This window comes from Elusimicrobiota bacterium, assembly GCA_016180815.1.
GTDB lineage: Bacteria > Elusimicrobiota > Elusimicrobia > JACQPE01 > JACQPE01 > JACPAN01.
In genome coordinates, this window is sequence record JACPAN010000006.1 from 57,672 (window position 1) to 114,887 (window position 57,216).

At 53.9% G+C, this 57,216-nt stretch carries 57 protein-coding genes and 1 riboswitch (2 of these 58 running past the window's edge); of the genes, 41 read left to right on the top strand and 16 right to left on the bottom strand.

Annotation, left to right across the window (positions count from 1 at the left end; genetic code table 11):
• From HYT79_02750 to nrfD, 11 genes are all read left to right on the top strand, one after another.
• Nucleotides 1-727 carry the final stretch of a hypothetical protein gene (locus HYT79_02750; protein ID MBI2069494.1) on the top strand. It extends 947 nt beyond the left edge of the window, so only the last 727 of its 1,674 coding nucleotides appear in the window; the start codon falls outside the window, past its left edge; the stop codon is at nt 725-727.
• Nucleotides 724-2,097, top strand: coding sequence for a sigma-54-dependent Fis family transcriptional regulator (locus HYT79_02755; GenBank protein MBI2069495.1), 1,374 nt, complete (start codon nt 724-726; stop codon nt 2,095-2,097). The genes HYT79_02750 and HYT79_02755 overlap by 4 nt, the downstream gene beginning before the upstream one ends.
• A 13-nt stretch (nt 2,098-2,110) precedes the next feature.
• Entirely contained in the window at nt 2,111-2,620 is a 510-nt protein-coding gene (locus tag HYT79_02760; protein ID MBI2069496.1) for a response regulator, read from the top strand.
• Nucleotides 2,621-2,639: 19 nt separating this feature from the next.
• A complete protein-coding gene (locus HYT79_02765) occupies nt 2,640-3,917 on the top strand; it encodes a hypothetical protein (protein ID MBI2069497.1) in 1,278 nt (425 codons plus the stop codon).
• A 185-nt stretch (nt 3,918-4,102) separates the two neighbouring features.
• Nucleotides 4,103-4,588, top strand: a complete 486-nt coding sequence (locus tag HYT79_02770; protein ID MBI2069498.1) for a hypothetical protein — start codon at nt 4,103-4,105, stop codon at nt 4,586-4,588.
• Nucleotides 4,585-5,109: a cytochrome c gene (locus HYT79_02775; protein ID MBI2069499.1), complete on the top strand. Its 525-nt coding sequence runs from the start codon at nt 4,585-4,587 to the stop codon at nt 5,107-5,109. Before HYT79_02770 ends, HYT79_02775 begins: the two co-directional genes overlap by 4 nt.
• 52 nt (nt 5,110-5,161) lie before the next feature.
• On the top strand, nt 5,162-6,064 hold the full coding sequence (locus HYT79_02780; protein MBI2069500.1) for a slipin family protein: 903 nt from the start codon (nt 5,162-5,164) through the stop codon (nt 6,062-6,064).
• Nucleotides 6,065-6,105: 41 nt separating this feature from the next.
• A complete protein-coding gene (locus HYT79_02785) occupies nt 6,106-6,615 on the top strand; it encodes a cytochrome c3 family protein (protein MBI2069501.1) in 510 nt (169 codons plus the stop codon).
• A gap of 19 nt (nt 6,616-6,634) precedes the next feature.
• Nucleotides 6,635-8,770, top strand: coding sequence for a molybdopterin-dependent oxidoreductase (locus HYT79_02790; GenBank protein MBI2069502.1), 2,136 nt, complete (start codon nt 6,635-6,637; stop codon nt 8,768-8,770).
• 43 nt (nt 8,771-8,813) lie between these two features.
• Entirely contained in the window at nt 8,814-9,572 is a 759-nt protein-coding gene (locus HYT79_02795) for a 4Fe-4S dicluster domain-containing protein (protein MBI2069503.1), read from the top strand.
• Nucleotides 9,572-10,927: a polysulfide reductase NrfD gene (nrfD, locus tag HYT79_02800; GenBank protein ID MBI2069504.1), complete on the top strand. Its 1,356-nt coding sequence runs from the start codon at nt 9,572-9,574 to the stop codon at nt 10,925-10,927. Before HYT79_02795 ends, nrfD begins: the two co-directional genes overlap by 1 nt.
• A 311-nt stretch (nt 10,928-11,238) precedes the next feature.
• On the opposite strand, the gene HYT79_02805 is transcribed toward nrfD, so the two are convergent.
• Both HYT79_02805 and HYT79_02810 read right to left on the bottom strand, forming a co-directional pair.
• A complete protein-coding gene (locus HYT79_02805; GenBank protein MBI2069505.1) occupies nt 11,239-12,792 on the bottom strand; it encodes an SDR family NAD(P)-dependent oxidoreductase in 1,554 nt (517 codons plus the stop codon).
• A 38-nt stretch (nt 12,793-12,830) separates the two neighbouring features.
• The gene (locus HYT79_02810; GenBank protein ID MBI2069506.1) at nt 12,831-15,830 is read right to left on the bottom strand and encodes a hypothetical protein; all 3,000 of its coding nucleotides are present in this window, start codon (nt 15,828-15,830) and stop codon (nt 12,831-12,833) included.
• Between the two features lie 26 nt (nt 15,831-15,856).
• On the opposite strand from HYT79_02810, the gene HYT79_02815 reads away from it, so the two are divergent.
• Complete coding sequence (locus HYT79_02815) at nt 15,857-16,132, top strand: GIY-YIG nuclease family protein (protein MBI2069507.1); 276 nt, start codon at nt 15,857-15,859, stop codon at nt 16,130-16,132.
• Here the strand turns inward: HYT79_02815 and nirK are convergent.
• Both nirK and HYT79_02825 read right to left on the bottom strand, forming a co-directional pair.
• Entirely contained in the window at nt 16,114-17,133 is a 1,020-nt protein-coding gene (gene nirK / locus HYT79_02820; GenBank protein ID MBI2069508.1) for a nitrite reductase, copper-containing, read from the bottom strand. The genes HYT79_02815 and nirK overlap by 19 nt on opposite strands.
• Before the next feature lie 10 nt (nt 17,134-17,143).
• Nucleotides 17,144-17,710 carry a hypothetical protein gene (locus HYT79_02825; GenBank protein MBI2069509.1) on the bottom strand — a complete coding sequence of 189 codons (567 nt, stop codon included), beginning with the start codon at nt 17,708-17,710 and terminating at the stop codon, nt 17,144-17,146.
• Nucleotides 17,711-17,776: 66 nt separating this feature from the next.
• On the opposite strand from HYT79_02825, the gene glpK reads away from it, so the two are divergent.
• Nucleotides 17,777-19,264, top strand: coding sequence for a glycerol kinase GlpK (gene glpK / locus HYT79_02830; GenBank protein MBI2069510.1), 1,488 nt, complete (start codon nt 17,777-17,779; stop codon nt 19,262-19,264).
• On the opposite strand, the gene HYT79_02835 is transcribed toward glpK, so the two are convergent.
• Nucleotides 19,258-21,105 carry an AAA family ATPase gene (locus HYT79_02835; protein ID MBI2069511.1) on the bottom strand — a complete coding sequence of 616 codons (1,848 nt, stop codon included), beginning with the start codon at nt 21,103-21,105 and terminating at the stop codon, nt 19,258-19,260. The two genes, glpK and HYT79_02835, sit on opposite strands and share 7 nt — an antisense overlap.
• A gap of 84 nt (nt 21,106-21,189) precedes the next feature.
• Here HYT79_02835 and HYT79_02840 point away from each other — a divergent pair, with 84 nt between their 5' ends.
• Nucleotides 21,190-22,101: a M23 family metallopeptidase gene (locus HYT79_02840; GenBank protein MBI2069512.1), complete on the top strand. Its 912-nt coding sequence runs from the start codon at nt 21,190-21,192 to the stop codon at nt 22,099-22,101.
• On the opposite strand, the gene HYT79_02845 is transcribed toward HYT79_02840, so the two are convergent.
• On the bottom strand, nt 22,098-23,381 hold the full coding sequence (locus tag HYT79_02845) for a BamA/TamA family outer membrane protein (protein MBI2069513.1): 1,284 nt from the start codon (nt 23,379-23,381) through the stop codon (nt 22,098-22,100). The two genes, HYT79_02840 and HYT79_02845, sit on opposite strands and share 4 nt — an antisense overlap.
• A 67-nt stretch (nt 23,382-23,448) precedes the next feature.
• On the opposite strand from HYT79_02845, the gene HYT79_02850 reads away from it, so the two are divergent.
• From HYT79_02850 to HYT79_02875, 6 genes are all read left to right on the top strand, one after another.
• On the top strand, nt 23,449-24,297 hold the full coding sequence (locus HYT79_02850) for a TIGR00730 family Rossman fold protein (GenBank protein ID MBI2069514.1): 849 nt from the start codon (nt 23,449-23,451) through the stop codon (nt 24,295-24,297).
• Nucleotides 24,294-25,187, top strand: coding sequence for a GTPase Era (era, locus tag HYT79_02855; protein MBI2069515.1), 894 nt, complete (start codon nt 24,294-24,296; stop codon nt 25,185-25,187). The genes HYT79_02850 and era overlap by 4 nt, the downstream gene beginning before the upstream one ends.
• A gap of 102 nt (nt 25,188-25,289) precedes the next feature.
• Entirely contained in the window at nt 25,290-26,018 is a 729-nt protein-coding gene (locus HYT79_02860) for a hypothetical protein (protein MBI2069516.1), read from the top strand.
• Between the two features lie 140 nt (nt 26,019-26,158).
• Nucleotides 26,159-27,073, top strand: a complete 915-nt coding sequence (locus HYT79_02865; GenBank protein ID MBI2069517.1) for a class I fructose-bisphosphate aldolase — start codon at nt 26,159-26,161, stop codon at nt 27,071-27,073.
• 2 nt (nt 27,074-27,075) lie between these two features.
• Nucleotides 27,076-28,314, top strand: coding sequence for a 6-phosphofructokinase (locus HYT79_02870; GenBank protein ID MBI2069518.1), 1,239 nt, complete (start codon nt 27,076-27,078; stop codon nt 28,312-28,314).
• A 63-nt stretch (nt 28,315-28,377) separates the two neighbouring features.
• Complete coding sequence (locus tag HYT79_02875; GenBank protein MBI2069519.1) at nt 28,378-28,839, top strand: RidA family protein; 462 nt, start codon at nt 28,378-28,380, stop codon at nt 28,837-28,839.
• 8 nt (nt 28,840-28,847) lie between these two features.
• Here the strand turns inward: HYT79_02875 and HYT79_02880 are convergent, their stop codons facing one another.
• The 7 genes from HYT79_02880 to HYT79_02910 form a co-directional block, all read right to left on the bottom strand.
• Entirely contained in the window at nt 28,848-29,573 is a 726-nt protein-coding gene (locus HYT79_02880; GenBank protein MBI2069520.1) for an NTP transferase domain-containing protein, read from the bottom strand.
• Between the two features lie 5 nt (nt 29,574-29,578).
• Nucleotides 29,579-31,042, bottom strand: a complete 1,464-nt coding sequence (locus HYT79_02885; protein MBI2069521.1) for a phosphotransferase — start codon at nt 31,040-31,042, stop codon at nt 29,579-29,581.
• Nucleotides 31,029-32,459, bottom strand: a complete 1,431-nt coding sequence (gene asnS / locus HYT79_02890) for an asparagine--tRNA ligase (GenBank protein MBI2069522.1) — start codon at nt 32,457-32,459, stop codon at nt 31,029-31,031. Before asnS ends, HYT79_02885 begins: the two co-directional genes overlap by 14 nt.
• Nucleotides 32,460-32,525: 66 nt before the next feature.
• Nucleotides 32,526-33,446 carry a hypothetical protein gene (locus HYT79_02895; protein MBI2069523.1) on the bottom strand — a complete coding sequence of 307 codons (921 nt, stop codon included), beginning with the start codon at nt 33,444-33,446 and terminating at the stop codon, nt 32,526-32,528.
• Between the two features lie 47 nt (nt 33,447-33,493).
• Nucleotides 33,494-34,483 carry a bifunctional methionine sulfoxide reductase B/A protein gene (locus HYT79_02900; GenBank protein ID MBI2069524.1) on the bottom strand — a complete coding sequence of 330 codons (990 nt, stop codon included), beginning with the start codon at nt 34,481-34,483 and terminating at the stop codon, nt 33,494-33,496.
• Nucleotides 34,484-34,629: 146 nt separating this feature from the next.
• A complete protein-coding gene (locus HYT79_02905; GenBank protein MBI2069525.1) occupies nt 34,630-36,177 on the bottom strand; it encodes a UvrD-helicase domain-containing protein in 1,548 nt (515 codons plus the stop codon).
• A gap of 20 nt (nt 36,178-36,197) precedes the next feature.
• The gene (locus tag HYT79_02910) at nt 36,198-37,478 is read right to left on the bottom strand and encodes a DNA helicase UvrD (protein MBI2069526.1); all 1,281 of its coding nucleotides are present in this window, start codon (nt 37,476-37,478) and stop codon (nt 36,198-36,200) included.
• Between the two features lie 123 nt (nt 37,479-37,601).
• On the opposite strand from HYT79_02910, the gene HYT79_02915 reads away from it, so the two are divergent.
• Nucleotides 37,602-38,144, top strand: a complete 543-nt coding sequence (locus HYT79_02915; protein MBI2069527.1) for a hypothetical protein — start codon at nt 37,602-37,604, stop codon at nt 38,142-38,144.
• 2 nt (nt 38,145-38,146) lie between these two features.
• Here HYT79_02915 and HYT79_02920 read toward each other — a convergent pair whose 3' ends face one another.
• A complete protein-coding gene (locus HYT79_02920) occupies nt 38,147-38,740 on the bottom strand; it encodes a hypothetical protein (protein ID MBI2069528.1) in 594 nt (197 codons plus the stop codon).
• A 152-nt stretch (nt 38,741-38,892) separates the two neighbouring features.
• On the opposite strand from HYT79_02920, the gene HYT79_02925 reads away from it, so the two are divergent.
• The 18 genes from HYT79_02925 (at nt 38,893) to HYT79_03010 (ending at nt 54,972) form a co-directional block, all read left to right on the top strand.
• Nucleotides 38,893-39,930 carry a mechanosensitive ion channel family protein gene (locus HYT79_02925; protein ID MBI2069529.1) on the top strand — a complete coding sequence of 346 codons (1,038 nt, stop codon included), beginning with the start codon at nt 38,893-38,895 and terminating at the stop codon, nt 39,928-39,930.
• The gene (locus tag HYT79_02930; protein MBI2069530.1) at nt 39,830-41,158 is read left to right on the top strand and encodes an ABC transporter substrate-binding protein; all 1,329 of its coding nucleotides are present in this window, start codon (nt 39,830-39,832) and stop codon (nt 41,156-41,158) included. Before HYT79_02925 ends, HYT79_02930 begins: the two co-directional genes overlap by 101 nt.
• Nucleotides 41,158-41,994 carry a sugar ABC transporter permease gene (locus HYT79_02935; protein MBI2069531.1) on the top strand — a complete coding sequence of 279 codons (837 nt, stop codon included), beginning with the start codon at nt 41,158-41,160 and terminating at the stop codon, nt 41,992-41,994. The genes HYT79_02930 and HYT79_02935 overlap by 1 nt, the downstream gene beginning before the upstream one ends.
• Nucleotides 41,981-42,808, top strand: a complete 828-nt coding sequence (locus HYT79_02940) for a carbohydrate ABC transporter permease (GenBank protein MBI2069532.1) — start codon at nt 41,981-41,983, stop codon at nt 42,806-42,808. Before HYT79_02935 ends, HYT79_02940 begins: the two co-directional genes overlap by 14 nt.
• A gap of 9 nt (nt 42,809-42,817) precedes the next feature.
• Nucleotides 42,818-43,885, top strand: coding sequence for an ABC transporter ATP-binding protein (locus HYT79_02945; GenBank protein MBI2069533.1), 1,068 nt, complete (start codon nt 42,818-42,820; stop codon nt 43,883-43,885).
• A 47-nt stretch (nt 43,886-43,932) separates the two neighbouring features.
• Entirely contained in the window at nt 43,933-45,306 is a 1,374-nt protein-coding gene (locus tag HYT79_02950) for an MFS transporter (GenBank protein ID MBI2069534.1), read from the top strand.
• 3 nt (nt 45,307-45,309) lie between these two features.
• On the top strand, nt 45,310-46,056 hold the full coding sequence (locus HYT79_02955) for a haloacid dehalogenase-like hydrolase (protein MBI2069535.1): 747 nt from the start codon (nt 45,310-45,312) through the stop codon (nt 46,054-46,056).
• Between the two features lie 25 nt (nt 46,057-46,081).
• Nucleotides 46,082-46,615, top strand: coding sequence for a transcriptional repressor (locus tag HYT79_02960; protein MBI2069536.1), 534 nt, complete (start codon nt 46,082-46,084; stop codon nt 46,613-46,615).
• Between the two features lie 68 nt (nt 46,616-46,683).
• Complete coding sequence (locus HYT79_02965; protein MBI2069537.1) at nt 46,684-47,736, top strand: FAD:protein FMN transferase; 1,053 nt, start codon at nt 46,684-46,686, stop codon at nt 47,734-47,736.
• Nucleotides 47,737-47,746: 10 nt separating this feature from the next.
• Nucleotides 47,747-49,063 (top strand): hypothetical protein, encoded by a 1,317-nt coding sequence (locus HYT79_02970; GenBank protein MBI2069538.1) that lies wholly within the window; start codon nt 47,747-47,749, stop codon nt 49,061-49,063.
• Between the two features lie 8 nt (nt 49,064-49,071).
• Complete coding sequence (locus HYT79_02975) at nt 49,072-49,575, top strand: FMN-binding protein (GenBank protein MBI2069539.1); 504 nt, start codon at nt 49,072-49,074, stop codon at nt 49,573-49,575.
• Nucleotides 49,572-50,069 (top strand): hypothetical protein, encoded by a 498-nt coding sequence (locus HYT79_02980; protein ID MBI2069540.1) that lies wholly within the window; start codon nt 49,572-49,574, stop codon nt 50,067-50,069. The genes HYT79_02975 and HYT79_02980 overlap by 4 nt, the downstream gene beginning before the upstream one ends.
• A gap of 28 nt (nt 50,070-50,097) precedes the next feature.
• Nucleotides 50,098-51,048 carry a hypothetical protein gene (locus tag HYT79_02985; protein MBI2069541.1) on the top strand — a complete coding sequence of 317 codons (951 nt, stop codon included), beginning with the start codon at nt 50,098-50,100 and terminating at the stop codon, nt 51,046-51,048.
• A gap of 7 nt (nt 51,049-51,055) precedes the next feature.
• Nucleotides 51,056-51,787 (top strand): FAD-dependent thymidylate synthase, encoded by a 732-nt coding sequence (locus HYT79_02990; protein MBI2069542.1) that lies wholly within the window; start codon nt 51,056-51,058, stop codon nt 51,785-51,787.
• Nucleotides 51,777-52,505, top strand: a complete 729-nt coding sequence (locus HYT79_02995) for a chlorite dismutase family protein (protein ID MBI2069543.1) — start codon at nt 51,777-51,779, stop codon at nt 52,503-52,505. Before HYT79_02990 ends, HYT79_02995 begins: the two co-directional genes overlap by 11 nt.
• The gene (locus HYT79_03000; protein ID MBI2069544.1) at nt 52,481-53,134 is read left to right on the top strand and encodes a peptidylprolyl isomerase; all 654 of its coding nucleotides are present in this window, start codon (nt 52,481-52,483) and stop codon (nt 53,132-53,134) included. The genes HYT79_02995 and HYT79_03000 overlap by 25 nt, the downstream gene beginning before the upstream one ends.
• Nucleotides 53,135-53,295: 161 nt before the next feature.
• Nucleotides 53,296-53,952 (top strand): hypothetical protein, encoded by a 657-nt coding sequence (locus HYT79_03005; protein MBI2069545.1) that lies wholly within the window; start codon nt 53,296-53,298, stop codon nt 53,950-53,952.
• Nucleotides 53,953-54,015: 63 nt separating this feature from the next.
• Complete coding sequence (locus tag HYT79_03010; protein ID MBI2069546.1) at nt 54,016-54,972, top strand: hypothetical protein; 957 nt, start codon at nt 54,016-54,018, stop codon at nt 54,970-54,972.
• 15 nt (nt 54,973-54,987) lie between these two features.
• Here the strand turns inward: HYT79_03010 and HYT79_03015 are convergent, their stop codons facing one another.
• Nucleotides 54,988-55,416 carry a putative toxin-antitoxin system toxin component, PIN family gene (locus tag HYT79_03015; GenBank protein MBI2069547.1) on the bottom strand — a complete coding sequence of 143 codons (429 nt, stop codon included), beginning with the start codon at nt 55,414-55,416 and terminating at the stop codon, nt 54,988-54,990.
• Nucleotides 55,413-55,718 (bottom strand): type II toxin-antitoxin system Phd/YefM family antitoxin, encoded by a 306-nt coding sequence (locus tag HYT79_03020; protein MBI2069548.1) that lies wholly within the window; start codon nt 55,716-55,718, stop codon nt 55,413-55,415. Before HYT79_03020 ends, HYT79_03015 begins: the two co-directional genes overlap by 4 nt.
• 162 nt (nt 55,719-55,880) lie before the next feature.
• Nucleotides 55,881-55,955, top strand: a riboswitch (cyclic di-GMP riboswitch).
• Between the two features lie 11 nt (nt 55,956-55,966).
• On the opposite strand from HYT79_03020, the gene HYT79_03025 reads away from it, so the two are divergent.
• Together HYT79_03025 and HYT79_03030 are read left to right on the top strand one after the other, a co-directional pair.
• A complete protein-coding gene (locus tag HYT79_03025; protein ID MBI2069549.1) occupies nt 55,967-56,470 on the top strand; it encodes a hypothetical protein in 504 nt (167 codons plus the stop codon).
• 101 nt (nt 56,471-56,571) lie between these two features.
• On the top strand, nt 56,572-57,216 hold part of the coding region annotated (locus HYT79_03030; protein MBI2069550.1) for a hypothetical protein (this coding region is incomplete at its 3' end). The annotated region continues 19,989 nt past the right edge of the window; 645 of 20,634 annotated nt are visible.

Consider the following 57,216-nt stretch of genomic DNA (forward strand, 5'->3'; position numbering starts at 1 on the left):
CCATCTGGTTGCCTATATTGCCCACGAGATCAATAACCCTATTGGCATCATCTCCACCAGGGCGAAGCTGGCGCGCTTGGGATCTCTTGATTCTTTTGATCCTGAATTTCTTAAAGAAACTTTGGAGATCGTGGACCGCCAATCCGAGCGAGTAGGAAAGGTTGTTCAAAGTCTGTTGGGTTTTTCCAAATCGCTTCCCGAAATCAAGAGCGCGGTAGACTTAAATCAGGCGCTTTCGGAAGCCCTTTCCATTGCCCAACCGAAAATTTCACAGAAGGGGATTGTTTTGGAGCGAATGTTGGATCACTCGATTCCCAAGATACAAGCCCGGTTCAATGATCTTGTCCATGTCTTTTTAAATCTCATTAACAATGCCATTGATGCTATGCCCCGCGGAGGGGTGCTTACAGCGAAAACCCAGGCGTCTAATGGCTCGATTGAGACTGTGATTGCAGATACCGGAGAGGGTATTTCTCAAGAGAACATGGAGAAATTATTTGAGCCATTTTTTACAACGAAAACCCGCGATCAGGGCACGGGCCTTGGGCTTCCCATCAGCCTTTCCCTTGTTAAAGCATTGGGCGGGGAAATCAAAGTGGAAAGTAGCCGCGGCAAAGGAAGCTCATTTAAGGTGGTGTTTCCTGTCCCAACTTCAGGGGATGGCTTATTGCTCCCTGCTGGTCAGGGATCAGTCCTTCGGTCCAATGCAGAGACGGCGGTGTCATGAGCAGGATTCTTATCGTGGACGACGAGCCGGATATGCTCTCTACCTGCGAGGCCATACTTTCAGGAAACGGGGTTTCCGTTGTTTTAGAAAACCAGGCCTTGGGAGCGCTTGAGAAATTCAAAAAAGAAAACTTTGACTTGGTTGTGGCGGATATCAAAATGCCCAAGCTAAGCGGCATAGAGCTGCTAAGAGCTATCAAGGAAACCAATCCTGATTTGCCGGTCATTCTTATGACGGCGTACCCAGAGGTGGAATCCGCTGTTGGGGCCTTGCGCTTGGGAGCTTTAGATTATCTGATCAAGCCTTTTCATCCGGAGGATTTGAAGCGTAAAATTCAACGGGCATTGGAGGAGCAGAAACTTAAAGGGGAAAATCATCTCCTAACCCGCCATGTGGAGATGCGTTACAAGCCCGCTGAAATCATTGGCCAGAGCGCGGCCATTGGGAAAATTTTGGAGATGGCGGACAAGGTGGCTAAAACCAATGCCTCGATTCTTATTTTAGGGGAATCCGGAACAGGCAAGGAACTCATCGCCAGGAGGCTCCATTTTCAATCAGGCAGGAGGGGGCATTTTGTCCCTGTGGATTGCGGAGCGATTCCCGAAAACCTTTTGGAAAACGAGCTCTTTGGGCATGAGAGAGGAGCCTATACGGATGCCGCAAGGGCGGCCCCAGGGCTTCTGGAGTTTGCCGATGGCGGCACTTTTTTCATGGATGAGGTCTGCGAGCTTCCCGTCAACCTTCAGGCTAAACTGTTGAGAGCCCTTCAGGAAAAACAGACTCGAAGAGTAGGTGGTAATCAGCTTCGCGGCGTTGATATTCGCGTGATAGCGGCAACTAACAGAGATATCGCTAAAGAGGTGCGAGAAGGCAGGTTCCGTGAGGATCTTTACTGGCGCCTCAATGTCGTTGCCATCATCGCTCCGCCTTTAAGAGAACGGCGCGAGGACATTCCCCTTTTAATCCAACACTTTCTCCCGCAGTTCTCCAGGGAGGCGGGCAAGAATGTTTTGCATGTCGAGGAGGAAGCCCTGGAAATCCTTTGTCATTATCGTTGGCCGGGAAATATCCGGGAACTCCAAAATATTCTTAGAAAAACCGCAGTCTTTTGCGAGGGAGATGCCATCAAAGCCGGCGATCTTCCCGAATTTTTAGTGGGAACCGATCTTGATTCGTCCGCCGATGGAGAAGGCTTTTCCATGTTGAAAAAGAGAACCCTTCACGCTTTTGAAACGGACTTTTTTGAATCTCTCCTTGAAAAATATTCAGGCAACGCGAAAGTCGCGGCCGAGGCGGCCAATCTCCCCTTAAGCAATTTTTATTGGTACCTTAAAAAACACCACATCGATCCGCAATCTTTTCAGAACTGAATTTCCAAGTTTCTTGGAAAATTTTTTCAAGAAAGTTGGAATGCCATCGACCCTTGTGGTTTTTCTCCAGAGGGAAACTCCTTTTATTTTTTCAAAAGCAGATGGCCATATTGTTGCCTATTTCAGTGAGATGACATCTGTGCCCAAGAGTCGGATTTTGGTGGCCTCAGCGGATAAAAAAATTCATCAACAGATTGTAGAGGCTTTAGAGGAATCGGCAGATGTCCTATATGCTGACACGAGCGAAGAGGCGCAGATCAAGATTCTTGAAGAGTATCCCGATGTCCTCATCTATGACATCAATTCAAGAGAAACCATGAGTTTAGCTTGCTTGGGCGTAATTCGCAAAATGAGGCCCCGTATACCCGCGATTGTGGTGGTCTCGGAAACTCAGCAAAAACAAGCGGGAGAATGTTTGGAGATGGGCATTTTTTATCTTTTGACAAAACCCATTTCGATCACCGAGATGAGGACAATTGTGGAGAGCGCGCTTAAAAAACAAAAAAAGGATTTCTCTACTTAAGCAAGGAGGTAAAGAAAGTATGAAGAAAGTCAACGTTCATGTAAGGTTGCTTGGCGTGGTGGCGATGCTGCTGGCAGCCTTGTGGGTGATACCACCGATCGTGCATCGCATCAAAGGGTTGTGTCCCGTGCGTCCTAATGGCATTGGGCAGGCGGAGGCGGTGCCGGCATATGCGCGCAAGTACGGCATCAGCTGTTCCCAGTGCCACAGCGCCTTTCCATTGCTCAATGACTACGGCCGCGAATTCAAAAACAATGGGTATGTCCGCGAAAGAGCCAAGGAAGCTGGCGCGAAAATCGAAGCGAGCGATATGTTCCTGCCGAGCACATTTCCTTGGGGCGGGCTTGTCAAAGCGCGGCCCTTAGATAGGCAGAAATCGGGAGGAAAGCCCCGGCAGGCTCAGAATAGAGCCCTTCATGAAATAGAGCTCTTTGTGGCTGATGGAAGCATTGCCAAGGGTTTTTCTTATTTCATGGAGATCGAGGCTGAAGATGACCACGGAACCGGGTTTGAACCTGAGTTCGGAGATCTTTCCGTGGGCTATCATCCCAGTCCCTATCTCAACGTGGTGGCTGGATATGGCGATTTTCTGCACCGCATGGATTCTTACCAGACACTTGCCCACAGCGGCTTCACAAGGCGCGCAAGCGATGCTCGCGAGCTGCTGATGCTGAACCAACAGTTCTTGTCTTTGGGGGGCGAGCTAAGTAAAGAGGGCTTAGGCGCTCTAGGCTACGCTGCTGCGCTTGGCGGAGGAATGGGCGCCGCGACGGCTGGAACTACGGCCCAAGAGGGTTATGGTCCGCCCAACTACAACTTCAGGCTGGTGGCCGATACCCTTAAGGGTATTGCGGTCGGCGGTTTCCTTCGCACCGGCAAAGAAGATCTCACAAGCAAGAACTTATCGGGTGTCGGAATCAACAAGATGTCAGACTCGGCAGTGGATGTTTTAGTTGAGCTTATGGGCCTGGGAGTTCGCGGAGCTTTGGTCAACACCAAAAACGAAACGATCGCGACCTCGGCTCTTAATTCAAAGAACACCGGGAACTATCTTGAGGCGTTCTATACGGTCAAAAAAGATGAGCGTCCTTGGATCGTGCCCTTGGCGCGTTTTGATCGCACCAAGAATAAAATTACCAACAATACCAAAGACCATCTTGTTGCCAATCTCTCCTATTACCCTATGGAAAATGTCCGGGGCCTTCTGGAATACTACGACGAACTGGCTGATAAAACAGCAGGCATCAAGGGAACAAAGGACACGCGCTGGACAATGCAGTTTGAGGTTGGGTTCTAGATAGAAGATCTACTTCCTTACTCTAGTAGGTGAAGGCGGCTGGTGTCGTGCGGTTAATCTGGTTCTCTTTTAGGTCGGGGGACCAGGCGCTCTTTTAGCGCACGCCGCAAGCCAGGTGTCTTTCGACTCATAGACACGGGGCCAGCCGCCAAAGATTTAAGAACGGTCGCGCAGGATGAGGGAACATGAAGAAAAAAACATTAGTCTTTAGCGTAGGACTGCTGCTCGTTTTTAGTTTCACAGCCGTTAATGTCATAGCGGAAAAGAAAACCCAAAAAGAAAAAGGCAAGGCAGCAGAAGACGCGAGTGAAAAAGAGTTTCCTTGGGATAAGGGCCCGGCGGAAATTGATGTTTCTAGCTATCCTAAGGAGCAGCAGGAAAACTACAAGACTTTTTCCGTCAAATGCTCCAAATGCCATACGCTCGCCCGCGCCATTAATTCTCCCTATGCCTTGCCCGAGGAATGGGAACCTTATGTCAAAAAAATGTCTAAAAAGAAGCGCTCTGGGCTTAGTAATCCCGCAGTGGTCAAAAAAATCACTGAATTTTTGAAATACGACTCCTCTGTTCGCAAAAAAGACCTGATTGAAAAAAAACTCAGCGAGAAGAAGGCTAAAAGCCCAAGCGAGGAAGAGAAAAAGGAAGAAGCCGAAAAGAAAAATGGCCAGTGAGAGACAAAGGAGCGCGCAATCTCGTTTTTCTTGTGGTTTTTATTGGAGCCAATCTGTTTTCCTTCTACGGTTTTTTAGCCTACCGCGCGAGACTATGGAGCCCTCTTTGGGCAATCCAGCCTACTGAAAAAGAGTTTACATCAGTTCCCGGACTTGCGGCGGATGGAGAGGATTCCCCTACGGCCCGTGGACGTCGTCTTTATCGGGAATTTCGCTGCGCTGTCTGTCACGGGCCCAGCGGCGAAGGAGGGGTTAAAAATCCCAACGCCGATCCGGACGGTGTAATTCCCAACCTCTACGACCTGGCCGATGCCTTTACGTTTAGTGACCTTAAGGGCAAGCTCCTCAAAGGAGCTCATCCTGCCAAGGTTGAAGAAAGTGGCCCGGAGCCAATTCTTGACATGCCTTCCTGGAAGGAAGCGTTTTCTGAAGATGAAGTAGACGCGATGGCCCAATATCTTTTCAGTCTCAAACCTTCTCTAGTGAGCGAGAAAGAGGAGAAGGAGGAAGAGGAACCTTGAGAGAGAAACAATATTTTGTGAATCTGAAAAACAAAAAAAGGAGGAGTTAGACATGGGTATTCATCCACTGACACTAAGTCTGTTCGTGGCCTTTGCGGCCTTGGGGGGATTCGCCAGCGTTCGGTTGGGCAATCCTTTGTTGGCGATTGCCGGGGCAATCATAGGCCTGACCATAGTCTTATCGGTGCGTATTGCCCGCCAGTGGCAGAAGGCCGTGATCTTGAGGCTGGGTAAGTTTCAAGGCATGCGCGGCCCGGGTCTTTTTGGAATCCTGCCGTTTTTTGACACGATTCCATACTGGATTGATCTTAGAACGGTCACCACACCGTTTGCTGCAGAGCAAACGCTAACTAAAGACAGCGTTCCCGTAGATGTGGACGCGGTGCTCTTTTGGAGAGTGGTAGATCCTATGAAAGCGGCCTTAGAAGTGGAAAATTATCGGGAAGCGATTTCCTGGTCTTCTCAGACGGCATTGAGAGACATCATCGGCGAAACAGACTTGGCCGAGATGCTGGTGGGACGACGAAAAATTGACACCCGACTATGCCAGATGATTGATGAGCGCACGGAATCTTGGGGAATTAAAGCGCTTTCCGTAGAAATCAGGGACGTCAAAATTCCCGTGGCTCTTCAAAATGCCATGTCTATGCAGGCTCAGGCCGAAAGAGAACGTCAGGCGCGCTTAATCCTGGGAGACTCGGAGCTTCAGATAGCCGACAAGTTCAGGCAAGCCTCCAGAGCTTACTCGGAAACCCCGGTGGCCCTGCATCTGCGGGCGATGAACATTCTTTTGGAGGGGATGCGCCAAAATTCAACGGTTGTGATTGTGCCTTCCAGCGCGGTAGAAACAATGGGTCTAGGAGCCATGTCAGGATTGACCTCCTTGGCCAAGGAGTTTGCTGGACCCAAAAATATGGCGCCTTCAGAAAAAGAATCGGAAAAGACGGCGAAGTAGGATTATTTGAAAATCGCATCCAAGGGGTTTAAGGAGGCCTGGTGTCCAAGGAAGAGTTGTACGGCTGGCTTGGCTGGTTAGCCGTCGTTCTTGTGCTTATCGCGTCGGGGTGGTGGACCTACCAGAGATGGGAGGTTTCTCAGCCTGTCCCCTTTGACCACAAAAAACATGTTGATTTTGGGATTGCCTGCGATGCGTGCCATGTAGGGGCCAAGGACGAGATCCGCGCCAGCGTTCCCAACACCCCCATCTGCGCCTTATGTCATCAACCTGGCCAAGCGAGCCCCAAGACCCCAAAAACTCTTGAGGGATATATTCAAGAAATGAAAACGATCCCGTGGAAAAAAATTTACAAGGCGCCCCAGCATGTTCGGTTTTCCCACAAACGCCACGTGGAGATGGGGAAATTGGATTGTAAGGTTTGCCACGGTGATATCGGAAAAATGGAAAGGCCAGTTGCCAGGCAGGCGGTGCCTCTTGAGATGGAGGGATGTATGGAATGCCACAGGAGGGAAAGGGTAACGACAGATTGCATGGCGTGCCACAAATAGGCGAGAGTAAAAAATGGATATGGAAATTTCACGCAGAAATTTGTTTAAGTGGGCCGGTTTTTTGGGAGCAGGACTGGCTCTGCCCAAGGTTGTTAAGGCCAAGGTCCTGACCCCAAAAGAAAAACCCCTGCCCTATCTTGATTCTGAGGTCTATAAGCCTGCCGTCTGCAAGCTCTGCCCTGCGCTTTGCATGCTTCAAATCAGGGTGGTCAATGGTAGTCCCGTTGGGGTCGCTGGAATGCAGGGGCACCCCATAAGCCAAGGGGCGCATTGCCCGAAGGGAGGGGCTATTCTTCAGGATCTCTATCATCCGGACCGGTTGCGCTCGCCTATGCGTCAGACGGGACCGAGAGACTCTGGCCAATGGGAGAGAATCTCCTGGGATGAGGCTCATCAGATTCTTCATGACAAGCTTTTCGATTTAATTCGTCGCGGTAAACCCGAAGCGTTGGCCATGCTAGCCGCTCCCATAAGGGACATCCGCCACGAAATTCAGAAGCGTTTTGCCCAAATTTTTGGCACGTCCAACTTCTGGGAATGGAATTGGCCTTTGGCAACAGGGCCTTTGGACGCGTTTAAGACCATGCACGGAACCTCCGAGGGATTGTTTTATGATCTCGCCAACGCCAATCTTGTTGTTTCTTTCGGATGGGATTGGCTCCAATCTTTTCTCTCTCCGGTCGAGGCGCAAAGGGCCTTTAGCCTGCTTCGGCGCGCAAGATTAGAGAGAAGGACCAGGATGATTCAGATAGAACCAAGGCTCTCCGTCACCGCCAGCAAGGCTGACGAGTGGATTTCCATCAAGCCCGATACCGAGGGAGTTCTTGCGCTGGGCGTGGCCCATGTGTTGATTCAAGAGAACCTCTACGACAAAAATTTTATCGTTCAATGGGCATCTGGTTTTGAGGAATTCAAAAAACTGGTTCTTAAGGAATATGAGCCTCAAAAGGTTTCCGAGATCGTTGGGATTAAGACCGACCAGATTTTTCAGATCGCCCATGAAATGGCTTCCATTCGTCCTGCTTTGGCCATTACCTGCCGCACGAGCCGTTTTAACCAAATCGCCGTTCACAGCTTAAACGCCCTTGTAGGTTCGATTGGAGTCAAGCGCGGAATATTGGCAACGGAAGCCGAAAAATATCAATTAACCTTGCCTCCCCTATCAATTCCTAAACCCAAGACCGAACCCATTGCGTCTCTTGACGGAATTCCTGAGGCCATCCTTGCGCCTTCCTCGAGCCCCATCGAGATTCTTTGGATGGAACGAGTCAATCCCGTATTTTTAAGCCCCCAACCTGCCCAATGGAAAAAGGTTATGGAAAAGATTCCCTTTATCATCAGCTTTTCATCTTTTTTGGATGAGTCATCTCAAATGGCGGATATTGTGCTCCCTCCTCATCACTCCCTGGAGGCTTGGCAGTATGGGTTTTCACCCACCCTTGAGGGTCATGGAGTGATCAGCTTCGCACCTCCGGTGATTGACCCGATTTACAACACTGGGGATCATGGAGATTTTATCTTGGGCTTGGCTAAATCCTTGGGGCAAAGATTTGCTTCGGCGTTCCCTTGGGAGACCTTCGTGGAGAGCCTTCAAAAAGCTGTCAAAAAAGCCGGAGCGGACGAGCCTATGAAAAAAGGTGGTTGGTGGGAATATCAAGCTGAGATCGCTAACATCGCCTCCACCATAAAAACCGGATCAAAAAAAATCAAGCTTGCCTCTGAGGCTCTGACATCGGTGGTTGAGGGGGCTCAAGACCCTTCTCATCCTCTTAGGCTTTATATTCACGTTCCCATGGCCTATTCTTTTGGGGAGGGGGCACATCTCCCTTATCTGCACAGCCTAGCTGGAGCGCATCTTGGCGAGCAGTGGGAGACCTGGGTGGAAATTCATCCTTATACGGCAAAAAGATTGGGTATTGCTGACAAACAGGAGATTTGGGTGGAGTCTTTGGCCGCCAAGATCAAAGCGCGCGCCAGACTCTATGAAGGCATCCGAGAGGATACGGTATCCGTTCCATTTGGCTTGGGTCATACGGCCCTGGGGCGCTATGCCCGGGGGATCGGAAGCAATCCCGGAGAGCTTCTCTCCAGCGAGATGGATGTGTCGGGCCAAATTGCCTGGCAAAGAGCTCGGGTAAAAGTTTATGGCGCTTGAAATATTAGATAGAAGAAATTTCCTTAAGACGATTTTGGCTGCTATGGGTTCGTTCGCGGCATTGGTCAGTCGCGGCTTTACGTTCGAATTCAATAGCAATGAACACGCTGCTTCAAGAGGCCATCCCCGCTGGGGAATGGTGATTGACCTTGACCGCTGCACAGGCTGCCAGAGCTGCGTTGTGGCCTGCTCCGTGGAGAACAACCAGATGTTAGGAAGCCCTGAGGAAGCTGCTATGGGAAGGATCATCCGATGGCTCAAGATTCTCCCTAAGACGGAGTCAGAGGGTTCCCGCGTGCGTCAAAGTTTAATTCCCATGCCCTGCCAGCAGTGCGATGACCCTCCCTGTACTCGGGTTTGTCCCACCTCGGCCACCTTTATTAATCCTGAGGGGATCGTGGGTCAAGTTTATGACCGCTGTATCGGCTGCCGTTACTGCGTAAATGCTTGTCCTTATACCTGCAAGTTTTTTAATTGGGGCAAGTCCCAATGGCCAAAAGAGGTGGAACAATCCTTTAACCCAGATGTTTCCGTACGCGACAAGGGAGTCGTAGAAAAATGTCTCTTTTGCCACCATCGCCTTCAAAGAGCCAAGGATGCGGCCAGAGAGGAGGGCCGGGATATTCAGGAGGGAGACTATGTGACGGCCTGCCAGGCGGCTTGTCCGGCCCAGGCCATTACGTTTGGGAACCTTAATAACCTCAACAGCGCCGTTTCGAGGCTAGCTTCCAGTCATCGCGCATTCAAGATACTGGATGATCTCGGCACCCATCCGAAGGTCGTCTATCTAAAGGAGGGGTGATGAGCGAATTGATGGACAAGGAGCTTAAAAATTCAAACGTACGATTTTCCTGGCCTGTGCCCCAGCCTGAGGAAGTGCACGACGTTGAATCGGAGGTGTTAAAGCCGATAACAAATGAGCCAACCACGGCTTTCTACGCGACGACGGCCATACTTGCTACGGTGTTCTTAGCCGGTGTCGCGGCCTGGGCGTGGCAGATCATCAATGGTCTCAAGGTAACGGGCCTCAATGTTCCCGTGTTTTGGGGGTTATACATCGTCAACTTCGTGTTCTTCATCGGCGTGTCGCACGCCGGAACGCTCATCTCGGCTATCTTGAGGATCACTGACGCGGCCTGGAGAACGCCTTTTACGCGGGTCGCTGAAAGCATCACTATTGCGAGCCTTCCTTTTGCTGCGAGCTCCGTCATCGTGGACCTGGGCCGGCCGGACCGGTTCTTAAACGTCATCTTGTATCCGCACCTCACCTCGCCCATCCTTTGGGATGTCCTGTGCATCAGCACCTATCTCCTCATGTCTTGTTTGTACTTTTACATAGCTTTGGTGCCGGATATCGCGCTTTGCCGGGACCGCTTGACAGGACTAGCTGCCTGGCGCTCGCATTTTTACCGGCTCCTGGCGCTCGACTGGCAAGGGACCCCGCAGCAGAAGCGGTTGCATCATCAACTGATGTCGGTCTTATCCATCCTGCTCCTGGCCCTTGTTATTTCCGTGCATACGAACGTTGGGTTCATTTTCGGAATGACTACAAAGCCAGGTTGGCATAGCGCCGCGATTGGACCCTATTTCGTGGTTGGGGCAGCTTTCCAGGGCTTGGGGGGTCTCGCTGCGATTATCGTTCTAGTACGCCGGTGGTTTCATCTTGAGTGGATTATTACGGAGGAGCGCTTGGCGCCTTTGAAGAAGTTTTTTCTGGCCGTGGCCTGCTTCTGGGCTTATTTCACTCTGGTCGAATTTTTGACCACGTATTACGGCCGGCATACGGCGGAGATGGAGGTGTTTTGGGCCAAGCTTACCGGCGAATTCTGGCTGCCGACCTGGGGCATGCTGACTTTTTGCCTGTTCATCCCGTTGCCGCTATTGGCCTTAAGCCGCTGGCGTATTACTACGGCCCTTCTTATCGCAGGAATTTCAGTCAACATCGGGATGTGGTTGGAACGCTATACCATTGTTGTCCCCAGCGGAGCGAGGCCCTACCTTTCATGGGGCATCGGCCACTATAATCCAAGTTGGGTGGAGTGGACGATTACGGCAGGTTGGTTTGCGGGATTTTGTTTATTCTTTTTGGTGCTCACTCGTTTATTTCCGATATTGACTGTTTGGGAAGTTCAAGAAGAAAAAGAAGGCTCCCACTGATGGAGCTATATCAATTGAGGTTTAAGAACGATCAATCATTGGAAGATCTGCTGGGTCGCTTGGTAGACGCCGTTTATGATGTCCTTTTCAAATCTGACTTGACGCCGGCTGTTAAACACGATGACCGATCGCGATTGACAATTGGTCTAAAACAGGTGTTTTCACGATTCATCGTGCGCTACGAGGACTGCGGACTTCAAATTATCTGCGAGGAAAACATTAAACCCGCGCAGTGGAATGTCCGCCCCAGTGAGGAACTGTCGTCCAGGTCTCCCTGGTGTTGACAGGGGAATTCCTGGGCAGATCAATTTTTACCAATTGGTCGGCTTGTAGTCCTTGAAGAATTTTCCCCAGAGGTGGCGGCCTTCCAGGAGTCCTGAAAAAAATGGATCGCAAACGCGGGCGGCGCCATCGACGATATCCAGCGGGGGTTCGAATCCGTGCTCTTCTTGCTTGCGCGCCGACAAATGGGCGGGGTCCTCATCGGTGACCCAGCCGGTGTCAACCGCATTCATATAGATGCCGTCCTTGGCGTAATCCGCGGCTGAGGTTACAGTCAGCATGTTCAGCGCGGCTTTAGCCATGTTCGTGTGCGGGTGCTTGTCCGTCTTGGTGTGCCGCGAGAAGCTGCCTTCCATGGCGGAGACATTGACGATATGTTTTTCCCATGTCGGTTGGCGCAGCATCAAGGGCTTAAGCTTTGAGCACAGAATAAAGGGAGCGACCGCGTTAATGAGTTGAAGCTCGATCATTTCAGCTGTGGGCACTTCGGCCAAGGGCATGCGCCAACTGTTCATTTTACGCAGGTCCACTTGCTGCAAGTCGGCATCCGTGCGTCCCGGGGGGAATACCTCTAATCCCAAGTCGGCGTCATCGTAATTGTATTTGAGTTGAGACAGCATGGCCGACTCCCTAACTCCGATGCCGAAGCCTCCGCGGTGCCAGATTGCCATGCCGGTGGCGTCGACCGGACCGGCTTGGGGCAACAAGGACGGTGTGTTGGCCAGCAGGCTTTTAAGGTGTTCGTGATTGCGCAACAGCCGCCGTTCATCCTGGGCCAGGGCCGGGTTCCCCGGTGTTTCGAATTCAAGCAGGTGTTGGTAAAAAGCCGGCGGGCGGCGCACCGTTTGCGCCGCATTGTTGACCAGAATGTCTAAGCGCTCAAGCGAGCTGTCGAGGTAGCGGCAGAAAATTTCGACGCTGGGCGAGTGGCGAAGGTCAAGGCCGTGGATTTGAAGCCTCGCGCTCCAGTCCCCGAAATCTTTTTCCCGTGAGTAGCGCCGGGCGGCGTCGTGCGGAAATCGCGTGGTCGCTATAACCTTGGCCCCGGCGCGCAGCATCATCAGTGAAGCTTGATACCCGATTTTAAGCCGCGCCCCGGTAATAACGGCCGTTGTTCCCTTTAAGGACGCCGTCTGAAAGCGTTTGAAGTAATTAAATTCGGCGCAGGGGCCGCACATGGCGTCGTAGAAGAAATGGAGTTTGTCGAATTTTGTCTTGCAAACGTAACAGGTGCGCGGGGTGTTAAGCGCCGGCCCATCCTGCGCCGGCCCGATATCGAGAGTCGGCTTGGCCGGAGCGGCGAATACCGTCTCCCGGCGTAGGGAGCGTATCTGGGTTTCAGCCAGGAGCAAACGATCCTCGGTTCTGATGCGTTTGCGCTCTTGGCTGCGATAGGCCCGCCGCCGCAATATTTTTTCCAGGCGCGTGGGGCGCGAAACGCGCCCAGCCGCGGTCAGCAGAGCGATTTGATCTTTTTCCGGAAGCCCGATAAGAAGCGCGCGATTCTTAACGATCGCCTCAAGGAGTTCGATGCAGCGGCGGACCAAGTAGATGTCAAGCAACAAGAGAGATTTTATCGTAATTGCCGGGAATTCCGGGGAGGTTTTCGGCCGGATTCAAATCAGAGAGAGGCGGGCTGCAAATCATTGAAATGGCGCTGCTTGGCGTCATCGGTGGAGAGCATGGGGAAGCCCTGGGATTTTAATTTCATGATCAGTTGGGCCTGCCATTTCCGGGCGCAGCTTTTGCCTGCGGCCACGCCGGCGTAGATCAATTCCGCGTCTTTTTTGTCCGGGCTGTTGCGATGGGCGTTGATGCGCGCGATCAGGTTGTCCGTTTCACCGATGTAGAAGAACCCCTGCTTTGTTTTCAGCACATAAAGGCAGCTGCTGTTCATATTTTTAAAAAGAGGATACGCGTCCGGAGCCACATAGTGGATGGCGGGCTCGGCGATGCCCGCGATTTCGCTTAAAGCCAAACGGGCGTTTTCAATGGAGAATTTTTTATTTTGGGGCGCTGTTTCATAGGGCGCTTTGCGTTCGCCTAAATAGTTGCCGCTAAAATGCATCGAATAACCCTCGGCAATTTCCATGGCGCGTTCGATGATTTTTTTGTCCATCCCCAATCTCAGGGCGGTATCGAAGGCGCTGGAGCTTAAGCTGCTGTCGGCAACGACTTTGTAGGTCGGGCCGCCTTGGCGCACCTGCATCGAGTATTGGCCGATGCCCTCAAGATTGATTTTTGGATTGAAGAACAGCTCATGCCAGTGGGTGGCGAATAAGCCTTTGACTTGGCGTTGATTGAGGTGCTCCAAAACGGCGGCGGCGATGGCGTGTCCGGCTTTGGATTCCGTGCCTTTGCCGAGCTCATCAATGAAAATCAGGCTGTGCTCCGTGGCGTCGCGCAAGGCGATTTTAACGTCGGTCATTTCCACGGCGAACGCGGAAAGGCCTGATTGCGGGTCATCTTGAACACCGGTGCGCACGAACCAGCCGTCGATTTCATCCGAGCCCTCGACTTTGTCCGCGGGGAACATCCAGCCGGATGCGGCCAGAAGCGTGGTCGTAGCCAGGGAACGGATCAACGTTGATTTCCCGGACATATTGTGCCCGGTCAATAGCATGATGCCCTCAAGCCTTAAGGTATTCTTCACCGCTTCATGCGGGCTCATCCAATAGGGGAAAAAATTTTTCACAACAAGCGATTTTCCGGGCCGCCGAATGAAACCCGCTTCAAGGCTCCAGCCTTTGGCCTGGCACTCTTTGACATGAAGGATCAGCGTGCGCATGAAATTGGAGAACGTGGCCAGATGCACGATGGCCGGATGATGCGAGGCGAGTTTTTGGCAGATTTGGCCTAAGAGCAAGGCCACGCCCAGCCGCGCTTTTTCGGCATTTTCTTTGTATTCCTCAAGGGCGCGCTCAACTTTAGCCGTGCTCCAGCGGTCTTTGACCGGTTTGCCGTGTCGGTCATGAGGATGAATCAGCCGTCCGGCGTTCGCCGGACCCCTCAGCCAAATAGCCAGATTGTGAACGTCATAGGAGAGCGCCAGCGCGGGATTGGCATCGATGGCAGGAATCAAATCTTCGGCGAGGGCTTCTTCGTAGCGTCCGGCCGCGCGCTCCACCGCCTCGTAAAGTTTGGTAATTTCCGGATGCGCGGTCTTAGCCACCCGGCCTTTGAAGGCATCTTCAACCGTCTCGAAAAGATTTACGGAAATCCCCTCGCGGCGCGGTTCATAGGGGATGTCGTCTTCGTGGGGAAGAACGGGTTCCAACGTTTCAAGGATCACGCGCGCGCTCGCTTTTAACGCGGTTTCATTGATTTTCGTGGACAGAATATGGGAAATCACGGACAGAGCCGACGGCATGGACGCGGCAAAATCCATTTGATAGCAGGAGAGAAAATTCTGAGCCAGTTTATGCAGGTCTTTTAAGATATCCGGCCCGGCTTCTCTTTTAATGAGGGTCTTGACGTAGCGCGCCGGGTTGGAGATCGGAAATTCGTTGAAAAACGTGCATGTGGACAAAATCGCGTTTAAGGTGAAGCGCAATTCATCCGCGGTTTGTTTTGGGGGAGGGTTGAGCAAAAAATTGCGGATTAAGTTTTGTGCAGCCGCGGGGCTGCCTTTAGGCAGCATGTGTTCGATCAAATCCGGGATGCCGCGCTCGGGCAGGATGCCGATTTGATTGGCCGTGCGCTGATAAACCGGTCGCGGCGCCTGAACCGGCCGGTCCTCAAGAGGCCGAAGCCGCATGAAGGGCGTTTCGATATCCAAGGACAAATCGATTTTGATCAATTCCTCAACGCGTTTGGAAAAATCCTTGGGTAAATACCCGGAAATTTTGATCAAACGCTCATAATGAATGCCGCTGCGCTCAAGAAACTCCTTATCCGTATTTTCATGGCAGAAAATCCGGCCCAGACGCCCCCCGTAGCGCGTCAAGCGCATGCACGCGGCTTCCCGCGTCAATCCTTCATAAGTCCAGAGTGTGCGCAAATCGGGATTGACCTCAACCACAATCATGCCCCTGGCGTCCGCGGCAATGCCGAATTCCGGTGGACAATCGGGGAACAAAGCGTTGCCCCGGTCTTTGTTCATGGCCAAGCCGTAGGTGTACACCGGCGACGAGGGCGTGACGATTTCCGAGATAAAGCGCGTTTTTCTGCCGGTTTGCGTGATATCGTTGGTTTGTTCGCACACGACCACGGCAAAGCCGGCTTGGGTCAAGCCGTCTAAAACCGCCTGGATATTGGCCAAGGGCGCGCCCGCTCGCGGCCCGCGTTTGCCCATTCTGTTTAAACCGCAGTATTCCACGAGAAAGACGGAGTCGATCCCCCATGTTTCGTAGAATTCGCCGACTTGGATCAAGACGATTTTCTCCGGATGCTGTTTTTTTACCCGGAACAAAAAATCGACGGTCGCCTCTTTTTCCCCGTATGCGTGTTTGAAGCCTTTCCAAAAAGGATTGTTGCCCGCGCCGATGCCCAGGGCTCCCGAAGGATCCAAATCATGCGCCATGCGGACCGCGGAAGGATGAACGATGCAGTTGAGCTTTTCTTTCCAGAAAGGGGAAGAAATTAAAAGATGGGACAACTCATGATGTTCTTGCAGGCGCATCTTTAACCTATATTATCATCTTGTCCATGGCGAAGAGAGCGAAACTAAAGCCTTCGTGGTTCGTTTATATCGCCTTATGCGCCAACGATACTTTTTACACGGGAATCACGACGGATATCAAGCGTAGGTTTCAAGAGCACGTATCTTCACGAGGCGCTCGCTACACTCGCTCATTTAAACCAATCAGATTGCTTTGGAAGGAGCCGCATCCCGAGCGTTCCAGCGCCCTTAAACGTGAAGCTCAGATCAAGAGCTGGAGCCGGCCGCAGAAAGAAGCGTTTATTTACGGCAGGGCTTTATAGATTTGCGGCGCCTCGGCGCCGGTCGCGTTGATGATGCCCACTGCTCCTTTCTCAATCCTGAAGATGGAATGATCCACCAACGTGTAGCTGCCCGGAACTTCCAGGCCGAATTCCACGATGGCCGCGCCCCCGGCCGGGATCAGCGTGGTCTGCACGTTTTTTAACCCGGAAGCGTCCATGCTGCCTTCTTTGTAGACGCGGTCGAAGATTTCCCCGATGATATGGAATGAGGACACCAGGTTGGGGCCGCCGTTGCCCAGAAAGAGGCGTATTTTTTCCCCGGTTTTGGCGGTCAGGGCGTTGTCCTCCGTCAGGGCGCCGTAGCGGCCGTTGAAAACCACGTAGGTCGGTTTTTCTTCGGCGGCTTTATCGCGGTCGTATTGGACAAGCCTTTCGGTGCCGAATTCTTCTTTCGTGTAGAATTCGCTTTGCAGCACGTAGAATTCCCTGTCCACCTTAGGCAGGCCTTCGGGCGGCTCCACTAGAATGAGTCCATACATGCCGTTGGCGATATGATCCGTCACCGGCGGCGCCGCGCAGTGATAGACGTAGAGACCGGAATGCATCATTTTAAATCGGGCGACCACGGTTTCTCCGGGTTTGGCCAACGTGACGGCTGCGCCGCCTCCCGGGCCGGTGACCGCATGAAGATCGATGTTGTGGCTCATCGTGCTTTCCGCGGGATTTTTCAGATGCAGTTCCAAGGTGTCGCCTTGCCGAACCCGGATGAACGGGCCCGGAACATGGCTGTTGAACGTCCAAAAAATATATTCGGTCGGCTGATCCAAACCTTCCATGAGGACGCCTTTGACCTCCGGCGTTTCCAACTTGACGCGAACGACCACGGGTTTTTTCCGGGCAATAGGGACCGGAACATGGGGCGCGTAGGTTAGTTCGGCATCGATGGTTTCTTCGGTTTTAGCCGGCGCGTCAGCGGCAAAGGCGAGGATGCACGCAATGACGGCGAATGCGGCCAAAGGACTTCTGATATTAATATTCATTTGATAACTCCTAATTTTGATTTAGATTTGCGTGCAGCTCGCGAAACCGGTCGGGGTATTCTTTTTTGAACCGTTCGTTCAAATTTTTACGGTGCTTGATCCATGCTCCGGCATTGACTCCGGTTTTGCGGGCCAGCGAATCATAAACCAAGAATTGCCGTAAGGCTTTGGCTTCTTTTAGGCTTAAAACAGGGCAAGCACCGCAGCAAGGCGGTTTTAAACGGATGGCTTCCACTCTTTTTTTCCAGCCCATCGGGACGAACTGCGCGATTTGCGCGTCGGAAAACTCAGGATGATTTCTTTTCTCGACGTTTTCCAGGTTGGGGTCCGCTTCGATTAAGGGCGAGTTGATGACCCGGGCCGCGGTTCCGAAAAAGCCGAAGACTTCTAAAAAGATTTCGCGGTATGTTTTTTGGTGCTCCGGTGGATAATGGGAAACGTCGATTTCAGTCGGGCCGAGATCGGCCGGATACAGAATTTTGGCGGCCGGTGCGGAAGCATGGGTATAAGTCAGCGTTGCGCAGGCCGCGGCCAGAAGTCCTAAATGGCGACAAAACGATTTCGAGCGCGATTTCATGGCAGTAGTTTAGCCAAAATTAAAAAAATTTGGGAATTTTAAGCCCTTATTTCCTACGATGAATTCATGACGAATCATATCCTCGCCATTGATCAGGGCACAACCGGCTCCACCGTGTTGTTGATGGATGAAGACCTTAACCGTCTGGCGATGGCGGATATGGATTTTAAGCAGCATTTTCCCAAACCCGGATGGGTGGAGCATGATTTAAACGATGTCTGGAATTCCGTGGCCCGCACCGTCAACAAAATCATGCGTGGGCGCGATGCCAAAAAAATTGCGGCCATCGGCATCACCAATCAGCGCGAAACCCTCTGCTTTTGGGACAGGAAAACTTTGGAGCCTTTGGCCCGGGCCATTGTTTGGCAGGACCGGCGAACCGCGTCTTTGTGTACGGCGTTGAAAGACAAGGGGCTCGAACCCTTTTTTCAGAAACAGACCGGGCTTTTGCTCGATCCCTATTTTTCCGGGACCAAGGCGGCCTGGGCGTTCAAGCACTGGCCTCAAATCAAACGGGCTTACCGGCAAGGCCGGTTGGCCGCAGGCACCATCGACAGCTATTTGATCGCGCGTCTTTCCGGCGGCGCGCATGTGACCGAGCCCAGCAATGCGTCAAGAACCTTGGCTTTTCACCTGACGCGGCATCATTGGGATGATGAGTTGTGCGCGGCTTTGGATGTGCCGAACAATATTTGGCCCGAGCTGCGGCCTTCGATCGGGGTTTTCGCTAAAACGCGCCATGCTCCCGGTTTGCCGGACGGCATTCCCATCGCCGGCGTTCTGGGGGATCAGCAAGCCGCTTTATTGGGCCAGGCTTGTTTGCAAGAAGGCTCGGCTAAATGCACGTACGGTACCGGAGCTTTTCTTGTTTTTAACACGGGCGCCAAACCCGTGGCCAGCAAGCACCGGCTGTTGAGCACCATCGCCTGGGCGCTCGATGATAAGAATTACACCTATGCCCTGGAAGGCAGCGCTTTTATCGCCGGAGCCGCGGTCCAATGGGCGCGCGATGGGCTCCAGCTTTTCAAAAAAGCGGGCGAGATCGAGACCTTAGCCGGCCGGGTTTCTTCTTCGGAGGGCGTGGTTTTTGTTCCTGCTTTAACCGGCCTGGGTGCTCCTCATTGGCAGCCGGAGGCCAAAGGCTTGTTGATGGGCATCACGCGGGGCACCGAGCGAGCGCACATTGCCCGCGCCATTTTAGAAGGCATCGCTTTTCAAAATGTCGGGATTCTTCAAGCCATGCAAAACGATATCGGCCGGCCCTTGAAAAGCCTGAACGTGGATGGAGGGGCGGCGGCCAATAATTTGTTGATGCAGTTTCAGGCGGATATTTTGGGCGTCGAACTGAAACGGCCGAAATTTCTCGAAACAACCAGCCTGGGCGCGGTCTTTGCCGCGGGTTTGGGCATCGGGTTATGGTCCAATTTGTCCCAAATTAAAAAAGCTTGGAAAAAAGACCGGATGTTCAGCCCAAGAATGAGCGCGGGCGCGCGCCGTCAAGCCTTGGCCGGATGGAAGCGTGCCATTGATTTTCTCGCCGGGCGCGCTTATTGACCCGACCATTCATAGGAACTGCGATGGGCTTCGTGCCGGGCGGCATAGTCGATAAATTGAGCGTAAAAGGGATGGCCGGCAATGCTGGCGCTGTCTCCGATCACGATTAACAAGCGCCGCGCGCGCGTCATCCCCACGTTCATACGCCGCGTGTCCGAGAGAAAACCCACTTCGTTTTGATCATTGCTGCGAACCAAGGACAGAATAATCGCTTCTTTTTCGCGCCCTTGAAAGGCGTCGATGCTGGCGATTTCAAGACCCGGTTCCTTGAGCAGGCTCTTGATCAGGCGCACCTGGGCCACATAGGGCGTGATGACGGCGATTTGATTGGCTTCGACGCCTGAGAGCCGGAGTTTTTGGTAGAGGCGCACCGCTAAATCAGCCTCCCCTTTATTTTCCCTGCTTTCCAACAGCTCATTCCAGGTTTCCTCAAAGCCCGCGCCCGCGGTATCGATGTAAATCAAGGGCTGCGTGGTCAGTTCCGAGGCCTCGGTATTGGGCAAATCCGAAAGGAGATGCGTTTTAACCGATTCATCGGCGATGAGTTTCCCCTCATAAAATTGCTGCGATGAAAAGCCCATGATGGCTTCGTGCATCCGGTACTGCACGCGCAACAGGGCTTGCAGTCCTTTGGGCAGAGTTGTTTTGAGGCGCTCCAATAGCGTCACGGCCAAGCCTTCCCGTGCCGCTTCTTGGGAATAAATCGTGGGGGGAAGCTGGCAGACGTCTCCGGCGAGAATCGCTTTTTTGGCTTTGACCAGGGGGATCCAGGATAGAGGTTCCGTTGATTGAGAAGCCTCATCCAGCACCACAAGATCGAAGTTTTCGCGAAACATATTGAGGTTCAGTCCTCCGTGCGTGGACAGCACGACCTGCGCGGATCGCAGCACGGAGCGGAAAATATCTTTTTCCATGGCGCGAATTTCTTTTTTAAGCCGGAAAAGATCGCCTCTGGGCGTATCTCGCTTGTTCATGCGGTCGAACTCTTGGCGCATTTTGCGGACATCGTTTTGAACCGGATCATGCGCGATGAGCGCGTCCAAAGTGGCGTGGCGCAGGGCTTCGGAAATCCGCGCCGGATGCCCCAGGCGCACGGCCCGGATTTTGCAGGCGAGCAGTTTTTCAAGAATATTGTCCACCGCGATATTGCTCGGCGCGCCGGCTAAGATGCGCAGTTTTTGTTGGACGGCCTGGCGGATGATTTCGACTAAAACCGTGGTTTTGCCGGTGCCGGGCGGGCCGTGGATAATGGCGACTTCCGGGGCGCCCAGCGCGGTTTCCACGGCGCGACGCTGGAATTCATTAAGCGATTCATTCAAAAAGTTCACTTTGGCGGGTTTGCCGATGCGCGGTTTTAAATCGCCCAAGAAAATATCGCGGAGCCTGGCGGTCACGCCCAGGCGTTCCTTGTCGACTCTGGTCAGGGCCTCGGCCATGCGCCGGTACGTGGCGTCGCTGCCCAAAAGATCGACTTGATACGGCCCGGAAGGCAATGATCGGGGGAGTTCTTTATTCAAGGCGATGGTGATGGCCGCGTCTTCGACTTTATACAGCGTGCCGTCTAAAACGCCCGCGCCGTCGGGGAAAACGATTTGGACGATATCGCCGGAGTCCATGGCATGAAAAGGAGACGGGTCCCCTTCGCGCAAATGGCGCGTCAGGGAAAGAAGAGGGTAGTTGCCGACGCCGGTATCCGTGCCCGCGAAGGTCAATCGCGTGGCTGTTTTACCCAAGGCTTCGCGAACTTCCAGCGGGTAGCGCGCCAACTCGCGTTTATTCTCCTGCCATTCGGCCTCGCGTTCAACGTCCAAGAGCCTGAGCAGGCGTTCGAAATGTTCCATGTCAGAGGATCATAGCTTTACGGAGCGCCGGGCGATTATTTTCGCCACCTTCCAAGCTTAACGGATATAAGAGAAAATTCGCTGGTGCGTATTTTCAACACTTGGCCGGCCTTGTTTTGGACGCTGATGCTTTTTGTTCTGTGCGGTTGTTTTAGACCTTCGTTCGCCGCAGGGAAAAGCAAATTCTTGTCCGTTGATTGGCCCCAAACCGTGACTCAGGGAGAGGCTTTCGTCATCCGCGTCGTGAGCCCCAAGAAATTGAAAGAGTTGAAAGGCGAGCTTGCGGGCAAGCCGGTGTATTTTGCCGAAATCAGTTCGTCGGTCTATTTGGCTTTAGCCGGGATCGATGTGGAGGAGGCTCCGGGCCGGCGCGATTGGAAAATCGCCGCGCTGCCGGAGAAAAGATGGTTCCGTTGGAAAGCGGAGGGTTCCTTCGAAATCAATGCCGGCACTTTTCCCGTTCAGCGTCTGACCCTGCCTCCAAAAATGGTGACGTTCGATGAGGAAACGCAAAAACGCGTGGACCGGGATTCGGCCAAATTAAAGGAGGTGTTCGGTTTGAATTCCGGGGAGCGTCTATGGCATGAGCCTTTCGTTTATCCCGTCCGGAAAATGCGCATATCATCGGCGTTCGGGCTTCAGCGCATCATGAACGATGAACCCCGGCCCCGGCACACGGGCGTTGATTTCCGCGCCCCGGTGGGCGAGCCGATTCTAGCGGTCAATGCCGGGCGCGTGGCGTTGGTGGATAATCAATATTTAGGCGGAAACGTCGTGGCCATCGACCATGGCTGGGGGATTTTTTCAGTTTATTCCCATTTAGACGCGACGACCGTTAAAGAGGGCGAACGCGTTCTAAAAGGCCAAATGATCGGCCGGGCCGGGCAAACGGGGCGCGCGAGCGGACCTCACCTTCATTTCGCCTTCCGGCTTAACGGCGCGCGCGTCGATCCCATGACTGTTTTTAAAATCAACCGGGCGCGGCTTGGTTTTTAGAAAAATTGTTGGAGTCCGAAGCTTAACCCCCATTGGCGCAGGGGCTCCTGGGTTCGCGCCGCGTCGAGCCGGATAATCGCCCGGTAAATGCGCGGGACAATCAGGCGAAGCCCGGCGCCGAAGCTCAGAAAAGGGTTTCGGAATCCTTCCGCGCCAAAGCCCCGAGCATCCCAGGTTTTGCTCGCATCCGCGAACAGATTGCCCTGAAGCGTCCAGAGCGGACGCTCAAGAATCGTAGGCCGGGCTTCGAGATTGACGAGCCACATATGTTCCCCGCGAAATTGCCCGTCCAGGAAGCCGCGCACCGTGTCCAAGCCGCCTAAGTAAAATTTATGCTGAAACTCATGGCCGCTTTTCGTCCCCATCCGGGCTTGCCCGGCCAGATTCCAGCGTTCCCCGGCCACGAGCGCGGCCGCGGCTTCGGCTTCGAGTTTCACGAATTCAAATTGAGAGCCTAACGCGCGATCGGCCAACTCAGCTTGAATTTTCAGCCGCCGGCCTTCGACCAAATGATCGTCCTGATCGAGCCGCCCCCAGATGGCGCCGGGCGTCAGTGAAGCGGTGCGGCCGGAATTCAGCCGGTTGTTTTGAAGGAAGGCTCCGTTGCGAGCGGCTTGTTCGGCCGTTGAATCGTCGGCTTCGAAGCCGTTGCGATAACAATTAAGCGTGAGCGCCGTTTTGAAGCGCGGGCTGATTTCGCGCTCAAGCCATAAATGCCCGCGGATTTCTTCATTATCAAAATGCGCTTGGGGCTCTCCTTTTTTGCTCAATAGCGGCAGGTTCAAGGTGTGGGCGTAAAGCTCGGCGCCCAGGCGGTTTTTTCTTAAACCGAAGTAAGGATGCCTGAACCAAACGACGCCTCCGTCTTTTGCGTTCATGCGCTCATACTGGCCGCCGATTTCCAGCAAGCGATGGAAGGCGTTGACTTCATAGAGCCCAACAGTCAGTTGTGATGTGCCCCCGCCTTGCTTGAATTTGAAAATAGGGATGGTCGAAAATTTATTTTTTAAATTCAGATCCAGATGGATTTGACCCGGCCCTGCGGCGCGGGAGCCGCCTTGCACGTCGTAAAAATACCCGCTGTTGGCCAGGCGACGCAGGTCCTCGGACCATAATGCCGGGGTAAAAGAAGCTCCGGGCTTGGTATCCAAAAGGCGGCCGATGATCTCGGGTTTGGTCGTCGAGCCGTTGATGAGAAGGCCGCCGACGGTGCTTTGCTCGGCAGCCGCCGGCAGGATCGCCGCCGCCAGCACAGCCGGAAAAAAGAGCAGCCGATTCATGATCACCATTACATAAAATGAACGGTATGACCGTGCGTTTTAACCGGCCCGCCCAGGAATCCGCCGCATGAGTTCGCCGTCCACGCGCCGCCGGATTATGGCCATCACGAGCTCGCCTTCTTATCGGAAAGCCTTCGAAGATATCGGATTCTTAAAGAGCGAAGGCTTGAGGCCCGTGCGTTTGCAGCTCGAGCTTTTAAAACCGGATGTCATGCTGGAGAAACAGGGCGTTAAAGCCACGGTCGTTGTTTTCGGCAGCGCCCGAATCACCGAGCGCGCCCACGCTCAGCGCCAATTGCAACGGCTTGAGCAGGACTTTGGGAAAAGGCCGAAAAACCGCGCTCTGGCCCTTCGCCTGGCCGCGGCCAGGGCCCTTGTGCGCAAAGCCAAATATTACGACGAGTCCCGGCGTTTCGCGGCTCTTATCTCGCGTCACTATAAAGGCAAGGGCGTGACCATCGTGACCGGCGGCGGGCCGGGCATTATGGAAGCGGCCAATCGCGGCGCGGATGATGTCGGCGCCAAGTCCATGGGGCTCAATATCACGCTTCCATTCGAGCAGGATCCCAACCCCTTCATCACGCCTGAGCTGTGTTTTCAGTTTCATTATTTCGCCGTCCGCAAAATGCATTTTTTGCTCAGGGCCAAAGCCCTGGTCGTGTTTCCCGGCGGCTACGGCACCATGGACGAGCTTTTTGAAGCCCTGACCTTGATTCAAACCGGCAAGATGCCGCGATTCCCGGTGATTTTGGTCGGCCGGCAATATTGGGCCAAAGCCGTTAATTTTCGTTATCTTGTCGAAGAAGGCGTGGTCGCCCCTAAAGACGAACATCTTTTTCACGTGGTGGAAACCGCCCAAGAGGCGTTCGCCATTGTCAAGCGTTCCTTTAGGATCGCCAAATCATCGAACAAATGACGCCTCAGGCGCATCGCGCCGGTTTTGCCGCTATCTTGGGCCGCCCAAATGCCGGCAAGTCGACGTTAATGAACGCGCTGTTAGGCCAAACCCTATCCATTGTTTCGCCCAGGCCGCAGACCACGCGCCATAAAATTTTAGGCATCGCCAACAGTGGCGATTACCAGTTGATTTTCGTGGATACGCCCGGTTGGCTGGATGCGGCCAAGGATCGCTTGCAGGGAGCGTTGCGTTGGGCCAGCCAAAGCGCGGCGCGCGATGATACCGATATTTTAATCTGGGTGGCGGATGACGCCGTTCAAGAAAGCGAACGGGCCCTGATCGAATCCTTAAGCCGGTTCCAGCGGCCTATGATTTTGGTCCTGGCCAAGGCGGATATTAAGGAGATCTCCGGGCGGTTGCGCGCGGGAGAAGCTGCTTGGCGGGCCATGGCCCGGTGGGACTCCGTGTTTCACGTCTCAGCGAAAACCGGGCAAGGAGTGACCGCGCTTAGGAGCCGGTTGATCGCTTTGCTGCCGGAGTCCCCTCCTTATTATCCGAAAGATCAGGCTTCGGACCGTTATGAGCGTTTCTTCGCGGCGGAAATCATCCGGGAGCGCATCTTTGAGCTCTATGACGAGGAAATCCCCCATGCCGCCACCGTGGAAATCGAGAGTTATCGCGAGGAACCGGGGCGGTCGGACCGGATTTCAGCCTCTGTGATTGTGGAGCGGGAAAGTCAAAAAGGCATTGTCATCGGCAAAGGCGGCGCCGCCATCCGGCGGTTGAGGGAACAATCGGTTCAAGGCATCGAGGCGTTCACGGGCCGCCCGGTTGAGTTGGAGATTCGCGTCCGTGTTGAGAAAAATTGGCGCCAGAACAGCGAGTCGGTGCGCCGTTTGGGCTATTAAGAGCAAGTCCTGTTTCATCGATCAAAAAACACCTCGTTGACAGTTGTTTGTTTTGGGGCTACCTTAGCTAGGCATCAATATTAAAGGAGAGGGGGTTCATTTATGAAAGCAAATGCAGTGTTGCGTTATGGATTGGGAACGGTTCTTTTATTGGGCGGGTGCACGGGCGGCAGTCATTACAAGGCCAAGGGCGACATGAAAAAATTAATGACGGGAAAACGCGTCGCCATTTTGGCGTTCGATGGGACTACGGTGCTCACGGGCGAGGGCAATCTCGCTTCATTGGCGGCGCGTTCCGCAGCGGCCAAGGGCACGGAGGGAAGCGCGGTTTTAGATCAAGGATTCATCGATTGGTCTTACGACCTTTACGTCAATGCGTTTAAAGGCGAAGGGTACCAAGTGATCCCGACGGATGAGGTTTTGAAAAGCCCGTCTTACCGGAGCGCGTCGACGCTGGCTTTACCGACGACGCTTCCGGCCAGGGGCCTTCGGCCCGTCAACATGAAAAAGGAATCCGTGACGGCCATCGCCAAGGACCTTAAAGCCGATTATGTGATCCGCATCATGAACGGTCATCATCTCTTTAATAAAACCGGTCATTTGCCGTTCGTGGGCCGTATGTTGGGGAAAAACGTAGGGCAGGCCATGATTGATATGAGCGTTTTTGATCCCGCGGGCGAGCGTATTCTATGGGTGAACGCCGCGGAAATTTCGGATCAAGGCGCATTGCAGGTGGGAGGCGTTCAGGACCCGAAAAAAGCCATCCCCATGTTCAAGGACGCGAATCAGAAATTGGCGTCCAAAGTCGCTGCCGAGCTCGCAAAAAAATAATCGCTGATTCCGAACGTTTGTTTGATGGGGCGAGGCTAAAAGAGCCTCGCCCCATTTTTGTTTATTTGGCCGGTTTGTTGCTTTTTAAAAAACCGCTGGTCTTTGTGTGAAGCCGTGTTAAACTTTAGAAGGAGGGTACGATGAGCAAAGAGCGCGTTCCGGAAATTTTAAGCTGTTACGGGGCGGACAGCCCGGCGACCATCGCCAACTTGACTCGCTTGTTGAATCAAGGACGCTTGGGCGGAACCGGACGTTTGCTCATTTTGCCCGTCGATCAAGGTGTCGAGCACGGCCCGGCCAGAAGCTTCGCCGCCAATCCTCCCGCCTACGATCCCCGTTACCATGCGGAATTGGCCGTGGCCGCAGGCCTCTCGGCCTATGCCGCGCCTTTAGGTTTCATCGAAGCCGTAGCGAAAGATTTCGCCGGTGAAATCCCTTTAATCCTTAAAGTCAACGGCAATGAGATTTTGAGTAAATCCACGGACCCAATTCCGGCGGTTACCGCTTCGGCCCAAGACGCTTTGCGTTTAGGCTGCGCCGCGGTCGGGTTCACGATTTATCCGGGGTCCGCTCGCTCGAAAGAAATGTATCAAGAAGCCCGACAAGCGATCGCCGAGGCCAAAGCCTTGGGGTTGGCGGCGGTTCTCTGGGCTTACCCCAGGGGCGGCGCTTTGTCTAAAGAGGGTGAAACCGCTTTGGATGTGATCGCTTATGCCGCGCATCTGGCTTGTCAATTGGGCGCCCATATCGTCAAAGTCAAGCTGCCGAGCGCGTTCATTTTCCAGGAAGAAGCCAAAAAAATTTACGCGCAGAAGAAAATCAAAACCCAGCCGTTGGCCGAGCGCGTCCGCCATGTGGTTGAGTCGGCTTTTAACGGGCGGCGGCTGGTCGTTTTTTCCGGCGGCCCGGCCAAAAGCGAGGCGGAAATTTTGGATGAGGCACGCGCCATCCGCCAGGGCGGCGGCACGGGCTCCATTATCGGCCGCAACGCTTTTCAGCGGCCGAGAAAACAAGCGCTGGCCCTTTTGAGCCGCGTCATCGGTATTTATTCCTGATGATGAAACGCCGGTTGGGCATTGTCGTCGGCGGGGGGCCTGCTCCGGGCATCAACGGCGTCATTTCTTCGGCCACTATCGCAGCGGTTAATTCGGGTTTCGAAGTCATCGGCATCTATGATGGTTTCAAATGGCTTTCACGCGGCGACACGCGCCATGTCCGGCACCTAACAATCGCGGATGTTTCCCGGATTCATTTTACGGGCGGCTCCATCCTGAGCACGTCGCGGGAAAATCCCATGGATGTGCCCGAGGGCATGCAGCGGATCGTGCAGGCCGTCAAGAAGCTGGGCATCACGCATTTGATGACCATCGGCGGCGAGGGCACGGCTTCGTTGGCCGCGCGTTTGGGGCAAGTCGCGGGCCGGGCCTTGCGTTTGGTTCACGTGCCGAAAACCATCGACAACGACATCCCCTTGCCCGGCGCCACCTCGACCTTCGGTTTTCAGACCGCGCGCCATGTGGGCACGTACCTGGTGCAGAATTTGATGGAGGATGCGCGCACCACGAACCGCTGGTACTTGGTCGTGACCATGGGCCGTCGCTCGGGATTCTTGGCTTCGGGCATTTGTTTCGCCTCGGGCGCGACCTTGGCCGTCATCCCGGAGGAGTTTTCAGGCAAAGTCACGCTGGCCCGCGTTGTCGACGTGCTGGAGGCTGCGGTGATTAAAAGAAAATGGCTGGGTCGTTCCGACGGGGTGGCGATTTTAGCCGAGGGCCTGGCCATGCGCATCGCCAAGGATCGGGCCGATCTTCAAAATACTCAGCCCGATGAATTCGGCCATTTGAAGCTGCCGGAGCTGGATTTCGGCCGGGCCGTCAAAGAGGAATTGGAGCGTCGTTTGGCCCGTGCCGGGCAGAAAATCACTTTGATCGCCAAAGATATCGGATATGAATTGCGTTCCTGCAACCCGATCCCTTTCGATGTGGATTACACGCGGCGTTTGGGCTACGGCGCGGTTGGGCGTTTGATTTCAGGGGAAGACCGCGTCATCATCTGTTTTAAGGGCGGCGCCATGGCGCCCGTGCGTTTCGCCGATATCCTTGACCGTAAAACGGGCCGCGTGCGCGTGCGCCATGTCGATATTCATTCGGAATATTATCAAGCCGCCACCAGCTATATGATCCGGTTGAAACATGAAGATTTGCGCAATCCCGAAACATTGGCGGGCTTGGCTAAAACCGCCGGGCTCTCACCCCGGGAATTTTTGACGCGTTTTCAAAAAATCGCGGTCGATTGAGCCTAATCCGGAAATCAAAATCAAAGCTGGCAATTTTTTCTTGTCCTGTTAAGCTTCGAAGGGATGAGTAATAACGGGGGGAAAAACGGTGATTCAAGCGGCCACAAAAACGGCGGCGCGCGCCTTCATGTGGCCAGCCATACGCCTTGGGAATCCAAAGTAGGCTACTCGCGCGCGGTGCGCGCCGGCTCCATGGTTTTTGTCTCGGGTACCACGGCCACGAATGAAAAAGGGGAAATCGTTTCGCCCAGTGATCCCGCTGAGCAGGCGCGCCAAGCCTTGAAGAATATCGAGAAAGCGTTGAAGGGCGCCGGCGTTGCGTTAAAAGACGTGGTTCAGACCAGGATTTATGTCGTGGATATCGACCATTGGGAGGAAATCGGCCGCGTACACGCCGAATTTTTCAAAGACATCCGTCCCGCCACCTCGATGATCGAAGTGAGTTCTTTGGTGCACCCGGACATGCTCGTTGAGATCGAAGCCGTGGCCGTGGCCCCGGAACAATCAACTCAGGCTCAGGTCTGATTATTCGATCAGCCGGGGAATCCTTTTTTGCCGATATAGCGCTCGGCGGCGTCGAGCTTCTCCAAAGTACCGATGTCCTGACTCCAGCACCCGTCCGTCCGGAACGCGAGGATTTTCGTTCCTTGCGCGGCCAGACGCAGATAGGCGTCGATAATCGAGAAAGCGCCTGATTCGGCCAGGCCGTTTAAGAGCGCCGGGGAAATAACATGGACGCCGTTAAAGGCCAGGCGCTCCCCTTCTTTTGTTCGCAGCGCGGCCACTTCGCCGCGTCCGTCGTTTTTTTCATGACCGCATAGATTCCCCGTTTGGTTAAAAAGCAAGTAGCGGCCGCTTATTCTTTTTTCCGCGGCCAGCGTAGCCCAGGCGCCCGTCTGCCGGTGTTCGCCGTACATGCGGGTCAGGTCGATGTTATTGATGATATCCACGTTGTGCAGAAAAAAAGGCTGCCCGTCGTCAAAAAACCAGGCGGCTTTTTTAAGACCGCCGCCGGTATCCAGCAGAGTTTCTTCCCGGCTGATTTCAACGCGTAGGCCGAAGTTTTTATTTTTGGCCAGGTAATCCGCGATCAGGCCGGGGAAATGATGAACGTTGACGATGATTTCCGTCACTCCGGCCGCCATCAGCCGCCGGGCGATGATTTCCAGCATGGGCCGCCCGTTGATTTCGATCAAGGCTTTGGGGCGGGCGTCGGTTAAGGGTTTCAGGCGGCTGCCCACTCCGGCCGCCAGAATCATGGCCTTCATGTCGCTGAAGGGACGGGAACGCTTTTTTCCAGTTCCCGGTGGCGCACCCCGACCTCCGCGCCCATTGTTTCCTTTAGGTGCCTAGCCAGCGCTTCGGCGCAATAGACCGAGCGGTGCAGGCCGCCCGTGCATCCGAAACTGACCATCAAGTCCGTGAAGTTGCGGCTGCGGTAATTGGAGACATTCGCGTCCACGAGGCCGGCCACATGCTTCATGAATTCTTTGACCGCCGGCTCCTTGTTAAGAAAAGCCGCGATTTCGGGATCGAGCCCGTTTAGCCGAGCGTAAGCTTCGTGGCGGCCTGGATTCGGCAGAGCCCGGCAATCAAACACATAGCCGCCGCCGTGGCCCACCTCATCCGACGGGATTCCTTGCCGGTATGAAAAACTTTGGATGCGCACGGTAAGGTTCAAGGAGGCTTTGCCGAACTGCCTTAAGTAGGAGGAGCCTACGATGCGGCGCATCACGGTGATTAAGGCGGGGATATGCGTCGGAAAGCGCGCCGTTCTCAGCAGAAATTCGATATTGCGGACGGCATAGGGGATGCTTTGCAGGAAATGGGTTTTTCGTTCATAGAAACCGCGCAAGCCGTAGGCGCCCATGGCTTGCATGATGCGGATCAGAACGAATCCCCAGAAGTATTTCATGAATTCGCCGCGATTGACGGGGGTCAGTTCGCCCGCGGCCTCAAGGTAATCATCGAGCAGCTTCCGGCGCGTATCTTCGGATAAATCGGCTTTGGCGTCGAAAAGGAGAGAGGCGATATCGTATTGCAGCGCGCCTTTTCGCCCGCCCTGGTAGTCGATGAACCAGGGTTTGCCTTCTCTGATCATGATGTTTCTCGATTGAAAATCCCGATAAAGAAAAAAATCCCCCGGCGCGGCCAGGAGAAAATCAGCGAATTCGTTGAAGTCGTTTTCTAGGGCCTGTTCGTCGAAAGGGATGTCGGCTAATTGAAGGAAGTAATACTTGAAGTGGTTTAAATCCCACATCATGGATTGTTTATCGAAGCCGGCGCGCGGGTAGGAATAAGCGTAATCGACGCTTTTGGCAGCGGTGATTTGAAATTGGGGCAGAAGCCGCACGACTTGCTTGTAGACGTCGAGAACTTTCGGAGCCGGGCCTTTGGGGGTCCGGTTTTCCGAAAGAAAGGCGAAGAGCGTGGTGTCGCCCAAATCTTCTTCAAGGTAGACGTCCTGTTTTTCATCGACCGCATAAATTTCGGGAACCGGCAGTTTGGCCCGGCGAAAATGGCGGGAGAAATAGAGGAAAGCCCGGTTTTCTTTTTGGTCCGGGCCGATCACGCCGATGACGCTGCGTCCGGCGCCGTGAAGCCTTAAAAGGCGGCGGTTGGAGCCGTCGCCTTTAAGATTTTCGATTTTTTCCGGCGTTTCGCCGAATTGCTTTTGGAAAATTTCCTTAAGCGCTTCTTCGGGAGTAGGCAAGTTAAAAAGCCGCATTCCCTGGCGTCCGAGGGAAGGGGATCACGTCGCGTATATTGGCCAAACCCGTGGCGTAAAGGATGGTGCGCTCAAAGCCCAGGCCGAAGCCGGAGTGAGGCACGGTGCCGTAGCGGCGCAAATCCCGGTACCACCAATAGGCTTTTGTGTTTAATTTGGATTCTTCCAGGCGCCGGTCCAGAACATCCAGGCGCTCTTCCCGCTGGGAGCCGCCGATGATTTCTCCGATGCCCGGCGCCAGCACGTCCATGGCCGCGACCGTTTTGTCGTCGTCGTTTAAACGCATGTAAAACGCCTTGATTTCCTTGGGGTAATTCATGACCACGGCCGGCCGGCCGATATATTCTTCGGTCAAATAACGTTCATGTTCGGTCTGCAAATCCATGCCCCATTTGACCGGGTACTGAAAATTTTTGCCCGATTTCTGCAGCGCTTCGACGGCCTGAGTGTAGGTGATGCGCTCGAAGCTGGCTGTGATGAATTTTTCCAGGCGATTGACCGCGTCCTTGTCCACGCGCTCGACGAAAAATTTCATGTCCTGGGGGCGTTCTTCGAGCAGGGCTTTAAATATGTATTTCAAGAAATCCTCGGCCAGATTCGCGTCGACGTTCAAATCCGCGAACGCGATTTCCGGCTCGATCATCCAGAATTCGGCCAAATGGCGCGGCGTGGTGGAATATTCCGCGCGAAACGTGGGTCCGAACGTATAGACCTTGGACATGGCCAGGCAATAAGCTTCCACGTTTAATTGCCCGGATACCGTTAAAAACGCGGAGCGTCCGAAGAAGTCCTTGGCCTCATCCACCCGCCCTTCCGGGGTTTTGGGCAAATTCGCCCAATCTAAAGCAGACACCCGGAACATGGCCCCGGCTCCTTCGCAATCCGAGGCCGTGACAATGGGCGTGTGAATCCAATAAAACCCGCGTTCATGAAAGAAGCGGTGAACGGCCATGGCTAATGTATGGCGCACGCGGGTCACGGCCCCAAAGGTATTGGTCCGGGGCCTCAAATGAGCCACGTCGCGCAAATACTCGAAGCTGTGCGCCTTAGGGGAAACGGGGTAAGTGTCCGGATTTTCCACCCAGCCCACAACGTCAATTTTTAAGGCATGAAGCTCGACAGCCTGACCTTTGGCAGGAGAAGCTTTCAATTCACCTGTGGCCAGCACGGCACATCCGGCCGTTAATTTAAGGATTTCGTTTTGATAATTGGGCAGGCTGTTCGCGGCGACGATTTGAATCGAGTCAAAACAGGAGCCGTCGTTGAGGTGGATAAAGGAAAAACCGGCCTTGGAATCCCGTCGTGAGCGCACCCAACCTTTAACCGTGACCGCGCCGCCGGCCGGACGCGCGCCGGCTAAGGCCTCGGCTACGGAAACGCCGGACGATATTTTGAGCGTCTGAGTCGATTCGGTCATCATGAACCCGCCCAGCGGGGGCGGACATGAAAATCATAGCGCAAAGGAATCATTCTGTGGGAAGGTTTACGGCCGGTCGTAGATGGGAACGAAAAAGCAGGTTTCCAGGTCGACGCCCGGGGCTTTGCCTTCGACCATCAGCTCCCAGTGAACGGGATTCGGCGTTTCCCGGCGCGTGCCCACGGCATCGCGGGGGATATTAAAAGTTGCCGGAATACCGATATGCTGGGCGATGGCGTTTTTGTCCAGGACAATCTGATCGGCGTGACGTTCGAAGAAAGCCGTTTGGCGTTCATTGTCCGGGGTCTTAATCCGGCCCACCTCGATTTGGCGTAAGGTTAAAGTAAGATGTTCAAGGTCCCGTGCGTTGGACCCCAAAACAAGCTCAAAGGCCGCCTGTTCACCCGGATGATAGGGAAATTTTTTGAAACGCAGATACGCCGAGCCGAAGCGGCGTCGACCCAGCGTGGCCTTGACCGTCCGGTACAATCCGAACAGCCAAAAACAGTCGAAAATTAGGGCCACGATCAGTAGGCCGAACAGCCGTTCGAAATCCAAAAACGTGACCCAGTGGACCAGGGCCAGGAAAACGCCCATAGCCCATGTTTCAATCCAGTAGCGCGCCAGGCGCCTGCCGGAACCGTCGGCAATGCCTTGGAAATCCCAATCATAATCCCAGAGCCAGGGCTCCTGAGGATGAAGCTCCCGATTGCATTCCAACGCGTTCTCCCGGGATTTTTTCTTGACGGAAAAATGAAGAAGCCCCAGGCTTAGACTGAGCATGGTGGCCCCGAATGTCAGAAGCAGCAAAACCGGGGTATGCCGCCAAACTTCAGGGAACGGTCCCAGGCCGAGAACCAGGCATAAAACGCCCAAGCCGAAAAAAACCAAGCCGAACGCCAGCGCCGTTGAGGCTGATGTTTCGGTGCTCAGCGGTCCGGTGTAATAAAGGAGCAGTTTTCCAGGGTTATCGGCTTGTTCCGCCATACGGCAAGTGTAAGGCGGGCCGGACGTTTCAGCCAGCGTCAATCAGACTAATGAGCCTGAGTTTTTTTCTTGGCTTTTTTGGGCGGCGGTGGGAGGTGGCAGCCCACGCCGTTTTTTTCGTTATATTTTTGATGATAATCCTCGGCCGGGTAAAACTCGGCTGCGGCCGCTATTTGCGTGACAATGGGATTTTTAAACCGTCCGGATTGATCGAGTTTGGCTTTCAAAGCCAAGGCCGATCTTTTTTGTTCTTCGTTGTAATAAAAAATAGCGGAGCGGTATTGGCTGCCCGTATCCGGCCCCTGGCGATTGAGCGTGGTCGGATTATGCATGATCCAAAAATAATCCAGCAGTTCTTCATAAGAAACCCGGGAGGGATCGTATTCCACCAAGACGGCTTCGGCGTGCCCGGTTTGATCCGAGCAAACCTGTTTGTACGTGGGATTTTTGACATGCCCGCCTGTGTACCCGACGCTGGTGCGGATGACACCCTCCATTTGATCGAACGCCGCTTGAACGCCCCAAAAACACCCGGCCGCAAACGAGGCTTTTTGGGTTGTGGAAGGAGCCGCCGCTTGAGCGGCTGCGGTGGTTCCGAAGAGCGAGGCATATTGCCCGTATCCTTCTTTATTGAGTTGTGACGCTGGAATAAAGCGCAAGGATGCGGAGTTGATGCAATAGCGTTTGCCCGTGGGCTTGGGACCGTCGTCAAAAACATGGCCCAGATGGGAATCCGCGTTTTTGGAGCGCACTTCGGTGCGGGTCATCCAGAGTTTTTTATCCGTATGCTCGGTAACATTAGCGGGTGACAGCGTCCGGGTGAAACTAGGCCAGCCCGTGCCTGAATCGAATTTATCGGTTGAGGCAAACAGCGGTTCCCCGGAGACAATATCCACGTAAATGCCCGGCTCATGATTGTTCCAATAAGCATTCTCAAAAGGCGGCTCCGTGCCTTCTTCCTGGGTGACCCGGTATTGAAGAGAGTTCAGCTTTTGCTTTAACTCTTCTTTACTCGGGCGCTTCCAATTCGATTCCATAAAACCCTCCTTGGTTTTAGCCGGCTTGGCGCCGGCCGCAAAGCCGGTCGCCGTGAAAACCGTCAGAATCATTATAAGGTTCGATAGTGTTTTGGTTATTTTCATTGTTTTACTCCCAATCATAAGTGCAACTGAAAGGGAGAATATTACAAGTCAAATAGAGTGGGTTGAGGCCGCGGTTTAGGTTTGTATTGGGAGCGGTCCTCCCGCATCAGGCGCAGGCGTTCTTCGATATCGTGAATGAACGGGGAACACGGGCTTATCCGGGTTTTGCCGAACAAGAATCGTTTCTTGGCCGAGGAAAGAAAAAGACGCTTCCCGGCGCGGGTTATGCCCACATAAAAAAGCCGGCGCTCTTCCTCGATGCGTTCCCCGGAACGATCATTGTCCTTTTGATAAGGCACAACGCCGTCCTCGCAGCCGGCGATAAAAATAACCGGAAACTCAAGCCCCTTGGCCCGGTGAAGGGTCATCAAACTGATCATTTCAGCCCGTTGAGCGTTCCCCGGGACCGCCGATTCCTCGGCGGCAATATCCGTCAAATCAACGGTTTTCGAAGTTTCGCCGTCGCCGCTGTTTTTCGGCCCATAGACGCGCAGAGGAAGCCCGGCGCTCTCCAGCGCTTCTTTGATCAAGCGGGCCTGGGCATGAAGGCGGTATAAAATAGCGATGTCATTGAGGGAATAAACGGCGCTTTCTTGTTCTTTGACCGCCCATTCGCTGTCGATGGTGAAAAAACTGCCGCCGCCTAAAAGGCCTTCGATGCGGCGCGCGATCATTTGAGCTTCCTGGCGGTCGCTTTGATAAACATTGATTTCAATAGGCAATCCGGTTTCGAGTTTGGCCTCGAGCCGGCGCCCCGGAGGGCTTGGGTTTTTGGCGATCACTTGCTTGGCGGCGTCGATAATCATCGCCTGTGAACGGTAATTTTGAGTGATCGAAAATTCACGGCAGCCGGGAAAATCCCGGCGGAACGTTTCTAGAGGATTGAAGGCGTCGCCCGCGAACGAATAAATGGCTTGGTCGGGATCGCCGATCACGCAGATATTTTTTTGGGCCAACAAGCGCAGAAGCCGGTATTGAGCCGGGCTTGTATCTTGGAATTCATCAACCAGGATATAACGAAAACGCTTTGTCCAGCCTCGTCCTTCTTGATTTTCAAGAAATTCAGCGCCATGGAGCAGGAGATCGTCGAAGTCCAGCAGCCCGGCTTGGCTCAGGCGTTCTTGGTACATTCGGCCGGCCGGGTCGCCGGGATTGAAGCCGTTTCGTTTGAGCCGGCTTAATTCTTCCAAAAAACGCTTGATGTTTTTGGCTGGGACTAAATTTTTAAGGCAGCCGCTTTTTTCCTCGTCGCCGATTATGGAGAACGGCCGCCCGGGCCCAAAGGGGCGGCCCTCGGTTCTAAGAATTTTAAACGCAGCGGAATGGAAAGTTTCAACCCAAAGCCCTTCGCCTAATTGTTGACCAAGCATCTGATTTAAACGTTCCTTGATTTCAAGGGCCGCGCTTCTTGTGAAGGTGACGGCCATGATGGCCTGGGGCGGAATTTGCTGCGCGCTGATGAGGTGGGCGATTCGATGGACCAAGGTCCGGGTTTTTCCTGTTCCCGGCCCCGCTGCGATCAACACAGGCCCCTCGGCCTCCATGACGGCGCGGCGTTGTTGATCGTTTAATCCGTCAAAATTATTCATAAAGAAAGGGGAGTTGACGTTTAGAAAAGAGACGGCTCTTCGGTTTTTACGAAATCCGATTCTTTAAGCGCGCGGATCACGCCGTACTCGCCGTCATAGCCGGCTTGAACGCTGACTTTTCCCTGGCGCATCCGGGAAATGGCCAAGGCCAGAAGGGGAAATTCGGTTTCGAGCCGTTCCATGGGGAGCTCTCTTAGAATGTTCAATTCCGGCCCGAAATTATTCAACAGCCGGTGGTATTGACGATCCACCTTCACGCTGCCGGGCTTGACCCTGAAGGTTTCGGCGATTAGTTCTTTCAGAGGCACGATATGTTCAAATCCGGCGGCCTGCCGAGGGGTTGTTCCTTCCGGACGATCCGCCAATTTTTCGACGCGGTGAAGAACGCCGACCGTGACCGGGGTTTGGCAGACCGGGCAAAGGTTGCGCCGTTTAATTGTTTCAGAGGGCGTCAGGCGCGTTTGACATTTGCGGTGCCCGTCCACGTGGTATTTGCCTTCTTCCGGGAAGAATTCCAGCGTTTTAAGCAGCCGTCCAGGGCCTTTTTGTTTCATGGCGTCGAAGAGCCCGCGATAGGAAAGCTCGGTATCGAAAAGATTGGTTTCGCGCGCTAATTTTTCCGGGGAGTGGGCGTCCGAATTGGAAATCAAGGTGATCCGGTCCAGGCCTGAGATGCGCCGGTTCATGGACGGGTCCGAGGACAATCCCGTTTCAATGGCGAAAATTTGAGGCGTCAAATCCTCGAAGCATTCCTCGAGGGAATCAAAGCCGGATTCCGAGCCGAAAATGGCGAAATGAGGCGTCCAGGCATGGGCCGGAATCAAGCAGGCTTCGGGGGAAGCGTTGAGTACGATGTCGAGCAAATTTTTCGAATCCAGGCCCAAAATCGGCCGCCCGTCGGAGCGGATATTACCGATTTTTTCCAAGGCTTTGTTGATTTTTTCCGCGACTTCAAAAGAGGGCGCAAACACCAGGTGATGAACTTTACGCACCCGTGCTCCCTTTTTATAAATGCAGCTGATTTCAACGCCCAAAACGAAGCGGACTTGGGACCGGCAGGAAGCCGGGATGTTGTCGTCAACGCGCCGGGCCGGTTCTTTTTTTAAGGCGAACAGTCCGTCCTCAGCCGACTCCAGATGTTCTTTGAGTTCGGCGATCCATTTGGGATGAGTGAAATCACCGGTGGTGAGCACGGTGATGCCTTTGAGCTGGCACCAGCGGTACAGGGATTGAGGCGTCAACTCCCGGCTGCAGGCCCGCGATAAATGGGAATGAATGTGGAGATCAGCGACGATGCGCATGAAAATTGCCTTGCCCGTTTATCCTATCATAATCACCGGTTAACGATTGCGAAGGGGACTGCTGGGGTCCCGCCTGAGGCGGGCCAGCGTCCTCGTAGCTCTGCGAATGAGGAGGTTGTTGATATGAAAAAGCGCTATTTACCGTTTGTTTTAGTCGCGGCCGCCGCGATTTATCCGGTTTCAGCCGAAGAAGGGGCGGAAGAATTTCAGGAACCCAAGCAGGAGCTCACGAACGAAGCGATCGAAGGTCAGAAAGCTTATTTAGACGAACTTTTGCAAAAACGGATTGAAGCGATTGAGCGCGAATTTTCCGAAGAGCAGACCTTCCGCGTGATGATGAAGGGCGAGCGGATCGCTTTTGAGCGGAGCATGCTCGGCGAACGCAAGTCTTTTTTGGATACCTTAAAAAACATGCCGCCCGACGCGCGGCGCGCGTCCATCCTGCAGTTCAATCAGAGGCAGCGGGAGAGCCGCCGGAAATTTCATGAATCTCAGAAGAAAAGGCGCGAGGATTTTCAAAGCGCCCGCCAAGGCCGCAGAGAGGAGCACCGTCAGGAACATAAGACCGATCGTGAAAAAATGAAGGAAGATCGGCGTCAAAAAAGAGAAGCGTTGAAGGAGAAGCGGCGGGAAAGCAGGAAATCGGATCAGGGCGCCAAGCCTTAGCGTTAGGGAGTTGCCGGTTCGGCGCGCGTATAAATCGTGCAACCGGTCCTGCGTCGCGTAAGGCGACAAACGGCGTCGGCGACGTTTTGTTGATTGACGGTTTCAGGGGTTTCAGGATCAAATTCGATTTGAACGGCCCCTTTTTTATTGGCCCTGGCCCAGAATTCTCCTTCCCGCCATCGGGTCACAGGGCTGTTGATCGCTGCGGGTACGCCATTGGCGCCGATTCGGTAGTATTGATAATTGGTTCTAACGGCGCTGAAATACCCGGAAAAAAGCAATAAGTAACGGGCAAGCCTATCAGGTTTATCATCACCGCAATCAGGGTTATCCCAAGTGCCGCCGATTCGTTCTATGGCCGCCGGGTCGAAGCCCTGCTCCGTCTGCGGAAATCCTGCCGTCCACCCTTCTTCCGCCGCTCTCGCTTGAATTTGGTCGGGGCATGTATTCAAGAGAATGTCTCCATACCAATCCCTCAGTTTTTCGGGCGGAGAAGCTTCCGCTTGATCAGGGGGAGGCGTGCAAACGCCCAGGTCGCCGCCGTCGCATGTGTAGTCATCGGCCAGCGCCGGAATATTTAAGGCTGAAATAAGCATCGATAGGACGATTAGGTATCGGTAAACCATCTCTATCTATTTAACAGACTCGTAGATTTTTTGCCAGGCAGCCAATGCGCGCCCTTGGGGGAGCCGGTTGGATCAGCGCGACCCCTTGACGATGGGGCGCCATGCGGGATATAACGCCCTTGATGAAAATGTCTTTTTTACAACCTTGGATCGCGCCCTTGATTTTGGCCGGCCTTGGCATTTTAGCCGGGTATCTTTTTGATCGCGTTGTTTTGGGCCGCTTGGGCCGATTGTTTCAAACCACGAAATCCGTCATCGACGACGTTCTGTTGGAGACATTCGGCGGCCATATCGGCTTGTGGCTGGTTTTAGCCGGTTTGGCGGCTGCGGCCCAGACCGCGCCTATCGCAGGCGCTCATCGAGCCCTGGCGGCGAAGATTTTGGTTTCAGCTTTCTTTTTCTCCGTCACTTGGGCTTCAGCCCGCCTGGCCGGGGATTTGATGCGCCGTTTCAGCGCGCAGCGCGCTATTTCCCAGGCTATGGCCGGACTCATGAACAACTTAGTCAAAATCGCGGTGATTGCCCTGGGTGTGCTGCTGATTCTTTCCAACCTGGGCATTTCCATCACCCCGTTGTTGACGGCCTTGGGCGTCGGGTCGTTGGCCGTGGCTTTAGCTCTTCAAGACACATTGACCAATTTATTTTCCGGCATTCATATCGTCGCGAGCAATTTGGTGGAAGTGGGCGATTATGTGAAGCTTGATTCCGGCCAGGAGGGCGTTGTCATGGATATTAATTGGCGCACCACGCGCATTAAAGAATTGCCTAATAACGTCATCCTCGTCCCCAACGCCAAGCTGGCCCAGGCCATCATCATTAATTACGCCCGACCGGAGCCTGAAACCGCGGTTTTGGTTCAGATGGGCGTTTCTTATGATGCCGATCTGCAAAAAGTGGAGCGTGTGACTATTGAAGCGGCCAAAGATGTGCAACAAACCGTTGACGGCGCGGTCAAAAACTTCGATCCCTTCATCCGCTACCATACCTTCGGCGATTCTTCGATCAATTTCACCGTGATCCTGCGCGCCCGGCAATTCACCGACCGGTTTTTAATTACGCATGAATTCATCAAACGTATCCACGAACGCTATCGAAAAGAAGGCATCGAGATTCCGTTTCCGCAGCGCGTGGTTCATCTTTATGATGCGCACGCCGTTTAAGAAACTCATTCCCGGTTTGTTCGCGTTGGCTTTGGCCGGCTGCAAGGGCGAATCTTCCGGGAAAATTTTGGTGCGGTTCTTGGAGGCCCCTGATGTCGGCGGCGCGTGGGCTCAAATCATTGAAAGTTTTGAGAGGGCCAATCCTTCCATTGACGTCGTGATGGTTGAAGGGCCGGCCGCCACCAACGCCCGTGAGGACATGTATGCCACGGCTTTTTTGACGGGCGCGGACGCTTATGATGTGGTTTACATGGACGTGGTTTGGGTGGCCAAATTCGCGGCGCAGGATTGGCTGCTCCCTTTGGATTCATTCATCAACGCGGAGGAGCTCGACAATTTTTTGCCCGGGGACATGGCCGGTTCCTATTATCAGGGGCGTCTTTATCGCGTCCCGGCTCAGGCCGACGCCGGCGTCCTTTATTATCGAAAGGATTTGCTCGAGCAGCATGGAATCCGCCCGCCGGAAACCTTCGACGAATTATTGGCTTTAGCCCGACGCTTCCACCATCCACCGGAGTTTTACGGTTTGGTTTTTCAAGGTAAACAATACGAGGGATTGACCTGCAATTTTCTCGAGTATCTTTGGGGCATGGGCGGCGAGCTGTTTAATGAAGACGGGACCGTGGCCGTCGGCGCCCCGGCGCGTCAAGCCTTGGGATTCATGACCGATCTCATCCGCAAGCATGAGCTCGTTCCCAAAGGCATTTTGACTTATCAGGAAGAGGAGTCCCGACATTTATTTCAAGAGGGCAAAGCGCTTTTTATGCGCAATTGGCCTTATGCCTATACCTTAATGCAGCAGGAAGGCTCTCCCGTGCGAGGGAAAGTCGGTTTGATGCCTATGGTCAAGAAAAAAGGCGCTTCCCCGGCCGCTACCTTGGGCGGATGGGGCTTGGGCGTGGCGCGTTTTTCTAAAAATCCCGCTGCGGCGTTGGCGTTCATTCGCTATGCAACCAGTCCGGAGGCCCAGAAATTGCGCTATTTGAAATCCGGACTTTTGCCGACGCAAGAAAGCCTGTACCGCGATTCGGAGCTCTTGAAGAGCTCGCCTCATTTAAAAGATATTCACGCGATTTTGATCAAAGCGCGCCCGCGTCCCGTTCATCCGCAATATGCCCGCATTTCGGACGCGGTGCAAAAAGAAGTGAGCGCGGCTTTGGCCGGGAAAATAGGACCCGATAACGCCGTCGCCAATATGGAGCGACGCTTGAAAGAGATCGTCCGGTAATGCCGGCGTCCGTGGGCCGACGCTGGCTTTATTGCCTGCCGGTTGGGCTATTGTCCGCCGTTTTTATTTTTTTGCCCGCCGTCACCTGCATCGTCTTGGCCGCGCAAGACCCCGGGTTGTTCCTGCGCATGGTCAAAGACGGCGAGTTTTGGGCCACATTGGGCAATACCGTCGGGTTCGCTTTTTTCTCGGTGAGCTCGGAACTGGTATTGGGCTTGGCCCTGGCCTTGCTGCTTAATGCGCGTTTTGCGGGGCGGGGATTCGTCCGCGCCGCCGTCCTTATTCCTTGGGCTTTGCCCGCGGCCATCATGGCCATGGGCTGGTCCTGGATGCTGCATGATCATTACGGCGTTATCGGCGACGCCCTCGGGCGTTTGGGTTTTTTGTCCGGCCATCAAAAGGCCTGGCTGGCTGAAACCGGCTGGGCTCGTTTTTGGATCGTGGCCACCGATGTTTGGAAAACCACGCCGTTCGTCGCCTTGATCGCGTTGACCGGATTATGTTCGATTCCGAACGATATCTTGGAAGCGGCGAAAATGGACGGCGCCGGCGCTTGGGCGCGCTTTCGTTTGGTTATTCTGCCGTTGATCAAACCTTATTTGCTGACGGCCCTTTTGTTCCGCGCCATCCAGGCCTTCGGGATTTTCGATCATATTTGGGTGATGACCGGCGGAGGCCCGGCCGGAGCGACCAAAACCTTGGCGCTTTACATTTATGAAGTCGTGTTCCGCTATTTGGACTTGCGCTACGGCGCGGCATTAACCTTGGCCTTGGCCGCGATTGTGATTCTCTTCGCCGGGGCGGGGCGTCTGGTGATGCGTCATGGCGAGGTTTAAATTTCTGATTGTTGCGGCCGCGGCTTTAGCCGCGGCCTGGAGTCTGGCTCCTTTTTTATGGCAGGCGGCGAGCTCGGTCAAATCAACCGCCGAGATTTTTCGCACCCCGATTACCTATTGGCCTCGGCATTGGACATTGACCAATTATGGCGATCTTTTTTTCGTGCGTCCCTTCGCTCGTTATATCGCCAACTCGCTGTTGATCGCCGGAGCTTCCTCTATCTTGTCTTGCGCCGCCGCGGCCCTGGCCGCTTATGCATTGACGCGTTTGGGTTTGGCCAAAGCAGTTTTGTTGGCGCGTTTGGTTTTGTTGGCCGCGCTTTTGCCCCCGACATTGCTGGTCATCCCTCTGTATAAAGTCATCCAAAGCATGGGCTTGATCAATCATCCCTTGGGGTTGATTCTTTGTTACGCTACGCTGAATCTGCCCCTAGCCTTGTGGCTGTTGACCCATGCCTTTCGGCAATTTCCTTTGGAAATCGAGGAAGCGGCAAAATTGGACGGATTCGGTTCGTGGGCTATTTTTTGGCGATTCATACTGCCGTTGTCTTTGCCTGCGGTCGTGACCAGCGCGATTTTGGTTTTTATTTTTTCTTGGAACGAATTTCTGCTCGCCTTGGTGTTGATGACCCAGGACGCCCGCCGCACCGCGCCCGTAGGCATCGCCATGCTCTCCGGAGTATCAAGTTACGAAATTCCATGGAATCAAATCGCGGCTGCGGTGGTGGCGACGACCTTGCCCATCGTTGCCTTGGTTTTGGCCTTTGAGCGGCGCATCGTTGAGGGCCTGACCGCCGGAGCGGTTAAAGGGTAAGGAACTCCCATGGACCGTCTTGTTTTATCTGGTATCGTCAAACATTTCAATAAAATTCCTATTTTGTCCGGCATCGACCTTCGCGTGCGGGAGGGGGAATTCGTTTCGCTTTTGGGCCCCTCCGGATGCGGCAAGACCACGTTATTGCGCCTGATCGCGGGGCTGGAAAGGCCGGATGAAGGACGGATACTGCTGACCGGCCGGTTGCTCAACGATGTGCCCGCCGAAAAAAGAAACATCGCCATGGTTTTTCAAAGCTATGCGCTGTACCCGCATTTGAGCGTGCGCAAAAACATCGCTTTGGCGCTCGAACTCAGAAAAACCGACCCCGCTGAAATCGACCGCCGCGTCCGCGAGGCGGCGGGGCTTTTGGATATCGCCGGGTTGCTCAACCGCCGGCCGCGAGAGCTTTCCGGTGGACAGCGCCAGCGCGTGGCGTTGGCCCGCGCCATTGTACGGGAGCCCGCTGTTTTTCTGTTGGATGAGCCCTTGTCCAATCTTGACGCTTTATTACGCGAAAAAACGCGGGCCGAGCTGAAACTGCTGTTTCGCCGTTTGGGCGGCACGGTGGTTTATGTGACGCACGACCAAATCGAAGCCCTGACCCTTTCCGACAAAATCGTGCTGTTGAATCAGGGCTGCATCGAGCAGGAGGGGACGCCCGACGAACTTTACCGCAATCCCCAAAGCATGTTCACGGCCTCTTTTATCGGAAGTCCGCAAATCAATTGGGTCGGAGGGAGGCTCGAAGGGCGCCGCTTCAGCGGACCGTCCTTTACGGTAAAAATTGCCGATGTGCCGGATCAAGCTTCAGGGGAGGCCATGTTGGGGTTGAGGCCCGATGAAATCGTTTTTGCCGCGTCCGCCGGTCCTTCCTGCGCGCCGGCCGAGATTGTTTTGGGAGAAGCCATGGGCCGTCAAACTCTATGGACGCTCAAGCTAAACAGCGGCGTGGAAATCCGCGTTTTATCCGTCCACCCAAATCCCGGCGCCGCCGGTCAAAAGGTTCATCTTGATTTCGCCGGTTGCCGCTTGCATTGTTTCGACGCCGCTACGGGCCGGCGCCTCAATCTCTGATATAATTTCTTTTCGTTTTTATCAACCATCAACAAAGAGGTGCTTCGATGATGACGGCAACAGACGTTTCGGACGCAGTCCGCCCCGTTCACTCCCAAGAATACCGCCGCCGCCGGTTTTTAAACTGGTTCCCCTTGGGCATCACTTACGCCACCTTCTATATGTCCCGGTACAATTTAAACGTCGCTTCCACGGAATTCATGAGCCGTTTCGATTGGACAAAGGCTCAATTCGGTTTGATCGCCACCGCCGGCTTCTGGACTTACGCCCTTTCCGTCATTTTAAACGGCCCCCTGACCGATCGCATCGGCGGGCGCAAGGCGATTTTAACCGCGGCGTTGGGCACGGCCGCGATCAATATTTTGGTCGGCGTTTTGTTCCTTAATGCCTGGGCGACCAAGGTGTTGGTCGGCATGAGTTTGCTCTGGGCCGTCAATATGTATTTTCAATCCTTTGCCGCATTGGCCATCGTCAAGATCAACGCGCCATGGTTTCATGTGCGCGAAAGGGGCGTCTTCGGCGGCGTGTTCGGCATTATGATTTCCTCGGGCTATTTTTTGGCCATGACCATCGGCGGATGGATTTTAGCCGGTTTGCCTTGGTACGCGGTGTTTCTCATTCCCTCGGCCGCGGTGCTGACCATGTATTTGATCGACCGGCGCTTCATCGCCGATAATCCGAAAGAAGCGGGTTTCGCTGATTTCAACACCGGCGACGCGACAAGCCATCATACCGACAAGGAAAAACCCGTTGACTTGGGCTACCTGATCAGGAATGTGTTGGCGAATCCCGTGATTTTGACCTTGATGGCGGCTGAGTTCTGCACCGGTTTTGTTCGTCAGGGCGTGCTGCTTTGGTTCGTGCCTTTTTTAAAAGAGGTGCATCACGTTCATCACGGCACCGCGCTTTTTTCTTTGGCCACCATCGGCATCACGGTGGGGGGCATTTGCGGCGGGCTTCTGTGCGGTTTTCTTTCGGATAAGATGTTCCAATCCCGCCGCCCTCCGGTCGCTTTTATTTTCTACATGGGTCAAATCGTTTCGCTGGTTGTTTTAGGCCTGGTTCAGGCGCCGGCGGCCGCCGCTTTTATGGTCGGGTTCACCTGCATGTGGGTGTTCGGCGTTCACGGCATGTTGACCGGAACCGCGTCCATGGATTTCGGGGGGACCAGGGCCGCGGCCACGGTCACCGGACTGTTGGACGGGGTTCAATATATCGCCGCGGGCTTAACCGGTTTTCTTCTGGGCCGCTTCCTGGACGCGTACGGATGGAGCGCCTGGACGTACATGATCGTTCCTTTCTCGCTGGCCGGGGGCTTGTTGATGCTTAAGCTTTGGAACGCCACCCCGAAAAACACCAAGGTCCGCATCCCGCCGAAAACCCAAACGCCGGAACCTGAGCGCGAATTGGCGGGGGTTTAACCGATGATTGCGCCGGCTCTTGTTCAGGCTCAGTCCGAAGTTTTAAGGGCGGTTCTTAAAAAAATCGAAGAAACCGCGACGCCCGGATTAAAGCCTGCGGTTATTTTTGATTTGGACGATACGTTGTTGTCGACATCGTTTCGCCATGTGCGTATTTTGAAGGAATTCGCGGCCCATCCGGAAACTCAACAAAATTATCCCAGGGAGGCCAGCGCCCTTTTATTAGTCGAACCCGATTCCACGCGTTATCTGATCACTGATACGGCGCGCGCCGCCGGGGTTCATGACGAAGGATTGTTGTCCTTATTGCGCGATTTTTGGTTCGCCCGTTTTTTTAAGAATGATTATTTGACCGTGGATAAACCGCTGTTGGGCGCCGTAGCTTATTGCGTCGAAGTTCTGGCGGCGGGCGGGCGTATCATCTATTTGACGGGGCGCGATGACGGCATGAAAGAGGGGACGCTGCTGAACCTATCGCGGAACGGATTCCCCATGCCCGATGGCGAGTCCATCAGGCTGATCTTAAAGCCTCGTTTCGATATGCCGGATTTGGAGTATAAGAGGGATGTCTTCGAAAATTTATTGAATCAAGGGGGCGTGTCCGCCGGTTTCGACAACGAGCCCGCCTATGTGGATTTGCTGGCCGATTATTTTCCGCGCGCGGCCGCCGTGTTCGTGGACAGCCGGCACTCGGGAAAAGTCGCCGAGCCCAGGGTCGGGCTCCCTTGGATTAAGAATTTCCTCTTTTAATTTCCTATATTGAAATAGAATTTCAATGAAGGAAACAGCCGAACTCGTCTATTTTCCCACCTGGACCGCGGGCCGTAAAGGCTACGCCGAACGCATCCGTCAGCTTTTTGAAGAATATTTAAACGAGAAGGGTTTAAAGCAAACCACGCAGCGCCAGGCGATTTTGGATTATTTGCTGCAAGCCAGCCGGCATTTAAGCCAAGAGGATATTTACCGGGCGTTGAAATCACGGGGAATCGGCCGGGTCACGGTGTTTCGGGCTTTGAAAACGCTCGAAGACTGCGGGCTCGTTGCCCGGGTCAGCGGCCCCGGCGCCATGGCCCGCTACGAGGTCAAGAAAGAGCGCCCGCATCATGATCATTTGATCTGCGTCGACTGCGGCGCGATTTTGGAAGTCCGCTGGCCCGAGGTCGAGCGCCTGCAGGATAGAACCTGCCGCGATGTTGAGTTTACCCCGCTCTGGCACCGGCACGAGATTTTCGGCCGCTGTAAAAACTGCGGCCAAGCGCCGGGGCCCGTCACCGGCCGGTCCCACCCGGCGAATACCCGGAAAAAATAAGCCATGCTAAAAATAAAACGCCCAAAGCTTGCATTGCAATTGAAATTAAATTTCAATATGATCCCATTGTGATGAATCGGCCGTTATTGTTATTCGTTGCGGCCTGGGTCGCTTTGACCGGGGCGGCCGAAGCCGCCCAAACGCGCCGGACCCGCTACCTGATGGGCACGCTGTGCGAAATATCCGCGCATGGGCCCCAGGATAAAGCGTTGGAGGCGGCCGTCGGACGCGCCTTTGATGAGATCGCCAGGCTCGAGGGCATGATGAGCAATTGGCGCTCGAGCAGCGAGGTCAATCGTTTGAACCGGCAGGGTCGCCGTCCCTTGGTTTTAAGCCCGGAGCTTTTCGACGTGCTGTCAACCGGACAGAACATCGCGCGGGAGAGCGGCGGGGCTTTTGACATGACGGTCGGACCGTTGATCGAGCTATGGGATTTGCGCGGCAGCGGGCGCGTGCCTTCGTCCGGTGAAATTGCTCGGACGCGCCGAAGGGTTGGTTTTAAGCATTTGCGTCTTGATCCTCGAAGCCGCAGCGCAACCTTTATTAGAGAAGGCATGGCCGTTGATTTGGGCGGAATCGCCAAGGGCTATGCGTTGGATCAAGCCGCGCAAATTTTGATGAACAACGGCGCGCGGGGCGCCATGCTTAATTTCGGCGGGCAGATTTTGGTGGCCGGGGAACCATTCGAGGGTCGCCGTTGGACAATTGAAATCGCCCACCCCGCGCGCGCCGGCGTTCCCCATCGTTTGGAGCTGGTCAAGGGTTCGGCGTCCACGTCGTCTCAGAGGGAACGCTTTATTGAATCCGAAGGGAAGGCGATCGGCCATGTGCTTGACCCTGGCAACGGCCGCCCGGCGTCTTTTCAAGGTTCGGTCACGGTGATCGCGCCCACGGCCGTGGAAGCGGATGCGTTGTCCACGGCCCTTTTGGTTATGGACCAGAAAAAAGGATTGGCTTTTATCGAACGTCAAGAGCAGGCCGCCGCTCTTTATTATGTGCCCGGGATTGATTCAAGCGAGCCCTGGCAAGTGAAGGCATCCAAGCGATTGAGTCTTTATCAGATTTCGGATAAGCAACCGGCATCGTCGGGGGTTGATGCCCGGGCCGCTGGAAATCAATAGGAGGAAAAAAATGAAATACGCATTGTTGATCGCCATGTTGTGCGGGGCTCAGGCTTCGGCTCAACAAACAACCCCTGTGGAAGAACTTGAGCGAAGAATCGACATCTTAAGCCGTGAAGTGGAGAAACTCAAATTAGGCGACACGGCCGCCGAACCCGCCTATCAATCGGCTTACGGCTTTGCCCCGGCCGCGGCCAAGGTGTACCACATCAATCGGGGCGTTTCCATCGGCGGGTACGGAGAAATGACGGTTCAGGACTTCAAAGGCACAAAGGACAACGGGGCCGCTTCGGGCAAAAAACGCGAAGCGGATTTTCTTCGCGCCATTGTGTACACAGGATTCAAATTCACCGACCGCATCCTGTTTAATTCCGAAATTGAATTTGAACATGCGACAACCGGAGGCGGAGCCGGCGCCAGAGGCGAAGCCAGCCTTGAATTCGCCTACCTTGATTTTTTCTTGGCCAAACCGCTGGCTGTGCGGGCCGGTCTTTTGCTGGTGCCCGTGGGATTCGTCAATGAGCTGCATGAACCCACGATTTTTCACGGCTCAAGGCGTCCCAACGTGGAATCGAATATTATCCCCACCACATGGCGGGAAAATGGGGCCGGCCTTTTCGGCGAGTTGGGGCCGTTGAGTTATCGGACTTATGTGATGACGGGCTTGCAGGCCGTTAAAGACGCTGATTTGGCCGCCGGCGTTAAAGGGCCCGTCCAAGGATTCAGCGCCTCAAGCGTTTTGAGGAACGCAAGGTCCAAGGGCGCCAAAAGTCAGGCGGAGGATTTGGCTTGGATCGGGCGTCTCGATTACAAAGGGATACCCGGAATTCTTTTGGGCGGCTCCTTTTATAGCGGCCAGGCCGGGCAAAATAATACCAATGCCGCGGGTGAGGATATCGACGCTCCCGTAACCCTTTCCGAAATGCATGGATCGGCGGAATACCGCGGCGTGGAGATCAAAGCCCTCTATGCTCAAGGAAGCATCGGAGATGCGGCCGATATCAATACTAAAAACGGCTTGGCAGGCAATGCCTCGGTGGGCGAACGTTTCTACGGCGGTTATGCGCAGGCGGCTTATGATGTTTTGTCCTTGCTGGGCTCAAAACAATACCTGGCTCCGTTCATCCGTTACGAAAAATACGATACACAACAAAGGGTGCCCGGCGGATTTTCCCGGAATCCGGCCAATAAACGAACGGAATACACTTACGGGTTGACGTACAAGCCTCATCCCAACACGGTGATTAAGGCTGATTGGCAGAACATGAAAGATGACGCTGATACGGGGGTGGACCAATTCAATTTAGCCGTTGGTTATCTCTTTTAACGATTCTCTTGACCCTGGCCTGGGCACAAACCCCCGCCCAGGCCAGGGTCCTGCTCACCCAGGATCAGGCGCTGGCGATCGCTTTTCCGGGCGCGCGCGTCGAACGCCGGACGGTTTTTTTGACCAAAGAGCAGATGGCCCGGATTGAAAAAAAAGCCAAAGCCAAAGTCGCTGATGAGATGTTCGCCTACTATGTTGCCCGCAGCACGGACGGCATTTTAGGCTATGCTTTTTTTGAAAGCCATATCGTGCGCACCATGCCGGAAACGTTTATGGTTGCTTTAAATCCGGGAGGCGATATCCGCGTTGTCGAACTATTGGCTTTCTATGAGCCCGAGGATTACAAGCCTCATCCCAAATGGCTGAGAACATTCAAGGGCCGCGAGTTAAGCGATCAGCTTTGGGTCAAGCGAGGCCTGCGCAACATAGCCGGCGCCACGCTCACGGCCCAGGCCATTGCCGAAGGTGTGCGCCGCATTTTGGCCGTCTATGAGGTCGCCGTCAAACAATGAAGTACATGCAAAACGGGGGATTCCAGCACAATCCCCATATGCGCCTGACCCTGCTCCTGACCTGCCTGCTTCTGGCGGGGTTATGGGTGACGAACGGGCTTCTTTATTTTTCCAGGATGGGGCTGACGCCTCAGTCGGTGGTAAATTATTACCTGGGTTCGGAGGCGAATTTCACCTTGCCCCGGACGTACCAGTCCATGCTCGAAGTGACGCATATGCATTTGCCCATGATGGCTTTGGTTATTTTACTGGTCACTCATTTGTTGATTTTCGCTCCGTTCAGCGATCGGGCGAAGAAAGTGTTCATTAGCGGAACATTCCTGGCCGCTTTTTTGGGCGAAGCATCAGGATGGCTGGTACGCTTCGTTAATCCGGTTTTTGCCTGGCTGAAAATCGTTTCGTTCGTAACCCTGGAGTGTTTGTTTGGATTTTTGCTGGCAGCGTTGATTTTATTTTTGATGAAAAGCTCCGTCCGTCGCCATCCCCGAACATGATCGAATCAAAAATTCTAAAGTACGCATCATGCTTCGTCGGTTGAGCCTGGTAGCACTCTTGGCATCGGCGGCCCCGGCTGTTTGGGCTCAGGCCAAGGCGCCCATCGCCGTTCTTTTGCTGGCCCACGGCGGTTCGGCCAAATGGGACGCCCAAATCACCCAGGTTAAAAAAGCCGTGGAGAAGGCGGGCTATCCGGTTGAGATCGCGCTCGGCATGGCGGATCCCGCCAATATCGAAAAGGCCCTGGCAAAGCTTTCGGCCAAACGGCCTTCCAAAGTCGTGTGCGTGCCGATTTTGATCAGCTCCAACTCGGAGTTGTACGAGCAATTCGCTTATGTTCTCGGCTTGCGCGAACAACCATCGGCCGATTTTTTAGAAGGCATGCGCCAAGCCGCCAAGTTGGGCCAAGGCGAGGAGCGTTCAGCCGGCTTCGGCAAAAAGGGCCGGGACAAGGGCCATGATCATCGCCACCACACAAGCCTCGACGCCAGGCAGGTGAAGACCAAACTTGATCTTAAATTAGCCTCGGCTTTGGATGACCATCCCTACGTGGCGCAGATTTTGTTGGCCCGCGCGCGCGCAGTTTCCAAAAATCCGGCGAAAGAGATCGTCGCCATCGTGTCTCATGGGCCTTATACGGACGCTATGGAAGGCCCATGGATGGAAACCGCGGATAAAGCGGCCAGGCAATTGGCCCAGTTGGGCGGTTTCGCCGAAGCCAAGGCTTTTAATATGAGGGATGACGCGCCCATCCCTGTCCGGCAAGCCAAGGCGAAAGAATTGCGGGCGTATTGTCAGCAGCGCTCCAAAGAGGGCAAACAAATCATTATCGTGCCTCATCTGGTCTCCATGAACGGGATTGAGAAGCATATCACCAAAGCTTTGGACGGACTCTTTTATAAAATAAGCCGGGAAGCCCTTCTGCCTCACCCGCTGGTGGAGCAATGGGTTCTGGCCCAGATTAAAAGTCATGAGTGAAATAACGATGACCGCCGCCCAGGAAATTCTTGAAGAAAATGTTTTGGATAAGGGTTTTATCCGGCTGATCGAATTCATGGGCGGCGATCCCGCCGTTGTTTTGGGCGCGCGCGTGTCTTATGCCCAGGGGTTGAAGGGCGACGAAAAAGATAAAAAATTAGTTTTTTATTTGATGCAGCACAGCCACATGACCCCTTTCGAGCAGGCGGTGTTGAAGTTTCATGTGAAATGCCCTATTTTTGTCATGCGGCAATGGATCCGCCATCGGATCGGCTCTTTTAACGAGCATAGCGCGCGTTATTCCGAAATGGCCGATGAATTTTATATCCCGGCCGAGTTCCGCAAACAAGACGTGAAAAACAAGCAAGGTTCCCTGGCGGCCGGGGCGGAAATTGACCAGAAGGAAGCTCTAGCGGAATATACCCGGACCATCGGGCAAACATATGCGACTTATCAGAGCCTGATTGCGGCGGGAGCCGCCAGGGAAATGGCCAGGATGGTTTTACCCACCGCTTTGTATACGCAGTTTTATTGGACCGTCAACGCACGCAGCCTGATGAATTTCATCCTGCTTCGCGCCGAAGGGCACGCCCAGTGGGAAATCCAGCAATATGCGCTGGCCCTGGCTAAGTTTTTTAAAATGAGAATGCCCTGGACATGGGAAGCCTTCCTGCGTTTTACCTGGAAGGGAGGCAACCCGGTCCTGGATCAGGAGAAGGCGCAATTTAATGGAAGTTAAAACATCCGCAGAAGAGAAAACCGAGGCTAAGCAGCCGCTCGTGCGCCAGTATGTGCGTTTTGTCTGCTACAAACTGGATTTGGCTTTCCGCAAACTCGATCCCAATGTCCGGCATCAGGCCAAAGAGGAAGTTTTTTCCGCGCTCGATTTATTCCGCGACCGGATGATGCTGTTTACCTATAACCTGACCGCGACCAGGGCGGACGCGGATTTCATGTTTTGGCAAATCGCCGAAGATTTGGAAGTGTTCGAGGAGTTCTCTTCGCGCCTGACGCGCAGCGGCTTGGGGCTCTATATGACGCGCACCCATTCTTTTTTATCCATGACCAAACATTCGCTATATGTGGATAAAATCAATCCGGAGCATCCCCAGGGCCGCTCCCGCATTCAGCCGGGGCAGCATCGTTTTCTTTTCGTGTATCCGTTCGTCAAGACGAAAGCCTGGTATCAATTGCCCATGGCTGAGCGGCAAAAAATGATGGATGAGCATATCGTCATCGGCAATAAATATCCCTCGGTCAAGTTGAACACGACGTATTCCTTCGGTTTGGACGATCAAGAGTTCGTGGTGGCCTTTGAATCGGACAGTCCTCAGGATTTCTTGGACCTGGTTCAGGAGCTAAGGGGATCGAAGGCCAGCCAATATACCCTGCGCGACACGCCCACCATCACCGCCATTGCCAGGGATCCCAAATGGATCCTCGACGCGCTCGGTTAACTCGAATCATCCGGTATTTTTTTGTCGCGGCCGCCGCGATTTTAGCCGCTTGTCCCCGGGCCGAGGCGGCCAAGCTTGCGCCGGGTCTTTATGCGTCCTTGAAAACAAGCAAGGGCGCGATCATTTGCCGGCTCTTCGACGATAAAACCCCGGCCGCAGTTAGAAATTTCGGGCAATTGGCCCAAGGGGTGACCAGTTGGGTGGACCCTGAATCCGGTAAGCGGGTCAAGAAAAAGTTCTACGACGGCCTTTCCTTTTATAAGGTCGTTCCCGGCGGTTTTGTAGAAACCGGCGATCCTTTAAATGACGGAACCGGAGGACCGGGTTTTACATTTCCAGACGAAATCCTGCCCGATTTAAAATTCGACCGGCCCGGCCGCCTGGCCTTGGCCAATGACGGTAAACCCGGCGCCAACGGCAGCCGGTTTTTTATCACGGTTAAAGCCCTGCCTGAATTCGACGGCAAATACACGATTTTCGGCCAGGTGGTTGGCGGTCAAAACGCCGTTGATAGAATAAGCAAGGTGAAGGCGGATGAGAAGAAAAAGCCGATTAAATCTGTTATTTTAGAGAGCGTCGAGATTTTTCGGGTCGAAGAACCTGCCTCGCCCAAGCCAAAAACTAAATAACGATCTTTATCGGCTCGTTGAGCATGTGAATTTAATCACGTGCCCCCCGAAATCAGCGGCCGACCCCTCTTGACGGTTTTCACCATCCCTTTTACGCTTGTATGGTGAGGTCAGCTCAACCTCTATAGTTAGACGCCAGGCAGGCCCACCAGGGAGGGAATGTGAGCAAGCAGAAAGTAATGGCCCCCATGTTGGCTGTTTTGTTTTATTTTTTCACCGCACCTGCTTTCGGCCAGGATGCCCCGCCGGTGGATTTTCAAAGGGCGGATACGGACGGGCATGGGGCTTTGCGCCTTTACGATAGTCAAGGTAAATTAGTGCGTGTTTTAGTGCCTGTGAAAAACGAAAAAGCGCGCGAGGCCGTTCATGGCAATAAGGGAAAGGCCGACGTTGCGCCCGCCTGCTCGGCGCCCTCGGCGATGATCATGAACGATTTGACCGGGGCTGCGGATAATATCGCGGCCAACGGAGCCTTTTTAGCGCTTCAAACTTACGATCAAAACGGCGGCGGGGTGAATTTGGGGTTTCTGGTTCTCTGGAACGGCCAAGGTTTCTATCTCGACGGGGAGACCGATGCTTCCGGGCGGCCGTTGACTATTCACATCGCCAATCCGGGCTGGTTGCCGGGTGATTTTACGATCAACGCGGGGGAATCCGTCAACATCAGTCACAACGGCGGTTCCATGACGATTACCTTCCCGGTCAGTATTTCCGTCGGCCCCCAGGGAACGTCCGGCGCCATGTTTGTGGACACGACCGGTCGTTTGTTTTCCGACGCCGCTTTAACCCAGCCCTTGGACGGCAAAACCTGCCCTTAACGATCACCCCGTTATCCGTCGGTGCTTATTGAATAAAGAGAGTTTTACGTTCATAATTACTTCGTGCATGCACCGGCCGCCCCTAATGTTTCAGAGCGCGAGTCCTGGAACCGGCAAAAACGTTTTTTGTTGACGGCCATCGCCGCGCTGGCGGCCGGGTGGTTATTGACCGGTGTCTATTTTTGGCGGCAGAATCATCAAGCCCGCGCGGATGTTTTCCAGGAGAGAACCGTTCAAGAAATTCTCCCTTTTGAACGGGAGATCAGGGAGGTTTTGGAACCGCTCCGGTATTCGGGATTGCAAAGCATCATGAAGCCGGGCGTCAGCCTGGCGCTTCATTTTAAGGAACGATCGTGGAGCCTCCTTAATGTCCGAAGTTTCGATTCAGACGGCAATGTGGTTTTAGACGAGAGGCGTTTCGGCGCTTGCGGGGAGCTTTCAACTTACGCGGCGGGACGAATCAAGAAAATAACGGGCGGGCGTTTCGCCCTTAAATTCATCAAGGTGGGAGAATCCGATTTCTTCGCGGCGCCGGCGGCTTCCCATCACGCCCTTCTATTGATCGATGAACAGCCGCCGCACAAAGTTTATCTTGTCGACCCTGCGTTTCATCGTTACGGCGGCATCGAGCAATTTTTAGACCGCTATTTTATTTTCAGCGTGCATGACGAGCTTCCTTTCATGAAAACGAAAAGCCGCGGGGCATTAAGCCCCGTTGACAAGGCCTTGCCCATGTTCATCAAGAAAAATTTCATGCTTTCTTTTTCGGTTCAATCCATCAACGGTATTTTTGACCGGAACAATTATGCCGCGGCCTGGATCGCCACGGAACGCGGCAAATTCGCCGGGCGCAGCGTTTTAATCGTCAGCAAGGAAAATGGCGAGGTGCGCATCGGCGACGATCCGGATTTAAGCCGGTTTCTGTTGAGCGCCAAGGAATACGGCGAGTTAAAAGACCGGTTGGTCCAACTTTTTTCATCGGCGGAGCCCCGGCCGCTGATACCGGCAAACCAGCCTTAACAGACCCTTAGATCATTAGGCGGGGCGGTTTTTATGCAAAATTTCGCTTAAAGATGCGGCGAATTCTGCGGGTGATACGACGGCTGTTTTTTCTGTTTGGCGCGGAAAATGCCGTTTGTTGCCGGTCACCAAATAATCGGCCATGGCCGCCGATGCGCAGTCCAGAAATTTTTGATCCAGAGGATCAAGCGCCGTATGGGACGAAGCTTTGGCAGGATTCACCTTGACGCCATGGCGGGCGATATCTGAGATCAGCCGGTCCACCGCTGTTGCGGAAAAATTAAACTTTCCTCTTGAGAGAACATCGCGATATTCTTCCATAATGGCATCGCTGAAGCAGATCGTGTAATAGCGGTTTATTCCCAAAGCCAAGACATAGGCAGGCAAACTTTGAGCGTACAGCGTTGCGGATACGATGATATTCGTATCTAATACCGCTTTCACGCGACTCGCGATTTTTTAATGCGGCGAATTTCCGTTTTGACCGAGGGGAGGTTCAACAAATCCAACCCCTTGCGTTTGGCTTCGGTTTGCAAGGCCAGCAGGCTTTTGGGCCAAACGACGAAATTTTCAAGAAAGTCTTGCATGCCCAAGATGACAGCCTGGGGTTCTCCTCTGCGGTCCACGATGAAGCGGGTTTTGCCTTCCTTCGTTTTTTTCAAAATTTGCCCGAATTGGGTGCGGGCAAGGAAAGCAGGCACGTGTTTGGTTTCACCTTCAAATGGCGAGCGTCTTGCTTCATTCATATGAATAGTATAATAGAATTGATTAATTAATTCAAGGTATCGCCGAACAAAGTTTTGGGGCTTGCTCTTGGTTGGTCCCCCAAAATACGTAAAAACCCCTCTTGACAGGTATAAATTTTAGGGTCACGCTTAGTTCAGTAATACAGCCTTAGTCAAGTCCTCGAAACGAAACGGCAAACCTCGGGCAACCGGGGGGCGCAAAGCCGAGATTCCCTTTGGGAAGGTCGGGTTGCCGAAAACGAGGAGACATGGGTAGGGAATTATTTTTAGTCGTCAGCCTGTTGGCTTTAGCGCCTCACGCTAAAGTTTTCCAAACAATCCCGCCTTCCACCCAAGTTAACTTTTTATCTCAGCAAATACGCATGGAGCGCCCCTCGCTTCTTGCTGTCAGCGCCGAGGGGTTTGATTTTCGCGATGAACATAATCATCCCACGGCGGGGAATCAGCCTCAGGCCGACGCTTTGTTTTTGGAATCAGCTTGGAACCTTCTTGTTCTGGGTCAAACATGGCCGCGGGTTTATGCCGGAAAGCTTTTGAGCGCAGCCGGCGATTTGATCAAACGCTTGGTTCTGTCGGTTGAAAAAGCGAAGACGCTGACGCTGTCGGCCATTAATTCTTGGCGCAGCGTTGCCAGACGTTCCGCAGTCGGCCGCATGGTCGGACGTATTCTCAATCGTAGTTTTTCCCTATCTCTTACCCATCGTCTCTTGTTTCGAATTTTTCTCTCACAAAATATTCCCCTTCGTTTGTGAGAAAGCCGCCTTCGGTTTTAAACCGAAGGTTGAACCCCCGAACCTTAGTTTGTGTCGCTTCTGTATTTTGGGTTTTTAAGCAGCGTCAAAGAGTAGGGTTCATGGAAAAACATTGGTCCGTCGAACCTGAGCGGCAAATGGGCCCCTCAAAAAAGAGCGCAGCGGGGGGAAGGGGGAGGGCTTTTGCCGTTTTTCAATTTTGGGTTTTAAATCTCAAATTAACGCTGATTCCGGTCATTGTGGCTTTATTGACGGCATTCCCTATGGAAGCGGCGCAAAGAAAAGTGGGCAATGCCGGCGCTTCCACGGCTTTCGGGGGACAAAAGAACGTCATTTATGTGCCTTCTGTCGGTTATTGGATTTTTTTCAAGGATATCAATGCCGACCGTTCAGTCTGGCGTTTTTCCACAGATGGCCAGGATTGGACGAGTTCCTCGGACATATTCCCTTATCTTCAGTTGGCTCCGGATGCGGCTGCTCCCGAGCCTTCCGTGTGGCATGTGCCCAGCTTGGATAATGACGGCGTAACTTATACGGGTCGCGTTTATGTGTCGGCCGGCGACGCCACCTCCGATGTCAATGCCACGGCGCCATCGGCCAACTTGTCCATGGTGGACAACAGCGGTAATAAGATGTTCGTGCGCTGGGGTAAGTTAAGAGTGGATGGGGGTATTGATTGGGACAGCGCAACAGGCATTAGGCGTCAGCGCGTGGGGCTTCGCATCCAGAATGCCTTTTGTCAGTAT

Bases quoted from the DNA above. Each gene is read 5' to 3' on its own strand.
- HYT79_02795 (MBI2069503.1), top strand. From the start codon at position 8,814: ATGGGTTCGTTCGCGGCATTGGTCAGTCGCGGCTTTACGTTCGAATTC.
- HYT79_02780 (MBI2069500.1), top strand. From the start codon at position 5,162: ATGGGTATTCATCCACTGACACTAAGTCTGTTCGTGGCCTTTGCGGCC.
- HYT79_02960 (MBI2069536.1), top strand. From the start codon at position 46,082: ATGAAGGAAACAGCCGAACTCGTCTATTTTCCCACCTGGACCGCGGGC.
- HYT79_02920 (MBI2069528.1), bottom strand. From the start codon at position 38,740: ATGCTTATTTCAGCCTTAAATATTCCGGCGCTGGCCGATGACTACACA.
- HYT79_02885 (MBI2069521.1), bottom strand. From the start codon at position 31,042: ATGCGGCTTTTTAACTTGCCTACTCCCGAAGAAGCGCTTAAGGAAATT.
- HYT79_02865 (MBI2069517.1), top strand. From the start codon at position 26,159: ATGAGCAAAGAGCGCGTTCCGGAAATTTTAAGCTGTTACGGGGCGGAC.
- HYT79_02810 (MBI2069506.1), bottom strand. From the start codon at position 15,830: ATGCGCCTGCAAGAACATCATGAGTTGTCCCATCTTTTAATTTCTTCC.
- HYT79_02940 (MBI2069532.1), top strand. From the start codon at position 41,981: ATGGCGAGGTTTAAATTTCTGATTGTTGCGGCCGCGGCTTTAGCCGCG.
- HYT79_02900 (MBI2069524.1), bottom strand. From the start codon at position 34,483: ATGGAATCGAATTGGAAGCGCCCGAGTAAAGAAGAGTTAAAGCAAAAG.
- HYT79_02915 (MBI2069527.1), top strand. From the start codon at position 37,602: ATGAAAAAGCGCTATTTACCGTTTGTTTTAGTCGCGGCCGCCGCGATT.
- HYT79_02955 (MBI2069535.1), top strand. From the start codon at position 45,310: ATGATTGCGCCGGCTCTTGTTCAGGCTCAGTCCGAAGTTTTAAGGGCG.
- HYT79_02950 (MBI2069534.1), top strand. From the start codon at position 43,933: ATGATGACGGCAACAGACGTTTCGGACGCAGTCCGCCCCGTTCACTCC.
- HYT79_02770 (MBI2069498.1), top strand. From the start codon at position 4,103: ATGAAGAAAAAAACATTAGTCTTTAGCGTAGGACTGCTGCTCGTTTTT.
- HYT79_02935 (MBI2069531.1), top strand. From the start codon at position 41,158: ATGCCGGCGTCCGTGGGCCGACGCTGGCTTTATTGCCTGCCGGTTGGG.
- HYT79_02875 (MBI2069519.1), top strand. From the start codon at position 28,378: ATGAGTAATAACGGGGGGAAAAACGGTGATTCAAGCGGCCACAAAAAC.
- HYT79_03000 (MBI2069544.1), top strand. From the start codon at position 52,481: ATGGATCCTCGACGCGCTCGGTTAACTCGAATCATCCGGTATTTTTTT.
- HYT79_02825 (MBI2069509.1), bottom strand. From the start codon at position 17,710: ATGAAATCGCGCTCGAAATCGTTTTGTCGCCATTTAGGACTTCTGGCC.
- HYT79_02845 (MBI2069513.1), bottom strand. From the start codon at position 23,381: ATGAATCGGCTGCTCTTTTTTCCGGCTGTGCTGGCGGCGGCGATCCTG.
- asnS (MBI2069522.1), bottom strand. From the start codon at position 32,459: ATGACCGAATCGACTCAGACGCTCAAAATATCGTCCGGCGTTTCCGTA.
- HYT79_02970 (MBI2069538.1), top strand. From the start codon at position 47,747: ATGAAATACGCATTGTTGATCGCCATGTTGTGCGGGGCTCAGGCTTCG.
- HYT79_02790 (MBI2069502.1), top strand. From the start codon at position 6,635: ATGGAAATTTCACGCAGAAATTTGTTTAAGTGGGCCGGTTTTTTGGGA.
- HYT79_02850 (MBI2069514.1), top strand. From the start codon at position 23,449: ATGAGTTCGCCGTCCACGCGCCGCCGGATTATGGCCATCACGAGCTCG.
- HYT79_03025 (MBI2069549.1), top strand. From the start codon at position 55,967: ATGGGTAGGGAATTATTTTTAGTCGTCAGCCTGTTGGCTTTAGCGCCT.
- HYT79_02765 (MBI2069497.1), top strand. From the start codon at position 2,640: ATGAAGAAAGTCAACGTTCATGTAAGGTTGCTTGGCGTGGTGGCGATG.
- HYT79_02930 (MBI2069530.1), top strand. From the start codon at position 39,830: ATGAATTCATCAAACGTATCCACGAACGCTATCGAAAAGAAGGCATCG.
- HYT79_02880 (MBI2069520.1), bottom strand. From the start codon at position 29,573: ATGATTCTGGCGGCCGGAGTGGGCAGCCGCCTGAAACCCTTAACCGAC.
- nirK (MBI2069508.1), bottom strand. From the start codon at position 17,133: ATGAATATTAATATCAGAAGTCCTTTGGCCGCATTCGCCGTCATTGCG.
- HYT79_02910 (MBI2069526.1), bottom strand. From the start codon at position 37,478: ATGCGCATCGTCGCTGATCTCCACATTCATTCCCATTTATCGCGGGCC.
- nrfD (MBI2069504.1), top strand. From the start codon at position 9,572: ATGAGCGAATTGATGGACAAGGAGCTTAAAAATTCAAACGTACGATTT.
- HYT79_02995 (MBI2069543.1), top strand. From the start codon at position 51,777: ATGGAAGTTAAAACATCCGCAGAAGAGAAAACCGAGGCTAAGCAGCCG.
- HYT79_03020 (MBI2069548.1), bottom strand. From the start codon at position 55,718: ATGAATGAAGCAAGACGCTCGCCATTTGAAGGTGAAACCAAACACGTG.
- HYT79_02905 (MBI2069525.1), bottom strand. From the start codon at position 36,177: ATGAATAATTTTGACGGATTAAACGATCAACAACGCCGCGCCGTCATG.
- HYT79_02945 (MBI2069533.1), top strand. From the start codon at position 42,818: ATGGACCGTCTTGTTTTATCTGGTATCGTCAAACATTTCAATAAAATT.
- HYT79_02870 (MBI2069518.1), top strand. From the start codon at position 27,076: ATGAAACGCCGGTTGGGCATTGTCGTCGGCGGGGGGCCTGCTCCGGGC.
- HYT79_02980 (MBI2069540.1), top strand. From the start codon at position 49,572: ATGAAGTACATGCAAAACGGGGGATTCCAGCACAATCCCCATATGCGC.
- HYT79_02860 (MBI2069516.1), top strand. From the start codon at position 25,290: ATGAAAGCAAATGCAGTGTTGCGTTATGGATTGGGAACGGTTCTTTTA.
- HYT79_02755 (MBI2069495.1), top strand. From the start codon at position 724: ATGAGCAGGATTCTTATCGTGGACGACGAGCCGGATATGCTCTCTACC.
- glpK (MBI2069510.1), top strand. From the start codon at position 17,777: ATGACGAATCATATCCTCGCCATTGATCAGGGCACAACCGGCTCCACC.
- HYT79_02835 (MBI2069511.1), bottom strand. From the start codon at position 21,105: ATGGAACATTTCGAACGCCTGCTCAGGCTCTTGGACGTTGAACGCGAG.
- HYT79_02815 (MBI2069507.1), top strand. From the start codon at position 15,857: ATGGCGAAGAGAGCGAAACTAAAGCCTTCGTGGTTCGTTTATATCGCC.
- HYT79_02985 (MBI2069541.1), top strand. From the start codon at position 50,098: ATGCTTCGTCGGTTGAGCCTGGTAGCACTCTTGGCATCGGCGGCCCCG.
- HYT79_02990 (MBI2069542.1), top strand. From the start codon at position 51,056: ATGACCGCCGCCCAGGAAATTCTTGAAGAAAATGTTTTGGATAAGGGT.
- HYT79_02895 (MBI2069523.1), bottom strand. From the start codon at position 33,446: ATGGCGGAACAAGCCGATAACCCTGGAAAACTGCTCCTTTATTACACC.
- era (MBI2069515.1), top strand. From the start codon at position 24,294: ATGACGCCTCAGGCGCATCGCGCCGGTTTTGCCGCTATCTTGGGCCGC.
- HYT79_02925 (MBI2069529.1), top strand. From the start codon at position 38,893: ATGAAAATGTCTTTTTTACAACCTTGGATCGCGCCCTTGATTTTGGCC.